This is a genomic window from Mycobacterium sp. 050272 (genome assembly GCF_039023525.1).
Lineage (GTDB): Bacteria > Actinomycetota > Actinomycetes > Mycobacteriales > Mycobacteriaceae > Mycobacterium.
The window spans coordinates 114339-172009 of record NZ_JBCHKV010000014.1; the positions used below are offsets into that span (position 1 = coordinate 114339).

Here is a 57671-nt window from a genome sequence, read left to right on the forward strand (position 1 = left end):
AGCCGACCGCAAGAACAAGCTGCGCGGCGGCGACGTCTTCGCGCCGACGTTCGACCCGGTTCAGGTCGAGGTGGGCTTCCACACCCCACGGCTGGCCGACGGCATCGACATCGTCGGCGGCTGGGCCGAGAAGGTCGGCCTGGACGTCGAGCTGGCCCGGCGCCTGACCGACGCCATCCTGGTCAGCGGCGTCGACTGGGTGGAAGAGATCACCGCGGTGCACAACGCCGGCGCGCGCTGGATTCTCGACCTGGGTCCCGGCGACATCCTGACCCGACTCACCGCACCGGTGATCCGCGGCCTCGGCGTCGGCATCGTGCCCGCCGCCACCCGCGGCGGTCAGCGCAACCTGTTCACCGTCGGTGCCACCCCCGAGGTGGCACGGCCCTGGTCGAGCTACGCGCCGACCGTCGTGACGCTGCCCGACGGCCGCGTCAAGCTCTCGACGAAGTTCACCCGGCTGACCGGACGCTCGCCGATCCTGCTGGCCGGCATGACCCCGACCACGGTCGACGCCAAGATCGTCGCCGCCGCGGCCAACGCCGGACACTGGGCCGAGCTGGCCGGTGGCGGGCAGGTCACCGAGGAAATCTTCGCCGCGCGCATCGAGGAGCTGTCCGGGTTGCTCGACACGGGCCGCACCTACCAGTTCAACACCCTGTTCCTCGACCCGTACCTGTGGAAGCTGCAGGTCGGCGGTAAGCGCTTGGTGCAGAAGGCCCGTCAGGCCGGCGCCGCGATCGACGGCCTGGTGATCAGCGCCGGCATCCCGGACCTGGAGGAAGCCGTCGCACTGATCGACGAGCTCAACGACGTCGGCATCAGCCACGTCGTGTTCAAGCCCGGCACCATCGAGCAGATTCGCTCGGTCATCCGCATCGCGACCGAGGCGCCCACCAAATCGGTGATCGTGCACATCGAGGGCGGGCGCGCCGGCGGCCACCACTCGTGGGAAGACCTCGACGACCTGCTGCTGGCGACCTACTCGGAGCTGCGTTCGCGCTCCAACATCACCGTGTGCGTCGGCGGCGGCATCGGCACGCCCGAGCGGGCCGCCGAGTACCTGTCCGGTCGGTGGTCGCAGCCGTACGGTTTCCCGTCGATGCCGATCGACGGGATCCTGGTCGGCACCGCGGCGATGGCCACGCTGGAATCCACCACGTCGCCGTCGGTCAAGCAGCTGCTGGTCGAGACGACCGGCACCGACCAGTGGATCGGAGCCGGAAAAGCCCAGGGCGGCATGGCTTCCAGCCGTAGCCAGCTCGGCGCCGACATCCACGAGATCGACAACACCGCCTCGCGGTGCGGCCGGCTGCTCGACGAGGTCGCCGGTGACGCGGACGCCGTCGCGCAACGCCGCGACGAGATCATCGCCGCGATGGCCGGCACCGCCAAGCCGTACTTCGGCGATGTCCGGGAGATGACCTACCTGCAGTGGCTGCAGCGCTATGTCGAGCTCGCCATCGGTGAGGGCAACTCGACCGCCGACACCGCCACACCCGGCAGCCCATGGCTGGCCGACACCTGGCGCGACCGTTTCCAGCAGATGCTGCAGCGCGCCGAGGCCCGGTTGCACTCCCAGGACCACGGCCCAATCGAAACGCTGTTCAACGACGACGCACTGCTGGAGAACCCGCCGGCGGCGATCGAACAGCTGCTCGCGAGCTACCCCGACGCCGAAACCGTGGTGCTGCACCCGGCCGACGTGCCGTTCTTCGTCACGCTGTGCAAGACGCTGGGCAAGCCGGTCAACTTCGTGCCAGTCATCGACAAGGACGTGCGGCGCTGGTGGCGCAGCGACTCGCTGTGGCAGGCGCACGACGCCCGCTACGACGCCGACCAGGTGTGCATCATCCCCGGCACCGCCGCGGTCGCCGGCATCACCCGGGTCGACGAGCCCGTCGGCGAACTGCTCGACCGTTTCGAGCAGGCCGCCATCGACGACGTGCTGGCCGCCGGCGGCGAGGCGAAAGCCGTCCGCTCGCGCCGGCTGGGTCGCCCGGATGTGACCGGGCCGCTGGCAGTCGTGCTCGACGCTCCCGATGTGCTGTGGGCCGGGCGCACCGCCACCAACCCGGTTCACCGCATCGCCGATCCGGCCGACTGGCTGGTCCACGAACCTCAGCGCGCCACGCACTCGTCGACCGGGGCTCGCCTGCAGGTTCAGTCCGAGGAGCGCGTCGTTCTGAGCGTCCCGGTGTCCGGTGTCTGGATCGACATCCCATTCACGTTGCACGCCAACACCATCGACGGGGGTGCGCCGGTGGTCTCCACCGACGACGCCACCGCGGCGATGCGTGCCGTCCTGGCGATCGCCGCCGGTGTCGACGGGCCGGAATTCCTCCCGACGGTCACCGACGGGACCGCGACCGTAACGGTGGATTGGGACCCCGAGCGCGTCGCCGACCACACCGGGGTCACGGCCACCTTCGGCGAGCGCCTGGCACCCAGCCTCACCACCGTGCCCGACGCGCTGGTCGGCCTGTGCTGGCCCGCGGTCTTCGCCACGATCGGTTCCGCGGTCACCGAGGCCGGCGTGCCGGTCGTCGAGGGCCTGCTGAGCCTGGTCCACCTCGACCACGCCGCTCATGTGGTCGGCAAGCTGCCCGCGCAGCCGGCCCAATTGACCGTTACCGCAACGGCTTCGGCGGCGATCGACACCGACATGGGCCGAGTTGTCCCGGTTTCGGTGACGGTGGCCGCCCCCGACGGTACGACGATCGCGATCCTCGAGGAGCGATTCGCAATCCTCGGGCGCACCGGTCCGGCCGAACTCACCGATCCGTCCCGGGCCGGTGGTGCGGTGTCGAAGAACACTACCGATACCCCGCGCCGTCGCCGCCGCGACGTCACCATGACCGCGCCGGTCGACATGCGTCCGTTCGCGGTGGTGTCCGGTGACCACAACCCGATCCACACCGATCGAGCGGCCGCACTGCTGGCCGGCCTGGAATCGCCCATCGTGCACGGCATGTGGCTGTCGGCCGCCGCGCAACACACGGTGACCGCCACCGACGGCCAGGCCCGCCCGCCGGCCCGTCTGATCGGCTGGACCGCGCGCTTCCTGGGCATGGTGCGTCCGGGCGACGAAGTCGACTTCCGGGTCGATCGCGTCGGAATCGACCAGGGCGCAGAGGTTTTGGAGGTCACGGCCAAGGTCGGAACCGACCTGGTGATGTCGGCGACCGCGCGACTGGCCGCACCCAAGACCGTCTACGCTTTCCCCGGCCAGGGCATCCAGCACAAGGGCATGGGTATGGAAGTTCGCGCCCGGTCCAAGGCCGCGCGCAAGGTCTGGGACGACGCGGACAAGTTCACCCGCGACACCCTCGGCTTCTCGGTACTGCACGTGGTGCGCGACAACCCGACCAGCCTGATCGCCAGCGGCGTGCACTACCACCACCCCGACGGTGTGCTGTATCTGACGCAGTTCACCCAGGTCGCGATGGCGACCGTGGCGGCCGCCCAGGTCGCGGAGATGCGCGAGCAGGGCGCATTCGTCGAGGGCGCCATCGCCTGCGGTCACTCGGTCGGCGAATACACCGCGCTGGCCTGTGTGCTGGGCGTCTACGAGCTAGAAGCCTTGCTGGAGACCGTGTTCCACCGCGGGTCGAACATGCACGACATCGTGCCGCGCGACGAAATGGGCCGCTCCAACTACCGGTTGGCCGCGATCCGTCCCTCGCAGATCGACCTGCCCGACGACCAGGTCACCGACTTCGTCGCCGAAATCGCCGAGCGCACCGGGGAATTCCTGGAGATCGTGAACTTCAACCTGCGCGGCTCGCAGTATGCGATCGCCGGCACGGTCCGCGGTCTCGAGGCCCTCGAGGAAGCCGTGGAGAAGCGTCGCGAGATCAGCGGCGGCAAGCGGTCATTCATCTTGGTGCCGGGCATCGACGTGCCGTTCCACTCGCGGGTGCTGCGGGTAGGCGTTGCCGACTTCCGCCGCTCGCTGGAGCGGGTCATGCCCCGCGACCAGGACCCCGAGCTGGTCATCGGGCGCTACATCCCGAACCTGGTGCCGCGGCCGTTCACGCTGGATCGCGACTTCATCCAGGAGATCCGGGATCTGGTGCCGGCCGAACCGCTCGATGAGATCCTGGCCGACTACGACACCTGGCTGGCCGAGCGGCCGCGTGAGATGGCCCGCACGGTGTTCATCGAGCTGTTGGCGTGGCAGTTCGCCAGCCCGGTGCGCTGGATCGAAACTCAGGACCTGCTCTTCATCGAGGAGGCCGCCGGCGGCTTGGGTGTGGAGCGGTTCGTCGAGATCGGCGTGAAGTCCGCGCCGACTGTCGCCGGACTGGCCACCAACACCCTCAAGTTGCCCGAATATGCGCACAGCACAGTCGAAGTGCTCAACGCCGAGCGTGACGCCGCGGTGCTGTTCGCCAACGACACCGACCCCGAGCCGGAGGCCGAGGTTGAAGAAGCCGTTGATTCCGGCGCCGCCGCGTCCGACGGCGCGCCGCAGGTGGCGGCACCGGCAGCCGCGCCCACCGCGCCCTCGGGTGCTCCGCGACCGGACGACCTCACGTTCGACGCGGCCGACGCTACTTTGGCGCTGATCGCGCTGTCGGCGAAGATGCGCATCGACCAGATCGAGCAGCTGGACTCCATCGAGTCCATCACCGACGGTGCGTCATCGCGACGCAACCAGCTGCTGGTCGACCTCGGTTCGGAGTTGAACCTCGGGGCCATCGACGGTGCCGCCGAGGCCGACCTGGCCGGGCTGCGGTCGCAGGTCACCAAGCTGGCGCGTACCTACAAGCCTTACGGCCCAGTGCTTTCCGACGCGATCAACGACCAGCTGCGCACGGTTCTCGGCCCGTCCGGCAAGCGCCCGGCCGCGATCATCGAGCGGGTCACCAAGACCTGGGAGCTCGGCGAAGGCTGGGCCAAGCACGTCGTCGTCGAGGTCGCGCTGGGAACCCGCGAGGGCACCAGCGTCCGCGGCGGTGCCATGGGGCACCTGCACGAGGGTGCGCTGGCCGACGCTGCTGCTGTCGACAAGGTCATCGACGCCGCGGTCGCTTCGGTCGCCGCGCGCCAGGGTGTTTCGGTGTCGCTGCCCTCGGCGGGCGGTGGCGGCGGAGCGACGATCGACGCCGCCGCACTGTCGGAGTTCACCGACCAGATCACCGGTCGCGACGGCGTGCTCGCCTCGGCGGCCCGCCTGGTGCTGGGCCAGCTGGGTCTGGACGACACCGTCAGCGTATCGCCGGTGGCCACCGACGCCGAGCTGATCGACCTGGTCACCGCCGAATTGGGTTCGGAATGGCCACGTTTGGTGGCGCCGGCGTTCGAGGCCAAGAAGGCCGTCGTGTTCGACGACCGCTGGGCCAGCGCCCGCGAGGACCTGGTCAAGCTGTGGCTGACCGACGAGGGCGACATCGACGCCGATTGGGTGAACCTGTCGGAGCGGTTCGAGGGCGCCGGCCATGTCGTCGCCACCCAGGCGACGTGGTGGCAGGGCAAGGCCCTGGCGGCGGGCCGTGGAATCCACGCCTCACTGTTCGGCCGCATCGCCGCGGGTGCCGAGAACCCGGACCCCGGTCACTACAGCAGCGAGGTCGCGGTCGTCACCGGTGCGTCGAAGGGTTCGATCGCCGCGTCGGTCGTGGCGCGTCTGCTTGACGGCGGCGCCACCGTGATCGCGACGACGTCGAAGCTGGACGATGACCGGCTGGCGTTCTATCGCAACCTCTACCGCGACAACGCCCGCTTCGGAGCGACGCTGTGGGTGGTCGCGGCCAACATGGCCTCCTACTCCGACATCGACGCCCTGGTCGAATGGGTTGGAACCGAGCAGAGTGAAAGCCTTGGGCCGCAGTCGATTCACATCAAGGACGCCCAGACCCCGACGCTGCTGTTCCCGTTCGCGGCTCCACGGGTGGCCGGTGACCTGTCGGAGGCCGGCTCACGTTCCGAGATGGAGATGAAGGTGCTGCTGTGGGCCGTACAGCGGCTGATCGCCGGCCTGTCCAAGATCGGCGCCGAGCGCGACATCGCGTCACGCCTGCATGTCGTGCTGCCGGGCTCGCCCAACCGCGGAATGTTCGGTGGTGACGGCGCTTACGGCGAGGCCAAGTCCGCGCTGGACGCTCTGGTGAGCCGCTGGCACGCCGAATCCTCGTGGGCCGCGCGAGTCAGCTTGGCGCACGCGCTGATTGGCTGGACCCGCGGCACCGGGCTGATGGGTCACAACGACGCCATCGTCACCGCAGTCGAGGAGGCCGGTGTCACCACTTACTCCACCGACGAGATGGCCCGGATGCTGCTGGCGCTGTGCGATGTGGAGTCGAAGGTGGCCGCGGCCGGCAAGCCGATCGAGGCGGATCTGACCGGCGGTCTCGGCGACGTCGAAATCGATATGGCGGAGTTGGCCGCCAAGGCCCGCGAGGAGATGTCCTCGGAGGCAGTCGAAGACGACCAGCCGGCAGCGGGCACCATCGCCGCGCTGCCGTCCCCGCCGCGCGGGTTCACCCCGGCGCCGCCGCCGGAATGGGCCGACCTCGATCTCGACCCGGCCGACCTCGTGGTGATCGTCGGCGGCGCCGAACTCGGCCCGTACGGATCGTCGCGCACCCGCTTCGAGATGGAGGTCGACAACGAACTGTCGGCTGCGGGTGTCCTCGAGCTGGCCTGGACCACGGGGCTGATCCGCTGGGAGGACGACCCGCAACCGGGTTGGTATGACACGGCTTCCGGTGACCTGATCGACGAGGCCGACCTGGTCGAGCGCTACCACGACATCGTTGTCGAGCGCTGCGGCATCCGGGAGTTCGTCGACGACGGCTCGATCGACCCGGACCACGCGTCGCCGCTGCTGGTGTCGGTGTTCCTGGACAAGGACTTCGCGTTCGTCGTCTCGTCGGAGGCCGACGCCCGCGCGTTCGCGGAATTCGACCCCGAGCACACGGTGATCCGGCCGGTGCCCGAGTCGAGCGACTGGCAGGTTATCCGCAAGGCGGGCACCGAGATTCGGGTACCGCGCAAGAACAAGCTGTCGCGCGTCGTCGGCGGCCAGGTCCCGACCGGGTTCGACCCGACCGTGTGGGGCATCAGCGCGGACATGGCCAGTTCCATTGACCGCCTTGCGGTGTGGAACATCGTCGCGACCGTCGACGCGTTCCTGTCCGCCGGGTTCAGTCCCGCCGAAGTGATGCGCTACGTGCACCCCAGCCTGGTGGCCAACACCATGGGCACCGGCATGGGTGGCGGCAGCTCGATGCAGACGATGTACCACGGAAACCTGTTGGGCCGTAACAAGCCGAACGACATCTTCCAGGAAGTGCTGCCGAACATCGTTGCCGCCCACGTGGTTCAGTCCTACATCGGCAGCTACGGCTCGATGATTCACCCGGTCGCCGCGTGCGCGACGGCCGCGGTGTCGGTCGAGGAGGGCGTCGACAAGATCAAGCTGGGCAAGGCCGAGATGGTCGTGGCCGGCGGTATCGACGACCTGACGCTGGAAGGCATCATCGGCTTCGGAGACATGGCGGCCACCGCCAGCACCGAGATGATGCGCGACCGCGGCATCACGGACTCGAAGTTCTCGCGGCCCAACGACCGTCGGCGGCTCGGCTTCGTCGAGGCTCAGGGTGGCGGCACCATCCTGCTGGCGCGCGGTGACCTAGCGCTGAAGATGGGTCTGCCAGTGCTCGCGGTGGTGGGCTTCGCGCAGTCCTTCGGCGACGGCGTGCACACCTCCATCCCGGCCCCCGGCCTGGGTGCGCTGGGTGCGGGCCGCGGCGGCAAGGAGTCGCCGCTGGCACGAGAACTGGCCAAGTTGGGTGTCGGCGCCGACGACATCGCGGTGATCTCCAAACACGACACGTCGACGCTGGCCAACGATCCCAACGAGACCGAGCTGCACGAGCGGCTGGCCGACTCGCTGGGACGCTCGCAGGGTGCTCCGCTGTTCGTCGTGTCGCAGAAGAGCCTCACCGGGCACGCCAAGGGTGGCGCCGCCGTCTTCCAGATGATGGGGCTGTGCCAGATGCTGCGCGACGGCGTGATCCCGCCCAACCGCAGCCTGGACTGCGTCGACGACGAGTTGTCCGGGTCGGCGCACTTCGTCTGGGTGCGCGACACCTTGCGCCTCGGCGGGAAGTTCCCGCTCAAGGCCGGCATGCTGACCAGCCTCGGGTTCGGTCACGTGTCCGGGCTGGTCGCGCTGGTGCACCCACAGGCGTTCATCGCCACGCTGGACCCCAGCGAGCGCGAGGACTACCAGCGGCGCGCGGATGCACGCCTGCTGGCCGGTCAGCGCCGGTTGGTGTCGGCCATCGCCGGCGGCGAGCCGATGTATCAGCGGCCGCCGGACCGTCGTTTCGACCACAGCTCGCCGGAGAAGCGCCAGGAGGCTTCGATGCTGCTGAACCCGGTCGCGCGACTGGGCGATGACGAGGCCTATGAGGTGCCTGCCGGATGACTTTGGCGATCGGTTAACCTGGCCAGCCATGGGCATTGTCGGTGTGGGGATCGATCTCGTCTCCATTCCGGATTTCGCCGACCAGGTTGACCAACCGGGAACGGTGTTCTCCGAAACATTTACGCCGGGTGAGCGTCGCGACGCCTCCGACAAGAGTTCGTCGGCGGCGCGTCACCTGGCGGCACGATGGGCCGCGAAGGAGGCCGTGATCAAGGCGTGGTCCGGTTCGCGGTTCTCCCAGCGGCCGATCCTGCGCGAGGACATCCACCGCGACATCGAAGTCGTCACCGACATGTGGGGACGGCCGCGGGTGCGGTTGACCGGAGACATCGCCACGCATCTGGCCGACGTCACGATCCATGTGTCGCTGACTCACGAAGGGGATACCGCGGCCGCGGTCGCAATCCTCGAAACGCCCTGACTAGCCTCGAAATCATGAGCGATCTGGTTGCGCGCGTCCGTGCCGTCCTACCGTCGGTGCGCCGCGATCTCGAGGAGCTGGTGCGGATCGAATCGGTGTGGGCCGATCCGGGCCGCCGCGACGAGGTGCATCGCAGCGCACAGGCAGTGGCGGATCTGTTGTCTCAGGCCGGTTTTGGCGACGTGCGCATCGTCAGCGAGGGCGGCGCCCCGGCCGTCATCGCCCAGCATCCGGCACCCGCCGGCGCGCCCACCGTGCTGCTGTACGCCCACCACGACGTGCAGCCCGAAGGCGACCGCGACCAGTGGGCGTCGCCGCCGTTCGAGCCCACCGAGCGCGACGGACGCCTGTATGGGCGCGGCAGCGCCGACGACAAGGCCGGTATCGCAACGCATCTGGCCGCATTCCGGGCACACGGCGGCCAACCGCCGGTGGGCGTGACGGTCTTCGTCGAAGGTGAGGAGGAATCCGGCTCGCCGTCGTTGGGGCGCCTGCTCGCCGCGCACAAAGACGCGTTGGCCGCCGACGTGATCGTCATCGCCGACTCGGACAACTGGAGCACCGAAACCCCGGCGCTGACAGTCACGCTGCGCGGCCTGGTCGACTGCGTCGTCGAGGTCGCCACCCTCGACCACGGCCTGCACTCGGGTATTTGGGGCGGCGTGGTGCCCGACGCGCTGAGCGTGCTGGTCCGACTGCTGGCCAGCCTGCACGACGACGACGGAAACGTGGCCGTCGCCGGCTTGCACGAAAGCACCGCCGCAGCGGTGGATTACCCGCCCGAACGGGTGCGCGCCGACTCCGGTCTGCTGGACGGGGTGTCCGAGATCGGCTCGGGCTCGGCGCCGCAGCGGCTATGGGCCAAGCCCGCGATCACCGTGATCGGCATCGACACCACGCCGATCGAGAAGGCGTCGAACACGCTGATCCCGCGGGCGCGCGCCAAGATCAGCATGCGGGTAGCGCCCGGCGGCGACGCGGCCGCACACCTGGACGCATTGACGGCGCACCTGCAACAGCACACCCCGTGGGGCGCGCAGGTCAGCGTCACCCGCGGCGACATCGGTGAGCCCTACGCCATCGACGCCAGCGGCAGCGTGTACGACGCGGCGCGAGCAGCGTTCCGGCAGGCGTGGGGTGTCGACGCGATCGACATGGGCATGGGCGGCTCGATCCCGTTCATCGCCGAGTTCGCCGAGGCGTTCCCACAGGCGAAGATCCTGGTGACCGGGGTGGAAGATCCAGCGACGCAGGCCCATAGCATCAACGAGAGCCTGCACTTGGGTGTGCTGGAACGCGCGGCCATCGCCGAGGCCCTGCTGTTAGCGAAACTGGCTTAGCTCGACGCCACCGCTAGTCGTCGGCGATCCCCGGTGCGCTGAGCGCCGCGACCGTGTCTTCCCGCTGCAGCACCGAGCGGGCCGCGACCGCGAACTGGTTGAGCTTGTCGACGACGGTTTGCCCTTCCGGCTGGTGCCCCCAAATGCTGATGCCCTGGTGCGTGGTGGGGCTCCAGGTGGATTCGTCGACGACGATCGGGTTCCAGCCGACCTCCCACTCGAAGCCCGACGGCGTAAGGGCGTAGTAGGACAGCTCCTTGTCGTTGGTGTGCTGGCCCACCGACAGCGCGATGCCGAATCCCAGTTCCTTGACGCGTTGGTAGGAGGCGACCATGTCGTCGAGCGTTTCGACCTGGATGTTGACGTGCTGGATGCGGGTGCGAATCGGGTTGAGCGGCAGGGCGTTCACCGATGCGATCGCCACGGAATGGTGTCGTTCGTTGACCCGGAGGAATCGGATCTTGAACTTCATTCCGCTGATCGTTTCATCGATGTAGTCCGAAAGCCGCGCGTCGAACACGTGGTTGTAGTAACCACGGACCAGGTGCGGCTTCTTGGTCGTGAGGGCGACGTGGCCCATTCCACCTGCGCCGGTGACGAATCCGCTTCCCGGTATGTCCAGGGACAACGGCGCGGTGCGGGCGGCGGTGTAGATCTCTTGGGTGAGCCCATGCGGGCCGGGGAACCGCAGGAAGCGCTCGACACCACGCAGCTTCGCCTCCTCGTCGGTGCCCGCGACGGAGGGCACCCCGTGGTCGGCGACACGGCGGTTGATCTCGTCGAACGTCGCATGGCCGTCGAGTTGCCAGCCCAGCGCGACCACGTCCTCGGCCGGCCCGCGCCGGAGCAGCACGCGACATTCGTTGTCGTCGAGGCGGAATCGAACCGTGTCGGGGGCCAGCTCGTCGAGATGCATGCCGATCGCGTCGCGGCCGAAGCGTTTCCAGTCGCTGATCTTGTTTGTTTCGATCACGACATAACCCAGATGCACGTTGCCGAACACCGAAGGTGATTGTGTGGCAGACATATTGAGCCTTAGCCCTTCAGAAAAGCGGTGGTGACCGCGTTGAACAGGTCGGCGCGCTCCCACTGCACCCAGTGGCCGGTGCGGGCGGTGAGCAGGACGTCGGCGTTGGGCATCCGGTCTGCCAGCATCGCGGCACCGCTGGGTTTGTTGACCTTGTCGTCACGCCCCCAGACGATCAGCGTCGGTGTCGAGAGGCTGCCGAGTCTGCGGTCGCGGGTGAAGTCCATGCGCCACAGGGTGCGTAAACCGGACGGGCGTTGCAGGGGAGGGTTGGCAACGACCTCAGGATCGATCGACGCCTGGTAGCGGGACTCAATCAGCGCATCGGGCACCGCGTCCGCGTCATACACCAGGTAAGAGCGGATGAACGTGCGCAGCTTCTGACGGCTCGGTCCGTCGCCGCCGTAATACGCCAGCAGACTTCGCAACCCCTCGCTGGGCAGTCCGCGGGTGGTTCCGACGCCACCCGGACCCATCAGCACGAGCTTGTCGACGCGGTCCGGAGTGTCCAGCGCCAGCCGCAGCGCGCACGAACCACCGTAGGAATTGCCGACCAGATGCGCGCGCTTGATGCCGAGCTCGTCGAGCATGCCGCGGATGTGAACGGCTAGGTATCCGAACGGGTCTCGCCGGTCGACGCCCTTGCTGGAGCGGCCGTAACCCGGCATGTCCGGAACGATGACCCGGAAGTTCTCGGCGAGCGGCTCGATGTTGCGTGCGTAGTTCGATACGCCCGACGCGCCCGGGCCGCCGCCGTGCAGCAGCACGACGGCAGGGCCGGTGCCGCACTCGGCGACGAAGATCTCTTTGCCGTTGACGCGTACGGTGTGTTCGGTGATGGTGCCGATACTCATTGTGTTCCTTAAGGTTTGAAGCCGGCTGGCGGCGGGGGCAGAGGTTGGCGGTCACTGGCGCCCGCGTAGACGAAACCGTCGGGCCGAACGGCTACCACCGAGGCGCCCTTCTTGCCGAGCCAGGCGATCAGCGACCCGTCATTGTCGACGACGCAGTCCGCGCGAGGAACGCTTCCGGGCGGGGCGAGCTGCAGGACGGGTACGCCCGCCGCCCGCCAGTGCGGCCATTGGGCCGCGCGCCCGGTGTGCAGTACGGTCCAACGGCCGCCGAGCATGTCATCGAGGCGCACGTTGTCGCCCTTTTCATCGAGGACGCAAGGTTGCGGAATGAGCCAGCCGACCGCCCCGTTTCCGTTGCGCGCCAACAAGCCGTCGTGATAGCGCGCGTCGGGCAGCCAGCGGTGATCGCGCAACCAGGTGGTGAAATACGGCACCCTGCTGGCGGTGCGGAACAAGTGGTTGCGCATCGCCGCGCGGAACCGATTGCGCTGGATAATGAGGTTGCCGGTCTTGACCGCGCGGTTGGTCACCTCTTTGACATGCGGTAGCCGCTCGGCCTGGTAGGTGTCGAGAACGGACTCCGGCAGCGACCCGCGCAGCACCGCCCCCAGTTTCCAGCACAGGTTCGCCACATCGCGCACGCCCGCGCACATACCCTGGCCGATCCACGGGGGCATCGCGTGCGCGGCGTCTCCGGCCAGAAAGATCCGGCCCGCCCGCCACCGGTCGGCGAAGCGGACATGGTGGCTGTAGCAGGCGAAGCCGAGGATCTGGACGTTCTCCGGCGATATTTCCTGGCGGTCCAACACTTTCCAGATCGCCTCCTCATGCAGCAGGTCTTTTTCGTCCTCCTCGTCACGCACCGGGAACTCCCAGCGGTGGTGTCCCAGCGGGGTGGGGCAGTCGACGGTCGGCCGCTCGGGGTTGCAGTGGAACCGAAGCCGGTCGTGGCCGGGCCATTCCCGGAGCACTTTGGTGTCGATGACGATCCAGCGCTCGGCGTAGGTTCGACCGCTGAACCCGACACCCAGCTGGGCGCGGGTGGCGCTGGACCCGCCGTCGGCGGCGATCACGTAGGAGGCCCGGATGCGGCGGAACTCGTCAACCGAAAGGTCGGCCAACATCAATTCGACACCGTCTTCCTGCGGGATGAGGCGCAGGCATTCGTGGTTGAGCAGGACGGACACGTTGGGGAAGCGGTCGACCCCTTCGCGCAGCACCTTCTCCAGCGCGGGTTGATAGATGAACTGCTGCGGCGGGTGGCCGTTGCCCCGCGAGACGGGCAGCAGCCTGACGAACGGCACACCGTTGGCGTCGACGAACGCCGCCCCGGAGCCGGGTTGCATGTCGGCGTTGAGGCGATCGGCGAGCCCGACCTGTTGCCAGATGCGGACGACTTCCTCGTCGGTCGAGATGGCTCGAGCACGGGCATAGATGTCGGGGTCGCGTTCCACCACCACGACATTGAGACCAAGTTGGCCTAACAGGTTCGCCGCGGTGCAGCCCACCGGTCCGTAGCCGACGATCGCCACGTCGTAGGTTTTCTGGTCCTTCATGTCGACCTCTTCGCCGATTGTTAATGTAGCGATCCATACAGTAAGCTTTTGTAGCGTGACCGTCAACACCCCCCAAGGAGGCACCGTGACGCAAGGCCCCGGCGCAACCGAGCCGCGCGCCCGCAGACGCACCCGCAGCAACGGGGAGCAGTCGCGCGAGCGCATCCTCGATGCGGCGACCGAGGTCGCCACCGAACGCGGCTACGAAGGCACGACGATCTCTCTGGTCAGCAAGAAAAGCGGCCTCCCCCCGACGTCCATCTACTGGCACTTCGCCGACAAGGACGACCTGATAGCCGCGGTCATCGAGCGAAGTTTCGGCCGATGGCTCGCCGCGCTGGACCTCCCGGGCGGCGCCATGGTCCGGGCGCGGGTGGTCGAACTCGGGACGCAGGTGGCCAAGGCGCTGTTGGATGCGCCCGACTTCATCCGCCTGGGACTGATGCTCGCGCTGGAGCGGCGCCCGATCGAGCCGCGCGCCCGCGCGATGTTTCTCGAAGTGCGCGACCGGGCGTTTGCCCGGTTCGAGACGATGGTGCGCGACGTCGCGCCCGAACTCGACGAGGAGAGCGTGCGACTGCTGACCACTTACGCGATCGCCGGTGCCGACGGGCTGTTTATCGCCAAGGAGATCGGTGGCGACTCGGTGGATCTGCTCAAGCTGTTCGAACTGCACGCCCGCCTGGTCTTCGAGTCGGCGACTCAGCTGTTGGGATCTGGGGACCTTAGATGACCGATGTGATCGCTGCCGACCCGCAGCTGGACGAAGCGGCTCAGCGGTTGTACGCCGCACAGTTGAGCGGCGACCCAATCGCGCCGCTGACCGAGTCGTACCCCAATTTCGATGTGGCTCAGGCCTATTCTGTCCAGCGGCGTAATCTGGCCCGCCACGTCGGCGCGGGTGCGCGGCTGCGCGGCCACAAGATCGGGTTGACCTCGGCGGCAATGCAAACCCTGCTGGGTGTCAACGAGCCTGACTTCGGCTACGTCCTGGACACGATGATGCTGGCCGATGGGACGACGGTGCCCAGAGGTGATTTCTGCGCGCCGCGGGTGGAGCCCGAGGTGGCGTTTCTGCTGCGGGCGCCGCTGCGCGGTCCGGGGGTGACGGTCGAGGAGGTGATGGCGGCCACCGAGGCAGTGGCCGCGGCGCTGGAGATCGTGGACAGCCGCATCGCCGACTGGCGGATCACCCTGGCGGACACCGTCGCCGACAACGCCAGCTCCGGCGCGGTGGTGCTGGGCGGGTGGGTGCCGATCGCGGACGCACCGTCGCTGCCCGATACCACCGCGGCGCTCTACCTCAACGATGCGCTCGTCGAAACGGGGCGGGGTACCGCCGTGCAAGGCGATCCGGCCGCCGCCGTCGCGTGGCTGGCCAACGCCCTGGCCATGTACGGAACCGCGATCGAGGCGGGGCAATTCGTGATGTCCGGTTCCTACACCACGGCCGCGTTCGTGCACGCCGGCGACCGGTCTTCGGCGACGATCACCGGCCTGGGCACTGTCGGCGTGACGTTTGAGTAGATGGAGAAATGTATGACCGGTCAACGATTTCCCGTGGCGATCATCGGGTCGGGCAACATCGGCACTGACCTCATGCTCAAGATCATGCGCGGCGGCGGCCCGCTGGAAATGGCCGCGATGATCGGCATCGACCCGGCCTCGGACGGGCTGGCCCGCGCGAAAAGCCTTGGCGTGCCGACATCCGCGGCGGGCGTTGACGGGTTGCTCGCCCTCCCCGGCTTCGACCAGATTCGGTTGGTGTTCGACGCCACCTCTGCCGAGGCTCACCTGAGGCACTGGGAGGTGTTGCGCCACAACGGTGTACGCGTGCTCGACCTCACCCCGGCGGCCGTCGGCCCGTTCTGTGTCCCGGTGGTCAATCTCGAAGACCACATCGACGCGCCGAACCTCAACATGGTGACGTGCGGTGGGCAGGCGACCGTGCCGATCGTGGCCGCGGTGAACCAGGTGGCGCCGGTGTCCTACGCCGAGATCGTGTCGTCGATCTCGTCACGGTCGGCCGGGCCCGGTACCCGCGCGAACATCGATGAGTTCACCGAGACCACCGCCACCGCATTGAAGGTGGTCGGCGGGGCGCAGCGGGGCAAAGCGGTGATTGTCCTCAACCCGGCCGATCCGCCAATCCTGATGCGCAATACGGTGTATTGCCTGGTCGAGGGTGATTGCGACCATGTCGCCATCGAGGCGTCCATCGCCGCGATGATCGAGCGGGTCCAGCGCTACGTGCCTGGATATCGGCTCAAGCAGCCGGTGCAGTTCGAGACCTTCGGCCCGGACATCCCGCTCTACATTCCCGAGACCGGAAAGTTCATCGGCACCAGGATCACCAGCCTCCTGCAGGTGACCGGTGCCGCCGACTACCTGCCCGCCTACGCCGGAAACCTCGACATCATGACCTCCGCGGCGCTGGCCACCGCGAAAAGCATTGCGGCACATTCCATGACGAAGGTGGGTGTCTGACCATAAGTACGACCGAGCAGCTCTACATCAGCGACGTCACCTTGCGCGACGGGATGCACGCGGTGCGACACCAGTACACGCTGCGACAGGCCGCCGACATCGCGGTGGCGCTGGACGCCGCCGGGGTGGACTCGATCGAGGTCGCCCATGGTGACGGGCTGGGCGGGTCCAGCTGTGTCTACGGGTTCGGCGCGCACACGGATCTGGAGTGGATCGAGGCGGTCGCCGCCGTGGTGCACCGCGCCAAGATCGCGACGCTGGTACTGCCGGGAGTCGGCACGGTCCGGGACCTCGCCGTGGCGCACCGCGCCGGTGCCCGCGTGGTCCGGGTCGCCACCCACTGCACCGAGGCCGACATCTCCGCGCACCACATCTCGGCCGCCCGCAACATGGGTATGGACACTGTCGGTTTCTTGATGATGAGCCATCTGAGCGCTCCGCAGGCCCTGGCCGAGCAGGCCGCGTTGATGGAGGGCTACGGCGCCGGCTGCGTATACGTCGTCGACTCCGGCGGCGCCATGACCATGCGCGACGTCGCCGAGCGCGTCGACGCGGTGCGCCAAAAGCTCCGCGCGGAAACCGAAGTCGGTATTCACGCCCACCACAACCTGTCGCTGGGGGTGGCGAATTCGATGGTGGCCGTCGAACATGGGTGTCGCCGGGTCGACGCGTCACTGGCCGGCATGGGCGCCGGTGCGGGCAACGCGCCGCTGGAGGTTTTCATCGCGGCCGCGACCCGCATGAATTGGCAGCACGGCTGCGATCTCAACGCCCTCGAGGACGCCGCCGACGACCTGGTTCGCCCGCTTCAGCAGCGCCCGGTGCGCGTCGATCGCGAGACGCTCACCCTGGGTTACGCCGGTGTGTACTCCAGCTTCCTGCGTCATGCGGAGGCCGCGGCGCAGCGGTTCGGTGTGGACGCACGCACGCTGCTCGTCGAGGCCGGGCGTCGCGGCATGGTCGGTGGCCAGGAGGACATGCTGGTCGACATCGCCCTGGATCTGTCGGGCGCGACGACGCACTGACCGTTGGCCGCAACAACTTTCGGCACCCTCACGCATCGTCGAGTATCGGAAAGAGCAGTTCCCGAGCCAGCAGCTGCAGGGCCGCCGCGAGCGGGATCGCAACCAGCGCTCCCACGACGCCCAACCACGCGGCGCCCAGGAGCACGGCGACCACGGTGACACCGGCCGGCACGCGCACGGCGCGGCCGATGATCTTGGGGGTCAACAGGTAATCCTCACCAAGCCGGAAGCCCATGTAGAAGGCAACCGTCGCGATCGCGACCGGGATGGAGACGCTGAGTGCCACCGCGGTGACGATGAATCCGCCGACCGTTGAGCCGTAGGGGAAGAGGTCCAAGATGGCCACGACCACGCCCAGCAGGACCGCGTAGGGGACATCGAGCAGCAGGCACCACACGAACGTCGCGAACCCCGCGATGATCGAAGTCAGCACGTTCCCGAAGAGATACGCGCCGAACTTGGCCACCACCGCGTCACCGATCAGGATCGCGCGGGGGCGCCGGGAGTTGGGCATGAGCCGGTAGAAGCCGGTGCGGATGCGACGCATATCGGCGAGGAAGTAGACGGTGAGCATGGCCACGATGCCGATATGGGACACGACACCGAACACCTGCGACCCGGTGTGCACGATGCCCGCGACGGTGAAGCGGCCGGATCCGTTGGCCAGCTCGGTGATTCGCTGCTGCAGGTGGACGTGCTCGTCGATCCGGCCGATCAGCGACGAGCGGTCGTGGGCATGCTGCAGGTAATGGGGCAATTGCTCGGCGAGCTGGCGTGCTTCCTGCACGAGCGGGGGAATAGTGGCGGCCAAGGTCCCGGCAATCAGGGCGAACACCAGGGTCACCACGACGGTCACCGCCGCCCAGCGCGGCACCTTACGGTTGACCAGCCACGACACGGCGGTCTCGAGCCCGAGCGCGAAAAACATCGCGACGCCGATCAATACCAGCACCGAGGACATCGCGCCGAGGACGCGGACCGCGCCGTAGGTCACGGCCACGCCGGCCGATGCGGTCAATCCGACGACGAACGGGGAGCGCCGGTCGAATCGTTCGCCGCGCTGGCCGAATTGGTGCTCGTGGGAACGCAATCGCTCGGCGCGCTGTTCGGCGTCGGCGATCGGTCCCTCGTCGTCGCCGTGCGGCTGTCCGACTAGCGGGTGATGACCTCGATCGTGGTTTTGCTCTGCGTTGTCACCACCACGTGCACCCCGCTGGCGCGGATCGGTCCCGCGTCCATGATCACCGCTCATGTCGCGGGAGTCTGTAGCCCTGGCCGGTGATTCACAAGGGGACTTGTGCCCTAGGTCGGGCATTTCGCGCCAAGCGCACGCGTATAGACGTCACCCGCTTGGGCGCTGAGACACGATGTTGTTGTTACCCGTCTTGTTGATCGTTGGCGACCCGGAGCGGTAAGTGATCGCGTTGTCGTCGCCGAAAGCACTGATGATGTCGGCGCTGTCGACGGTGACGTGATTCGCGCTTCCGGAGACGTCAAGCCTGCGACAGTGGCCGGTGACGGTGTAGGTGTTGTTGTCACCTTCTAGCCTGAGGTTTCCGCCGTTGCAGTCGATCGTGTCCTTAGCCCCGCCATTGATCATCGTGAGATTTCCGTGCACGGTGGTGCCGGAGTAATGGCTGACGAGGGCCGCGATCGCGAACACAGCCGCGAACGCACCCACCAATACCACCCGACCACGCGGGGTGTTCGCCAGCCTCGCGACGTCCCCGAACGACCGCCCGACTACCCGGCCGCCGTTTGACGTTCCGGACGAATGGGGAGCGCCCGACGACTGCCCGGTGCCGCGTTCCAGGTTGCGTATGTATTCCTCTGGGTCTTGCTTCTCCGGGTCCTCTTCCGGGGCCATGGCTCAATAATCCGCTCTGCGATTCGGTTTTGGTGCAGTCGCGCCGAGGTAGCGATATTTCACGGCCAGGGGAAGCCGGGTGCCGGCGGTGGTACGTCGGCCGGGTTGGCCTCCTCGAAGTGATACACCGGGCCGGACGGGCCGTTGGTCACGGTGACGGCGAACCAGTGGCAGACACTCAAATCGAATCCTGGCGGTATCGCAACGGTGTATCCCCATTTCTGGCCGGGGCAGTAATGCCAATAGGACGGCCCAGCCTGGGCAGGTGCGGCCAGGCCCAGACCGGCCACGGCTACGCCGCCAGATATCAGCGCGCCCGCGACAATCCGACCGAAAACGCGAGGTGTATTCATCGATAGTCCTTTTGATACCGATTGCGCCGCACGTCACGGCGAGCCATTACCAAAATTCTGGCGATCTCGGGCGGCTACCGATCCCAATTGAAATCCAGAATGGCTTTGTAGACGGACGGTCTCGTCGCATACTGCTTCTACAGGCAGCCACTCATCCGCAGGAGAGGCCACGGTGACTACGGAAGACACCCTGACCGGCACGGCAGCTACGGCCGGCAAGCCCCACCGTTACCACTTTGATCGCCACACCCCGGAGTACCGCGAGCGGTTCACCGCGATCACCGAGGAGATGCACGCCACCTGCCCGGTGGCGTGGACCGACACCTATGACGGGCATTGGGTGGCGGCGGGCAGCCGGGAAGTCTTCGAGCTCGCGCGCTGCCCGCACGTGTCCAACGACCACGACGTCACCGGCGAAGGCACCGGCTATAAGGGCATCACAATCCCCACGGTGTCGCAGGGGACCGGCGTCCGCGGCGGCATGCTCGAGATGGACGAACCCGAACACTCCCGCTACCGCAGCATCCTCAACCCCTACCTGTCGCCGGCGGCCGTTAAGCGCTGGAAGCCGTTTGTCGACGAGATCGTGCGGGCGAGCATCGACGAGAAAATCGAAGGGGGGCGGATCGACTTCGTCGACGATCTTGCGAACATCACACCTGCGGTCCTGACGCTGGCGATGATGGGCGTTCCCCTGAAGAAATGGCAGCTCTACTGCGAGCCGGCCCACGCCGGTGTCTACACCCCCGCCGACTCTCCGGACTACCCAAGGGTTTTGGAGCAGACGATGGCGATGGGCATGGACTTGTTCAACCACCTCCTCGAGATCCGCGAGAACCCGCGCCCCGGCCTGGTGGATGCGTTGGCAAGGCTTCAGATCGACGGCGAACCCGCCCCCGACAGCGAACTGCTCGGAATGCTCGGTTTGATCATCGGCGGAGGCTTCGACACCACGACCGCGCTGACCGCGCACGCACTCGAATGGCTAGGCGAAAATCCCGAACAGCGCGAACTGCTCCGGGAGGAATCGGAAACGCTGCTCGACTCGGCGACCGAGGAGTTCCTGCGGTACTTCACGCCCGCGCCGGGGGACGGTCGCACGATCGCCGCCGATCTGGAAATAGCCGGCACACGTTTCAAGGAGGGCGATCGCCTGTGGTTGTCCTGGGCGATGGCCAATCGCGACCCCGCGGTGTTTTCGGATCCGAATCGTTTGGACCTCGGCCGTAAGAACAACCGGCACTTCAGCTTCGGCCTCGGCATCCACCGCTGCATCGGCTCCAACGTCGCGCGCGTCGTGTTCAAATCGATGCTCACGGCGGTGCTCGACCGGATGCCCGACTACCGCTGCGACCCCGAGGGCACCGTGCACTATCCGACCATCGGCGTGATTCAGGGCATGCAGCATCTGCCGGCCACCTTCACCCCCGGAAAGCGGCTGGGGCCGGGGCTCGACGAGACGCTGGAGAGACTGCAGCGGGTCTGCGACGAACAGGGATGCGCGCGGCCCATCACCGAGCACCCGGCAGCAGCCGTCATCGGCGACTGACTACACGGACAGGTCGCGACGCAGCTTGGCGACGTGGCCGGTGGCCTTGACGTTGTACTGGGCGATCGCGATCTTGCCCTTTTCGTCCACGACGAACGTCGAGCGGATGACTCCGGTGACGGTTTTGCCGTACATCTGCTTCTCGCCGTAGGCGCCATAGGCCGTCAGTACCTTGCGTTCCGGATCGGACAGCAGTGGGAACGTCAGCCCCTCGGCGTCGCGGAACTTGGCCAGCTTCTCCGGCTTGTCGGGGGAGATCCCGACGACGTCGAGGCCGGCCCCGTTGAGCTCGGCGAGGCTGTCGCGGAAGTCGCAGGCCTGCTTGGTGCACCCCGGCGTCGACGCGGCCGGGTAGAAGTACACGACGACCCGGCGGCCCTTGTAGTCGGCCAGCGATACCTTCTTGCCGTCGGCGTCGGGAAGGCTGAAGGCGGGCGCTTTGTCGCCCGGCGCCAGCCGCGTGGTCTCGGTCAACGTGGGTCCTTTCTGTTCCCGGCGCGCTGGGGTGAAGGCCAGCTGATCTAGGGTAGTTCCTCAGGTGCACCACGCCGACGAGGACTTGGAGGACAGGACCGTGGCCGACCGGGACCCCGAAGCCATCAAGCAGGAGATCGACCTCGCCCGCGACCAGCTCGCGGCGACCGTCGACTCGCTCGCCGAGCGTGCTAACCCTCGCCGCCTGGCCGACGACCTCAAGATCCGGGTGATCGGGTTCGTCACCAAACCCGCGGTCGCCGCTTCGCTGGCGGGCGTCGGGGCGCTGGTCGTCATCGTGGTGGTACGCCGGGTCAGGAATCGCTGAACCTCGGCTGAGGCCACCGCGGCCGTTGGTTGCGATCAGCAGGATCCGATTGGGTGCGGTGGGCGATCCTTATCGTGGCGCAACGTCACGTCCTCAGTCGGAAAACACCTGCGTAACAATACCTTTCAACGCTCGATCCTGCCGGTAGGCACCTGCGCGACCATAAGTTGCCGTGGGCGACACCACAAACCGGTCGCGTGGACAGCGCGGCCTGTCTATGGCAACGTCGGGCTGGCGAAAGGACGATCACGGTGGCGACTGGCACGGTGCGAATAGTAGACGGCCACAAGCGTTTTGGGTCCAACAGCCATGCACTTGCCAGTATCGACCTGACCATCGACGACGGCGACTTTCTTGCGATCCTGGGACGAAGCGGCAGCGGCAAATCCACCTTGCTGCGGGTGATCGCCGGGCTGGAGACGCTCACATCGGGAACCGTCGAATGGTCTTCGGGCAACGGGGTAGCGCGCCCGCACACCGGGGTGGTCTTCCAGCAACCGCTGCTGATGCCGTGGCTGACGGCCGGCGAAAACGTGGTGTTCGCCGGGCGGTTCGCCGCCAACCGCAAGTCGTTTGAGCCCGAGTACGCCCGCGAACTCCTACGACGTTTCGACCTGCAGCGGGTGGCGCATCAATACCCTGACCAGCTCTCCGGCGGACAGGCTCAGCGAGTGTCGATCATCCGGGCCGTTGCCACCCGGCCGCGGCTGTTGCTGCTGGACGAGCCGTTCAGTGCCCTGGACCCCGCCATCCGCGGCGACTTGCAGGACTGGTTGGCCGACCTCGCCGCCGAATTGGGCATCACCGTCGTCCTGGTCACCCATGACGTCGACGAGGCGCTGCAGCTGGCCAGCCGCATCGTGCTGCTCGGCGCGGACGGGCGGATCCGCCGGGAATGGCGACCGGACAGCGGCAACGAGGAACTCAGACAAGAGATCCTGAGCCACTACCGGGTGACCGACTGATGCGCCCTGCGCTGCTCTCCCGGCGCTCGCTGCTGGCAGGCACGGTCGGCCTGGCCGCGGCCGGGGGCGTGGCCGGATTGGTTGATCTCGCGCGTGCCGCGGCCGTCGACCGGACCAACACCAGCGGTCAACTGCGGATTGGTTATCTTCCTATCACCGACGCCGCGCCGCTGCTGATCGCGCACGCCGCCGGGCTCTATCAGCCGGGTGTGGTCAGTTCGGCCAAGCCGGTGCTGTTCCGCAGCTGGGCGTCGCTGGCCGAGGCGTTCGTCACCCGCCAGGTCGATGCCGTGCACATGCTGATGCCGACCGCGTTGCAGCTGCGGTTCTTGCTGGGCAGCGCGGTGCGCGTGCTGAGCTGGAACCACACCAACGGCTCGGCGTTGACCGTCGCACCGAACATCACCGAGCTCGGGCAGCTGGCCGGAACGCAAGTGGCGATCCCGTTTTGGTGGTCGATCCACAACATCATCCTGCAAGAGCTGCTGCGCGCCCACGACCTGGTGCCGGTGGTGCGCCGTAGTGCCTCGCGCAGTGCCCGGACCGTCGAGCTGATCGTGATGAGCCCGTCAGACATGGTGCCGGCATTGGCCAACCGATCGATCGGGGGCTACGTGGTAGCCGACCCGTTCAACGCGATGGCCCAGGTGCGCAAGATCGGGCGAATCCACACATTCCTCGGTGACGTGTGGCGCGATCACGCCTGCTGCGTGGTGCTGGCCCACCAGGATCTGATCGACAACCGGCCGCAGGCGGCGGCATCGCTGGTGAACTCGATTGTGCTTGCGCAGCAACGTATTAACGCCGACCGGTCCGCTGCGGCCACTGCGCTGTCGGCCGGGGCCTATCTGCCTCAGCCGATACCGGCCATCAAGACGGCACTGACGTACCGCGCCCAGGATTACCATTTCGCGCATCCGGACTGGCAGCCGCAGCGGTTGGGTTTCCAGCCGTTCCCGTTCCCGAGTTTCACGCGGCGGCTGGTCGAGGCCATGCACGACACCGTCGTCGACGGCGACCGGCGATTTCTCAACCGGCTGGATCCCGCGACCGCCCATGCTCAGCTTGTCGACGACAGCTTCGTGCGAACCGCGCTGAGGTCCCACGGCGGACCGCAAAGCTTTGGTCTCCCAACTGATCTGACCCGCGTCGAACAGGTGCAGCCGCTATGACCACCGAAGAAATCCGCTCCGTCGACGCATCGGGTGAAGCCGCGCTGTCAGCGCCCGAAACAACCTCCCGGTGGTCGCTGCTACGGCGTTGGTGGCCGCCGGTGCTGGCCATCGCGGTGGCGGTGGGCATTTGGTGGCTGGGCACTGCCGTGCTGGCCGGCCCCCAATCGCTGTTGCACCAGACCACACCGGGCCGGGTGGTCAAGTCGCTGGCCGAGCTCTACAACCGCGGCGTGCTGCTGTCCGACGCCGGGGTCAGCCTGTGGCGCCTGCTGGTCGGATTACTGGTGGCCGCCGTCATCGGAGTTCCCGCCGGATTGCTGATCGGGCTCAACGACGTCGCCGACCGCGCCACTCGTCCGGTCGTGCAGTTTCTGCGGATGATCTCACCACTGTCCTGGGCGCCAATATCGGTGGCCATCTTCGGAATCGGCAACCAGCCGGTCATTTTCCTGATTGCCGCGGCAGCGGTGTGGCCGATCCTGATCAACACCGCGGCCGGCGTATACGCCGTGGACCCGGGGTATCTGCAGGTGGCCAGATCCTTCGGGGCGACCCGAACCGAGCTGCTGACCGTTGTGGTGTTGCCGGCCATCCGGGGCCATCTGCAAACGGGCTTGCGGGTAGCGCTGGGCATCGCGTGGGTGGTGCTGGTGCCGGCCGAAATGCTGGGCGTGCGTTCGGGTCTGGGCTACCAGATCCTCAACGCTCGCGACCAGCTGGCCTACGGCCAGGTGGTCGCGGTGATCGTGGTCATCGGCTTGATCGGATACGTGCTGGATCTTGTTGCGCGACGGCTGTTGTCGTCGCCACGCTAGGCCGTGTCGGAGGTCGCGCTGCGCTGCACGTGCACCGGCAGGTCGTCGGCCCACGGCTGGGTGGTGACCATGTCGTCGACGTCGATGTAGCCTCGCTCGAATTCTCCGGTCGCCGCGTCGACCAACCGATATTCCTGCCGCTGTCGCTGGATCGGCTGTGCGTCCAGAATCACCACCCGCACGTCGCCGGGCTCGAAGCCGCAGCGCTGCTGCAGCGCCTCGATCAGGCACTCGTTGTGCATATGGCCGTCGCCGAAGTTCCACCCCAGCACCATCGAGCACAGCACCTCGCCCTCGCACAGGTTGTAGTCGTCCTCGTCGTAGCCGGCCAGCGCGCGATGCACCAGCGTCAGCAATGCCCGCCCGTGGGTGTTCATCCCGCGGAACGCCAGCGCCAGGTGCAAGGGGATCAGCGTCTGCTCCTTGCTGCCGTACAGCCGCTCGAGTTGCAGGTGCTGCATCGGACCGAGCGCACGGGAGCCGGTGCGGAACTTGTCGTCCACCGCGGGTTTGACGCACCACACCGTCGTGTCCCAGTTGCCGGCGTAGTAGCGCATGCCCGGCAGGAAGGAAACCTTGCGCGGGAAGAGGTTTCCCACCACGACGACCGTCGTGATGACCGCGAACAGCACGACGGGCCATGGGCTGGTCAGGTCCGACAGACCGACGTGTGCGTGGGCCACGAACAGCCACAGCACACCGAAGATCATGAACACGTTCCACTCCAGCGGTACCCCCATCGGAAATGCCAGCAGGATGTTCAGGTGAAACACGATCATCACGAATGCGGCGATCGTGGTCGGCCAGCCGCCATGGGAGAAGAGCAACGCCAGAGGCACCAAACCCTCGATCGCCGTAGAGAAGTGCGCGATGAAGCCCGACAACGCGCTGGGCCTCAGGTCGTCCGGATAGTGCTTGAACAGCGAGCGCTTGAGCACGCCCGAGGGCAGGAACGGGTTGTTGGCCAGCATCGTCGAGATCACAAATGGGAAGTGTCTGGTGAGTTTCGAGGTGGCTGCGCCCAGCCAGATCGCCATGAAGACGAGCTTGGCCCCGATGACGATGTCGGCTCCGACGAACAGAAACGCCAGCGCGAGCGGCCCGTACACCTCGGCGCGGGCAGCCAGGAAGATCACCTTGTCGCGCAGGCTGATTGCGGCCAACACCGCGAGGATCGCGATGGTCTGCCACCTCGGCAGCACACCAATTGCGGTGCCCAGAGCCGGAATTGGGCCAGAACCGTCGGACACCAGGGCCGTCCCCAGCAACACCAGCAGCGCGCCGTAGAGCAACGCGTCGAACGGGGTCCGGTCGATGCCCTTGGTGAGCGGCACTCGCTTCGGCCAGGGGGGCAGCCGGATGGTGCCGGGCCGCAGCCAGTAGAGGATCGAGCCCATCGGCGGGAAGTAGCGCCCGGCCAGCGGCCCGAAACAACAACCCAGACCGACGACTTCGAACAGCATGGTGAACAGCACGGCCTTCTGGAACACGATCGGCTCCGACCACCACGTACTGACGTCGCCGAAACCGCCGATGCCCGTGGTGCACCATCCGAAGAACCAGCCACCGAGGATGTAGAGCGCGATCTTCACGCCGTACATCACATGCATGATCAGGGGAGTGCCGAAACCGTTCTCGGCGACGTGGCGCTGCATCGGGATGATCCGCTCGGCGCGGGGCAGCTTGCTCCATTCGGGAACGTCGACGACGGGCAGGTTTGGCTGGATGAACCCCATTGAGGCTCCTTCGACGCAGCTCGTTGACCAGGGGTGCCAGTCGTGCGCCAGGCACCGAGAAGAAACTACTCCGAGCAACCACAGGTTGGGGCAGGATTTCTCAGTCGGCCAGTTAACCGCTTGACAACACAAGCAATGTGCAGTTCTTAGGGCCAATAGTCCCTACCCCCGTTGGGTATGTGGATGCCATTCTTCGAACCATGACAGAAACACCTGAATCCACGATCGAACCGACTACCGCGACTGGGCAACCCCCCTACGACGGCGGATACGGCGCGCGTACCCGCCTAAGTCAAGTCGCGGCGTGGGTCCTGATCGTCGCCGGTACCGTATTCGTCGTGGCCGTGATCTTCTTCTCGGGGCTGGTCTTGGGCTGGTCCTCGAGCGGCCACCAGCGAGGATATTACGGCGGCCAAAGTGGTGGCTGCCCGATGATCGGGCAGGGCGCAATGATGGGACCCGGCGGCATGATGGGGCCGGGCGGGATGGGTCCGGGCGGACCGATGCGCCCTCAGCAAACGCCTTCGACGGAACCAACGGCACCGCACCACTGATCAGACGTGAGTAGCGCTCAGGGCGCCAGCCAGCGCGGTCGTCGTCCCAAGCTCGGTTGGAACTGGTCTGCTGGTACGCGCTCTCCCCGCAGCGTGGCCGCCGATTCCGGATGCCGAGCGGTCATCCAGCAAACGCGATTCGAACGACAAAATACCGCATGAACTGCGGTAATAGGTTGGTGCGCCGTCAGGGTTTCGAACCCCGGACCCGCTGATTAAGAGTCAGCTGCTCTACCAACTGAGCTAACGGCGCTTGGTCGACCACGACCGCGTTGCGACTTTAACAGGCATCCCATCGCGGAACGAAATCGTCGGACCTCCCAGTGTAGAGGCTGTGCGTCGCGCGTTTTGCGGGCTTCGGATTGCTGACTTAGAGTCACGGGGCTCTTGTTCAAGATCGCTGGCCGGGCCAAACCAGCTGAGTTGCCATGAGCACGGGGCGTAACCCATTAGAATATTCGCAAGTATTCTCCGGTCAGCGGTGACCAGAACGTAACCAAAGAATCTGGAAGGTCACGTGATGACGGCTTTGCGCAGACACCGATCATGGCTGGTTATCGCCATGGTTATGTTTGCCGTGGTCGGCGTCGCCTGCAGCAGCAACCACGCCGCCGCTCCGCCGAAGATCATCTTCGACAAGGGCACACCGTTTGCCGACCTGCTGGTCCCCAAGCTGACCTCCTCGGTGTCGGACGGCGCCGTCGGGGTCACCGTCGACGCGCCGGTCACGGTCAACGTTGCCGACGGTGTGCTGGCGTCGGTCACGATGGTCAACGACAACGGCCGGACGATCAACGGTCAACTCAGCCCGGATGGACTGCGCTGGTCGACCACCGAGCAGCTCGGCTACAACCGGCACTACACGCTCAACGTCAAGGCGACCGGGCTCGGTGGCGCGGCGAGCCGCCAGATGAGCTTTTCGACCAGTTCGCCCGCACACCTGACGATGCCGTACGTCGCGCCGGGCGATGGCGAGGTCGTCGGCATCGGTGAGCCGGTGGCGATTCGGTTCGACGAGAACATCGCCGACCGCGCCGCCGCGCAGAAGGCGATCAAAATCACCACCAACCCGCCCGTCGAGGGCGCGTTCTACTGGCTGAACAATCGCGAAGTGCGTTGGCGCCCAGAGCATTTCTGGAAGTCGGGAACCGCGGTCGACGTCGCGGTCAACACCTACGGGGTTGATTTGGGCGACGGGATGTTCGGCGAGGACAACGTCAAGACCCACTTCACGATCGGCGACGAGGTCATCTCGACCGCCGACGACAACACCAAGATGGTGACCGTCCGGGTCAACGGTGAGGTCGTCAAGACGATGCCGACGTCGATGGGTAAGGACAGCACCCCGACTGCCAACGGCTTCTACATCATCGGCGGCCGCTACAGGCACATCATCATGGACTCGTCCACCTACGGCGTTCCGGTCAACTCGCCCAACGGATATCGCACCGAAGTCGACTGGGCCACGCAGATGTCCTACAGCGGCGTCTTCGTCCACTCCGCGCCGTGGTCGGTCGGTGCGCAGGGCCACACCAACACCAGCCACGGCTGCCTGAACGTCAGCCCGAGCAACGCCGAGTGGTTCTACGACCACAGCAAGAGCGGGGACATCGTCGAGGTCGTCAACACGGTCGGGCCGACGCTGCCCGGTACCGAGGGCCTGGGCGACTGGAACATCCCTTGGCCGCAGTGGAAAGCCGGCAACGCCAACACCTGACGCGGCTAGTCCGTGGGTTTGAGGCCGAGGTTGCCGGCGTACTCGAGCCGTTGATCGACAATCGCTTTGATCGCGTCCTGAGTGGTTGAATTTCCGGTGATGGCGCGCAGGAAATCCTGCCGGCGCAGCCGCCACAGCGTGCCGGCCCGCAGGCATCGCACCGTGGCGGTGCGCGGTACGTCGAACAGCAGGGCGATCTCGCCGAAGTGGTCACCGTCACGCAGCGTTCGCACCGGCTGACCGTCGACAACGGCTTCGAAGACGCCGGAACCGATCAGGAACATGTCGTCGCCGGACTCGCCTTGCCGGACAACGACATCGCCGTCGGCGCTATGGGCGGCGATCAGCGACGAGGCAAGCTGGTCGGCGGCCGCGACTGACAACGGCCGAAACGCCGCCACGCTCCTGATGGCGTCCAATTCCTCGCGCTGCACCGGCGCGCGCCGTTCCACCCGCAGCACGCGCAACAGGCCGTAGATCGCACCCAGCAGCGCCAAACCCGCTGCGAGGCGCAGCGTTGCGCGCACGCCGATCGCCGCGTTCACCTCGGCCGCGCACAACCCGGCCACGCCGACGACCGAGACGGCGATCACCGCGTTGATTCCGGCGAGTAGGTCCAGCGACCGTCCGGACGCGCTGCGCTGCAACAGGGTACGGCCACACACGATCTGGTAGGCAATCCCGATGCCGAAGGCGCTCAGCAGCGGGATCGCCAGAGCCTCCGCCGAAGTCACCGCGAGCGCCAGCAAGACCGCCACGCACGCCAGAAACCCGAAGACCATCGGCAGCGACATCGAATGACGGCCAAGCGACAGACTCGCGATACCACCGACCAGTCCGCCGATACCGACCGCCCCGATAAGCACCGGGGTCCCCGACGCCCCGATATGCAACACGTCACTCGCGATGCTGGCGACCACGCTTTGCGCGGTACCGGTCAGGGACGCGGTGACGGCCATGACGGCGACCACGACCCTGGCGTTCGTTGACTTGCGAAGCACGGCGATGCCGCCGGCGAGTTCGTTGACGATTCGGGAACCCTCGCTGCGCACCCGCGTGTCGACTCCGCGAATGGTGAAAAGCGGCCACGCTCCCAGCGCGCAGAAGACCACGATGGTCACCAGCGCGGCGGCAGGACCGGAGGACCCCAAGGCGATTGCGGCCACGCCCGCGCCGACCAGCACCCCGGAGGTCTCGAGCAGCGCGGAAACGGCATTTGCGGCGACCAGCTGGGCCGGTGAGTCGGCCAACCACGGCATCAGGGCGTCGTACAGCGCCTTCGGGGCCGACTGGGTGAACCCCTCCAGCGCGATTACCAGAAACAGTAGTGCGCTCACGGTGTGATGTCCCAACAGCGGAATCACAAGCGCCACCGCGACTCCCCGGGCGACGATCGAGCCGGCCAGGACGCGCTCGCGCCGGAACCGGCCCGCCAGGGCGGCATACACCGGAGCGCTGATCGCCCCGGTGATCTGGCGAACGATCAGGAACCAGCCGGGCCCCACCGGGCCCAGCAGGTCGAAGGTGACCACCAACATCGTCGAGACCCAGGCCACATGGGCGACGACGCCGGCGGCGATCGATGATTCCGCTCGGGCGATATTGGCGTTGGAAAGGGCATTGCGAAATGCAGCCCACCGACTTGCTCGTGCCGGAGCCTCGGCCATTCGGTCAGCATATATTTCGGCTGACGGGTCCGCTCGAAAATCGCTTCGATGTGTGAATTAGTTGCGGCGCAATGGATTAAAACGAAATTGCTAAGCGCAGGTAAACAGCGGGTCGCACACGACCGTGAACGTGCACCCCGATGCCGCCGGGGCGGTGAGCGCGAGGACCAGGGCGAGGACGACCTTGTACTTCAGACCAGACATGACCACTCCGAACCTATGCAATGGGGTGATAGTACGCCATGAAAAGGCCGGAAAAGGCGGGCGCTGGCAAATGCCGGCACCCGGCTGATACCGGGATTTGGCGCCGAGGGCCACCAAGACCGGCCGGCGTCGCAAGGTCATTGCGCCACAATGCAATAAGTTGCGTGCCGGCATCGGAATGGGCGCCCGACGAGCGGCGGTTTCGCTGCCCTTGAGCTTGCGATCGGCCTGGAGAAGCAAAAAGGTCAGAGGGCGGAAATGCCCTCTGACCCTGTGGGGTGAGTGACGGGACTCGAACCCGCGACATTCAGGATCACAACCTGACGCTCTACCAGCTGAACTACACCCACCACGACCGCCTGCGAGAAGCGGCGACTGTCGATACTAGCGGTTCGGTGGCTCGACGGCCGAATCAATTGACGGTTCCGCGCCGTCGGTGCCCTGTAGCTCGGCGGCCACCGCCGCGATTTCGCTGGTAGAAGGCCCGGGAAGGGGCACGAAGGCGGTGCGGCGGTAGAACTGCAGCTCGCGGATCGACTCGCGGATGTCGGCCAGCGCCCGATGGGCCAGCCCCTTGGCCGGCTGGCCGTAGTACACGCGGGGGTACCAGCGGCGGCACAGTTCCTTGATCGAGCTGACGTCGATCATCCGGTAATGCAGAAACGAGTCCAGGGCCGGCATATCGCGAGCGATGAAGGAACGATCGGTGGCGATCGAATTGCCCGCCAGCGGCGCCGTCTTGGCCGTCTTGACGTGCTTGCCGACGTATTCGAGCACCATCGCCTCGGCCGTGGCCAGGTCGACGGTCGAGGCCCGCACCTCGTTGATCAGCCCCGATCGGGTGTGCATGTCGGTGACCACGTCGATCATCGACGACAGGGCGGCGTCATCGGCGTGGATCACCACGTCGATCCCGTCACCGAGAATGTTGAGATCGGCATCGGTGACCAGGGCCGCGATTTCTATCAACTTGTCCTTGCCGACATCCAGCCCGGTCATTTCGCAGTCGATCCACACCAATTCGTCGCGCACAGCGCCCAGCGTATTCGCACGTGGGCCCTGCCCCCGTTGCCCCCTGGCAAGTAGTGTTGGGCGTTGCATTTTTCTCCCGAGAGGGGCGCGGCGCGATGACCACAGAATCGGCGGCCGGCCGGATCGCCGGCGGCTACGCCGTCGAAGGCCAGGCATTGGAGTTGGGCACCGTCGTCATCGACGGCACCGCGGACCCGAGCGCGCAGATCCGCATCCCGTTGGCCACCGTCAACCGGCATGGTCTGGTGGCGGGGGCAACCGGTACCGGTAAGACCAAGACGCTGCAGCTGATCGCCGAACAGCTCAGCGCTGCTGGGGTTCCGGTTTTGATGGCCGACGTGAAGGGCGACCTGTCGGGACTGTCGCGGCCGGGGGAGGCCAACGACAAAACCGCGGCACGTGCCAAAGACACCGGCGACAATTGGGTGGCGACCGGCTTCCCGGTGGAGTTTTTATCGTTGGGCACCGAGGGGCTCGGCGTGCCGATCCGCGCGACCGTCGCCAGTTTCGGCCCGGTGTTGTTGTCGAAAGTGTTGGGGCTCAACGCGACTCAGGAGTCGACCCTGGGCCTGATTTTCCACTGGGCAAAAGAGAACAACCGCCCGCTGATGACCCTGGATCAACTTCGCAACGTCATCAGCCACCTGACCAGCGACGAGGGCAAGGCCGACCTGAAATCTCTGGGCGGGGTGTCGTCCACGACGGCCGGCGTCATTCTGCGCTCCCTGGTCAACCTCGAAGGCGAGGGCGGCGACACCTTCTTCGGCGAGCCAAAGCTCGATCCGCACGACCTGCTGCGCGTCGACAACCAGAACCACGGCACCATCTCGCTGCTCGAGTTCAGCGGTCAGTCATTGCGTCCGGTGATCTTCTCCACCTTCCTGATGTGGTTGCTCGCCGACCTGTTCAAGGAACTGCCCGAGGTTGGCGACATCGACAAGCCCAAGCTGGTGTTCTTTTTCGATGAGGCGCATCTGTTGTTCACCGACGCGTCGAAAGCGTTTCTCGACCAGGTCGAGCAGACCGTCAAGCTGATCCGCTCCAAGGGCGTCGGGGTCTTCTTCTGCACCCAGTTGCCCACCGATCTACCCAACGACGTGCTGTCCCAGCTGGGCGCGCGAATTCAGCACGCCCTGCGTGCGTTCACCCCCGATGACCAGAAGGCACTGTCCAAGACCGTTCGCACCTATCCCAAAACCGATGTCTACGACCTGGAGTCGGCGTTGACGTCGCTGGGTATCGGTGAAGCCGTCGTCACGGTGCTGTCCGAGAAGGGTGCACCGACGCCGGTTGCTTGGACGCGCATGCGGGTTCCCCGGTCGCTGATGGGCGCCATCGACGCCGATGAGATCGCCAAGGCCGCGAAAGACAGTCCGCTGCAAGCAAAATACGGCCACACAGTTCAGCAACCGCCGGAACCCGAAGTGCGCCAACCTCCTCCGCCGTCACCGCAGGCTCTTCCTCCGCAAGTCCCGCCGGTGTCGTATCCGGACCCCTACGACATCCCGCCGATGCCCGCGCCGGCGGAGCCCAAGGGGCCGGCCCGGTGGGAGGAAGTGCTGCAGAACCCAGACGTCAAGGACGTGATCAAGACGGGGTTACGCGATCTCATCCGGGCCAAATTCGGCACCGGCCGCCGCCGGAGATAACTCGCCCTACGCACGCCAGCGTAGGCAGGCTGCCAAATAACGCTAGTGGGCTTACGCTCGGCAGGGCCGAGTCAGCCGCCGCCGAGCTTCTTGTAGAACGCGCCGGCAATCGGCGCGACGATCGCGCGGGGCGCATATCCGCTGCCGACCGACATCGCCTTGGAGGTCAGGCCCGGAACGACGCGCATCTTGTTGCGCTCCAATGCATCCAGCGAGAGCTGGGCGGTGTGCTCGGTCGAAATCCACAGGAAGTCGGGCACCAGCCGTTCGACCAGTGACCGCTCGGCATCCTCGGGCAGATCGGTGCGCACCGGGCCTGGCGCCAGCAGCGTGACGTGCACACCCGAGCGGCGCAGTTCGCCGCGCAACGACTCGCTGAAGGTGTTGACGAAGGCCTTCGAGGCGGCATAGGTCGCGTTGTAAGGAATCGGCGAATTGCCGGCCGCTGAACCGGAAATCAGGATGCCGCCCGCGCCGCGCTCGACCATCCCGGGCAGTACCGCCAACGTAAGGTCATGCACCGCTACGGCATTCAGTTGCACCTGAGCCTTTTCGCCCGCCGGGTCGAGGCCGCAGAGCGGACCGAACGTTCCGGTGCCCGCGTTGGCACACAGGATGGAGATGTTGCGCGTCGCCAATTCGTCGCACAGTTTGGCCCGTTCCACCGGGTCGGCGAGGTCAGCGGGCCGCACTTCCACGGTGACGCCGTACTTCTCGGCTAGCCGAGCGGCAAGGTCGTTGAGTTTGTCCTCGCGTCGCGCGGTGACGATCAGGTGGTGCCCGCGCGCGGCCAATTCCGTGGCCAGCGCTTCGCCGATGTTTTGCGAAGCTCCGGTGACGACGGCGCGCGCATCGGGGCTGGGAGCGGGTACTGGCATGCGCCAATCGTAGACAGCGGCCACATCCGTGCGACAGCGGCTGCAACCGGGCCGCAACCGTGCGCGGCGGCTTCTCGGCTTAACAAATAGAGTGCCGGGCATGGGGCAGCCGGAACCGGGGGTGGGCGACGTCGCACGATCTCGGGTGGTGGCGTGGGCGCTGTGGGACTGCGGGTCAACGGGTCTGAACGCGATCGTGGCGACATTCGTCTTCTCCGTCTACCTGACCAGCAGCGTGGGCGAGGGACTGCCCGGCAGGACCACACCGGAGAGTTGGCTGGGCCGCGCGGGGGCGCTCGCCGGGCTGACGGTCGCACTGCTGGCGCCGCTGGTCGGTGTGTGGGTGGAGTCGCCGCATCGCCGGCGCGTGGCTCTGAGCGTGTTGACCGGCCTGGCGGTGACGCTGACCTGCTCGATGTTCCTGATCCACGACCGGCCCGCCTACCTGTGGGCAGGGCTGGTGCTGCTGGGCGCGACGGCGGCCTGCGGTGACCTGGCCAGCGTCCCGTACAACGCGATGTTGCGTCAGCTCTCGACCCCGCGGACGGCGGGCCGAATCTCCGGTCTGGGCTGGGCGTCGGGCTACCTCGGCAGCGTGCTGCTGCTGTTGTTGATCTACACCGGCTTCATCGCCGGCTCCGGCTCCGGACCCGACGCGGTGCGGGGGCTGCTGCGAGTGCCCGTGGCCGACGGGCTCTACGTCCGGGAGGCCATGCTGGCCGCCGCGGCCTGGCTGGCGGTGCTGGGGCTGCCGTTGCTCCTGGTCGCGCACCGGCTGCCCGACAGCAAAGAGGTGTACCAGCCGACGACCATGCTGGGCGGCTACCGCAAGCTGTGGACCGAGATCTCCGCGGAATGGCGCCGCGATCGCAACCTGGTCTACTTCCTGGGCGCCAGCGCCCTTTTCCGCGACGGGCTTGCGGCGATTTTCGCCTTCGGCGCCGTGCTGGGGGTCAACGTGTACGGCATCTCGCAGGCCAACGTGCTGATCTTTGGGGTGGCGGCCAGCATCGTCGCCGCCGTCGGTGCCGTCGTGGGGGGTTTTGTCGATCACCGGATCGGGTCCAAGCCGGTCATCGTCGCGTCGCTGGTGGCGATCGTCGCCTCGGCGCTCACCATGATGGCGCTTTCCGGTCCAATGGCCTTCTGGGTGTGCGGCCTGACGCTGTGCCTGTTCATCGGGCCGTCGCAATCCTCGGCGCGTGCGCTGTTGCTGCAGATGGCCCACAACGGCAGGGAAGGCGTCGCGTTCGGCCTGTACACGATGACCGGCCGGGCCGTCGCGTTCGTGGCGCCCTGGCTGTTCTCGGTGTTTGTCGACGTCTTCGGCGCGGTGCGCGCCGGGCTGGGCGGCATATCGCTGGTGCTGATCGCCGGTCTGATCGCGATGATCGCGGTCCGCGTCCCGCCGCGCCACGCCGCGGTGGTCGAACCGGTCGAACAGACCTAGCGTCCGGCGGCGTCGCAGACGGTGATGCCGGCCCCGAGGCGCTGGCGCACCTGAACGCCGTCCACGGTCACCGAGCAGGTGACGTTATGGCCGATGTTGATGATCGTGACGCTGGCCGGATGCGCGGCCGACTGCGACAGACTGACCTGCTTGGTCCACGGCAGCGAGACGTTGAACTCGGTCTGGATGACGTCGCCGGTGTCCCAGTAGGTGATGCTGATGGCCCGGCCCTCGCCGCTGACGGTGTAGACCACATTTTGCATCGCGCCCGGAGTGGGCGCCGGTCCGGCCGAGCCGCTGGGCGGCGGCACCGGCAGCAACGTCTGCAGCGGCGGCGATGTCCGGGTGGAGGTGCGAGGCGCCGGGCTTTGCGCACTCGACGTGGGCATGGCGGGCAACGGCGGCACGGCGGTCTGGGTCTTCAGCGCGCCATTGGTCAGGACCAGCGCGATCAACAGCGCGACCACCAAGAGCACCGCCGCGCCGGCGCCGATCAACAACCAGCGTGGCGATCTCGGGCCTTCCGGCGGCGGGGGAGGCATGCCGCCGGGTGGCACCCCGCCCGGCGGCTGGTCCTGGTCTTGCTGCCAGTACGCCGGCAGGCGTCGGGTGGTGTTGGTCTCGTTCACGTTCGGCGCCCACTGCGGCGCGTACCCGCCGTAGGCAGGCGCGTACGGCGCTTGGTCGGCGTAGGCCGGATCAGCGAGCGGCACGTTCCGCGGGCCAATCGGCCCGGTCGGTTCGGATCCCGCCTGAGGGGGACCAAACCGGTCGGGTCGACGTGGATCGTTCATGTCCACCTCACAGATTGCAGGGTACCTAAGCCGAGCGGCTGGGCGTGGAATCTCTCGATGACGCCAATTCAGCCGACGTGGCCCCCGGCCGCCAGCGCGGCGATCGTCATGGCCCGCATGACGGCGCGCGAACGCGCCGCGCGAGCCGGCTTCTCCGCCGCTTTCATGCTGTGCGGCGTCGAGTTCAGCAAGCCGAACACCGCGTGCGCCGCCAGCCGCGCATCGGCTTCGGCCAGCGCGGGGTCCAGCTTGCGCAGCACGCCGACCCATACCTCTACGTACTGGCGTTGCGCCTTGCGCACCTGGCGCTGCGCGGCCGCGGGCAGGTGCGCAAGGTCGCGGTCCTGGATGCGGATCAGATCGGGCTCGCCGAATGCGAAGTCGAGGTGAAAATCAATCAGCCCTTCCAGCGCGCCCGCCGCGTCGGTGCTGCGGGCGGTCACCTGGCGGGCCCCGGCGAGCAGTCGGGCGCTGATGCCGACCAGCAACTCGACCAGCATCGACTCCTTGTTGGGGAAGTGGCGGTAAATCGCCGGGCCGCTGACCCCGGTGGCGGCGCCGATGTCCTCGAGACGCACCGCGAGAAATCCGCGCTCGGCAAAGAGTCGCTCGGCGGCGGCCAGGAGTTGCTGCCGCCGGTCGGATTTCAACTGGCTGCGGCGATTTGGCGCTTCACATTGACCGGGCGGGGTGTCCGGGGTGGACGCTGTCATGACGGACCTCCCGCGTACATCCGGAAGTTTCGGTTAATCGTCGCTAACGTAGCACGAGTTATCGGTGATTAACTCAGGGTTCGCAGGTAACCGGACACCTCGGTGACGTCAGCGGCCGGCAGCCTCTGGTCGATCAGGCCGAGCTGGCGCAGCACCGCGGCCTGGTCCCAATAGAGCCGTTCGCTTTCCATCAGATCGCCACGGAACTTCACGATGACCACGGCCGGTATTTCCAAGGTTTTGCCGGTGGGCTCCAGGCCCGGCAGCAAGAACGGCACGTCCTGGTCGTGAGTCATTCGCATGATGAACTCGTCGACGAGCAGGCCGTCACCAACCGATCGGGCGATCGGCTCACTGGTGGTGTCGGCCGGGATGCCGGGAATGAACACCTCGGCGTAGTAGCGGCGCAGGTTCTCCTTGCCGGAGCCGCCGCTCATCGTCGGCAAGTGCATGACGGTCGCGTCATCGGTCATTGTGGCGACCGCAAGATCGGCGTCCTTCACCGCGAACTCACTTGCCATGTGGCGATCCCACAACTCGGTCATCTGGTCGCTATTCATGTGTTTCCTTCCAACGGCTGACGGCTGACATCTCGTAATTCGGTGCCCGGGGCGGTGAGGTTGGGACAAGGCCAGTAACGAGGCAGTTGGTGATGGACACCTGCGCGCGTTTTCTGTTGCGGCGTCACGGTGGCTGTCCCTGGACTCGGTAGCACACCTGGTGGTATTCTCGGCGCCGAGTTAATGATCATTAACTGAAGTCGCGTGACGGCGAGGAGGCCTGTCGTGACCGTGTCGGTGAAGGCCGCACCGTCGTTCGCCGACGAGCACCGTCGGCTGGTCGATGAATTGAACGCCAAACTGGCGGCCGCGGCGTTGGGCGGCAATGAGCGTGCGCGAGAACGCCACGTCAGTCGTGGCAAGCTGTTGCCGCGCGAACGCGTGGACCGGCTGCTCGATCTCGGTAGCCCCTTTTTGGAGCTGACCCCGTTGGCCGCCAACGGGATGTACGACGACGAATCCCCCGGGGCCGGGATCATCACCGGCATCGGGCGGGTGTCGGAGCGCGAGTGTGTCATCGTCGCGAACGACGCGACGGTCAAGGGCGGCACCTACTATCCGATCACCGTCAAGAAGCACCTGCGTGCTCAGGAAGTCGCGTTGCAGAATCGACTGCCGTGCATTTACCTGGTCGACTCCGGTGGCGCCTTTCTGCCGCGCCAAGACGAGGTATTCCCCGACCGCGAGCATTTCGGGCGCATCTTCTACAACCAGGCGACGATGAGCGCCAAGGAAATTCCTCAGGTCGCCGCGGTGCTCGGTTCGTGCACCGCGGGCGGCGCCTATGTGCCGGCGATGAGCGACGAGGCGGTCATCGTCCGCGAGCAGGGCACCATCTTCCTCGGCGGTCCGCCATTGGTGAAAGCCGCTACCGGAGAGATCGTTTCGGCCGAAGACCTCGGCGGCGGCGACCTGCACTCACGGGTCTCCGGCGTCACCGACCATCTCGCCGACGACGACGAGCACGCGCTGCGCATCGTGCGCGCGATCGCGGCCACGTTCGGCCCACGCCAGCCCAGCCCGTGGCAGGTGTTGCCCACCGTCGAGTCCAAACACGCGCAGACCGAGCTCTACGACGTCGTCCCGCCGGATCCGCGGGTGCCCTACGACGTGCACGAGGTCATCCTGCGGCTGGTCGACGGCAGCGAATTCAGCGAATTCAAGGCGAAATACGGCAAGACGCTGGTGACCGGATTCGCGCGCATCCATGGCCACCCAGTCGGGATCATCGCCAACAACGGCGTGTTGTTCAGCGAATCCGCGCTCAAGGGAGCACATTTCATCGAGCTGTGCGATAAGCGCAAGATTCCGCTGCTGTTCCTGCAAAACATCGCGGGCTTCATGGTGGGCCGCGACTACGAGGCGGGCGGGATCGCCAAGCACGGCGCCAAGATGGTCACCGCGGTGGCGTGCGCCCGGGTGCCCAAATTGACCGTGGTAATTGGCGGATCCTATGGCGCGGGCAACTATTCGATGTGCGGGCGGGCGTACTCGCCCCGCTTTCTGTGGATGTGGCCCAACGCCCGCATCTCGGTAATGGGCGGCGAGCAGGCGGCCTCCGTGCTGGCCACGGTGCGCGGCGAACAGCTCAGCGCGTCGGGCAAACCGTGGACGCCCGACGAAGAAGAGACGTTCAAGGCGCCGATCCGCGCCCAGTACGAGGACCAGGGTAACCCGTACTACTCGACGGCCCGGCTCTGGGACGATGGCATCATCGACCCAGCCGATACGAGAATGTTTGTCGGGCTTGCCCTTTCGGTGTGCGCGCAGGCGCCACTGGAACCGGTCTCCTACGGCGTCTTCCGGATGTGAGTGCAGTGTTCGACACGGTGTTAGTGGCCAACCGCGGCGAGATCGCCGTGCGGGTGATCCGGACCCTGCGTCGGCTCGGTATCCGGTCGGTGGCCGTCTACAGCGATCCCGATGCGCAGGCGCGGCACGTGCACGAAGCCGATACGGCGGTACGGCTGGGGCCGGCGCCCGCCCGCGAGAGTTACCTCGATATCGGCAAGGTGCTCGATGCCGCGGCGCGCACCGGCGCCCAGGCGATCCATCCGGGCTATGGGTTCCTTTCCGAGAACGCCCATTTCGCCGCCGCGTGCGAGCGCGCCGATGTGGTGTTCCTGGGTCCGCCGACCCGCGCGATCGAGGTGATGGGCGACAAGATCACCGCTAAGAATGCGGTCGCCGCTTTCGACGTTCCGGTGGTGCCCGGGGTGGCGAAATCGGGATTGACGGATGACGAGCTCGTCGCCGCGGCCGCAGAGGTCGGCTATCCGGTGTTGATCAAACCGTCGGCCGGCGGCGGGGGTAAGGGCATGCGGCTGGTGCAAGACCCGGCCCGGCTGCCCGAGGCGCTGGTCGGCGCGCGCCGGGAGGCCGCGTCGTCGTTCGGCGACGACACGCTATTCCTGGAGCGATTCGTATTGCGGCCCAGGCATATCGAGGTGCAGGTTCTTGCCGACGGCCATGGCAACGTGGTGCATCTCGGCGAACGGGAATGCAGCCTGCAGCGGCGTCACCAGAAAGTCATCGAAGAGGCGCCCTCGCCGTTGCTGGATCCGCAGACCCGCGCGCGAATAGGGACCGCGGCCTGCAACACCGCCCGCAGCGTCGATTACGTCGGAGCCGGCACGGTTGAGTTCATCGTCTCTGCCGAGCAACCCGACGAGTTCTTCTTCATGGAGATGAACACCCGCCTGCAGGTTGAACACCCGGTCACCGAGGCGATCACCGGGCTCGACCTGGTCGAGTGGCAGCTGCGGGTGGGTGCCGGCGAAAAGCTCACCTTCGGTCAGGACGACATCGAGCTGAACGGACACGCGATCGAGGCGCGGGTTTACGCCGAAGATCCCGGCCGCGGCTTCCTGCCCACCGGCGGGCGGGTGCTCGATGTCTTCGAGCCTTCGGGACCCGGTGTGCGAGTGGACTCTTCACTGCTGGCCGGCACGGTGGTGGGCAGCGACTACGACCCGATGCTGAGCAAGGTGATCGCCCACGGTGCCGATCGCGCCGAGGCGCTGGCCGAACTCGACCGCGCGCTGGCGCAGACGACGATTCTGGGTGTGCAGACCAATATCGAATTCCTGCGCTTTCTGCTCGCCGACGACCGGGTGCAAGCCGGCGACCTGGACACCGCACTGCTCGAGGAGCGGCTGCCGGCCTTTGCGCCGCTGCCGGCGCCCGACGACGTGCTCGCGGCCGGCGGTCTCTACCTCCAGTGGGTACTGGCCCACCGCGCGCGGGGCAACGCGTGGGCGCAGCCCTCGGGTTGGCGCGTCGGCGCCGGTGCCGCTGCTGTGCGCACCGCGATGCGCACGGCGTTGCGCACCGAGACGGTCTCGGTTTCCGGTCTGCCGAGTGCCGCTACGGTACAGGTCGGCGACGGCGAAAGCCATTCGGCGAGTGTGGAAGTCGCGCGGCGCAGCATGAGTGCGACGCTGGACGGGCTGCGCCGCGAGTACCGGTGGGCCGAGGCCGACCGGCACCTGTGGATCGCCGACGAGCGCGGCACCTGGCACCTGCGCGAGGCGCAGGAAACCAAGATTCACCGTGCGTCCGGTACCCGGCAGGCGGAGGTTCTCAGCCCCATGCCCGGCAGCGTGATCGCGGTGCAGGTCGACTCCGGCGCCGCGGTGTCCGAAGGCGACGTGGTGGTGGTCGTCGAGGCGATGAAGATGGAACACTCCTTGGCCGCACCGGTTTCGGGACGCGTCGAGCTGCTGGTGTCGGTCGGCGATCAGGTGACGGTTGACCAGGTGCTGGCCCGCCTGATCCCAGACTCCGAAGAGAAGAAGGACTAAGCGATCATGACGACAACGATTACCGCGGGGACCCTACCCAAGGAATACGAAGATCTTCGCGCCACCGTCGCCGACTTCGCGCGGACGGTGGTGGCTCCGGTGTCGGCCAAACACGATGAGGAGCACAGCTTTCCGTACGAGGTTGTCGCCAAGATGGGGGAGATGGGCCTGTTCGGGCTGCCGTTTCCCGAAGAGTACGGCGGGATGGGCGGCGACTACTTCGCGCTCTCGCTGGCGCTCGAGGAACTCGGCAAAGTCGACCAATCGGTGGCGATCACGCTGGAGGCCGGGGTCGGGCTCGGGGCCATGCCGATCTACCGATTCGGCACCGACGACCAGAAGCAAAAGTGGCTACCCGACCTGGTGGCCGGGCGCGCGCTGGCCGGTTTCGGGCTGACCGAGCCCGGGGCGGGTTCGGACGCCGGCGGTACCCGCACCACAGCCAAACTCGACGACGGCGAGTGGGTGATCAACGGCTCCAAACAATTCATCACGAATTCGGGAACCGACATCACCTCGCTGGTCACCGTCACCGCGGTCACCGGCACGCTCGCCGACGACAAGAAGGAGATCTCGACGATCATCGTGCCTAACGGCACACCGGGATTCATCGTCGAACCGTTCTACAGCAAGGTCGGCTGGAACGCCTCGGACACCCATCCGTTGACTTTCGAAGACGCCCGCGTCCCGGAAGAGAATCTGCTGGGCGCCCGGGGGCGCGGATACGCCGGCTTCCTGTCGATCCTCGACGAAGGCAGAATCGCGATCGCCGCACTGGCAACCGGTGCGGCGCAGGGCTGCGTCGACGAAAGCGTCAAGTACTCCAAGGAGCGACAGTCATTCGGGCAGCCGATCGGCTCCTATCAGGCGATCAGCTTCAAAATCGCCCGGATGGAGGCGCGTGCCCACGTCGCGCGCACGGCCTACTACGATGCGGCTGCAAAGATGTTGGCGGGCAAGCCATTCAAAAAGGAGGCGGCGATCGCCAAGATGATCGCGTCGGAGGCCGCGATGGACAACGCGCGCGACGCTACCCAGATTCACGGCGGATACGGCTTCATGAACGAATATCCCGTGGCGCGTCACTACCGCGACAGCAAGATCCTCGAGATCGGTGAGGGCACCACCGAGGTGCAACTCATGCTCATCGCGCGATCGCTGGGCCTGTCGTGAGCTTGCCGGACCACGTGGGCAAGTCGGTTGTGCAGCGCGGCTTGTGGTTTGAGGAATTCGAGGTCGGCACCACCTATTTGCACCGCCCCGGGCGCACCGTCACCGAGGCGGACAATGTGCTGTTCACCACGCTGACCATGAATACCCAGCCGCTGCACCTCGACGCGGCATGGGCTGCTGAGCAGCCGGGCTTTCGCGGTGAGCGGCTGGTGAACTCGATGTTCACCCTGTCGACACTGGTCGGCCTGTCCGTCACTCAGCTGACGCTGGGCACCATCGTGGCCAACCTCGGTTTCTCGGAGGTGTCGTTCCCCAAACCGCTCTTCCACGGCGACACCCTGTACGCCGAGACCGTGTGCACCGACAAGCGTGAATCGAAGAGCCGCCCGGGCGAGGGCATCGTGAGCCTCGAACACACGGGACGTAATCAGGACGGCGACGTGGTCGCACGCGCTGTCCGCAAGACCCTGGTGCAAAAGCGACCGGTCGACGAGGAGCCCCGATGAATGTAGCCGCAGCCGGCCCCGGGTGGCTGTTCTGCCCGGCCGACCGTCCGGAGCGCTTCGCCAAGGCGGCCGCGGCGGCCGACGTGGTGATCCTCGACCTCGAGGACGGCGTGGCGCAGGCCGACAAGCCGGCCGCCCGCAAGGCGTTGCAGGACACCCCGCTGGACCCCGAGCGCACCGTGGTGCGGATCAACGCCGCCGACACCGACGAACACTCTCGCGATCTTGAGGCCCTGAAGCCGACGCCGTATACGACGGTGATGCTGTCCAAGACCGAATCGGCAGAACAGGTGAGCGCGCTGGCTCCACTCGAGGTGATCGCGCTGCTGGAGACCCCACGTGGTGCGGTGTTCGCCAGGGAGATCGCCGCGGCGCCGGGCACGGTGGCGCTGATGTGGGGCGCCGAGGATCTGGTCGCCGCGCTGGGCGGCAGCTCCAGTCGCACGGCCGACGGCACCTACCGCGATGTCGCCCGTCACGTGCGGTCGACGGCGTTGCTGACGGCGTCGGCGTTCGGTCTGGCCGTGCTCGACGCGGTGCACCTGGACATCGGCGACCGCGACGGCTTACGAGCCGAGGCGCAAGACGCGGTGGCGCTGGGCTTCGCCGGAACCGTGTGCATTCATCCGACCCAGATTCCGGTGGTGCGCAAGGCCTTTCGGCCTACAGAGGAGAAGCTGGACTGGGCACGCCGAGTCTTGGCGGCGGCGCGCAGCGAGCGCGGGGTGTTCGCTTTCGAAGGGCAGATGGTCGATTCGCCGGTGCTCAAGCACGCGGCGGCCCTGGTCCGGCGAGCCGAAGATTCCGCCTAGCCGGCACTCACGGGTGCGGCGGTACCGGGCACCAGAACAGGCCGCAATTGAAATTCGGCTGCCGGGACGGCGGTGGCGGCGGGTACGTCGGCGGATGCTCGGTGTCCCACCATTCCAAACTCAACGAACCGGCCGTTGCTACACCACCGGTATCTCACTTCCCGTCGACGCGGGCTACCCCGTTAAAAATTGCCCCACCGGAATGCGGATACCCAACATGTGTCGCCCGTGTTACGGCGTTGTTTCCGCTGCTGTCAAGCTCTTTGGCCGTAAGGATCTTGCTAATGCGGCACTTTCGGTGTCTTAACGAGATTGCAAAAGAGCAGAAACATTCGCGAATGCCGAGCCCGCAAATCTGTCGTAATCTTTGATCCAGCACATGACAGTTGCTTGCTGCATTGAGTTTAGGTTCACGGAAGGAACGAATGATGACCATCGCGCGGGGCTTCGCCGCAATCGCTATTTGCGCCGGTTTCGCTGTCGGTTCGGCCGGCACGGCGTGGGCTGACACACCGACGATGAATGGCAGCTACACCGAGACCGTGACGACGCCGGGCGGCCACAGCATAGACAACAGCTGGACGGTCAACTCTTGCGGGAATGGCTGCCTCTGGATCAAGGCCGGGCTCGGGGCCAGCCAGGCAACGCTGGTCGATGGTCAATGGGTCATGGACACGATGAGCAACGTCAACTGCGTGGGCGGCGGTTACACCCTCTACGGCACGACCACTCACACGGTGTGGGATCCCAACACGCTGACCGGCACGGCCGCGCACACCTACATCACGGGAGCCTGCGGCAACCCGCCCGGATACACGCAGGTCGACCAGATCGCGATCAAGTCGGCTTCCTGACTCGCTTTTGCTCTCAAAACCCCTGAAGCCCTTAGGATTTCGGGGGTTTTGAGCTTTCGCGACGGCTACTTGTTGTTCGCCGTCCGGTTGCCTGCCGCGCGGATAGGTGCTGTCTAAGGCAAGCTAACTAGTTGCGCCGTTCAAACCGACGGCCCCCGCGCAACGACACCGTGGAGCGTCATGGGCAACCAGTACTTTCCGTTGGTCATCGCGGTGGTCATGCTCGCCCTCGGGCTGACCCTCACCGTGGATGACTTCAAGCGGGCCGCCACGATGCGGCGACCGCTGGCGGTGGCGCTGATCTGCCAGTCCCTGCTGCTGCCGAGTCTGTGCCTGCTGATCGCCGAAGCCTTCCATCTGGAGCCACATCTGGCGGTCGGCCTGATGCTGATGGCCGCCACGCCCGGCGGGACGATGGCCAACATCGTCAGTCACCTGTTCAACGGGGACCTGGCGCTCAACCTGACCCTGGCCGCGATCAACGCCGCGCTGTCGATCGTGGCCCTTCCGGCCATCCTGGCCGCATCGATGACCTGGTTCCTCGGCGAGGGCCGCTTCATCCCGCTACAGCTGGACAAGTTCGTCACGGTGTTCGCGCTGGTGCTCATCCCCACCGCGATCGGTATTGCGATACGCCACCGCTTCCCCGAGCTGGCGCGTCGATTGAAAACGCCCGTCAAGGTCGTCGCGGTACTGCTGCTGATCGTCGCGATCGGCGGGGCGATCGCCCAAGGTGAGACGACGCTGTTGCACAACTTCGGTGTGGTGAGCGGGGCGGTCGTGTCCTTCTGCGCGGTCAGCCTCACCGTCGGCTATCTGGTGCCGCGGTTGATGCGCCTGGGCCCACCGCAGGCCATTGCGATCAGCCTGGAGATCGGTCTGCACAACACCGTGGTGGCCCTCGGCGTGGCGCTCAGCCCGCAACTGCTCAACAGCGTCGAAATGGCAACGCCGGTAGCGATTTACGGCGCTCTCTCGCCGCTGATGGCCCTGACGTTCATCGGGGCGGTACGCCTGCTGGACCCCGCGTTTCGCGTCAAGGCGCAGCCCGAGACCGTCGCCAGCGAACCCGCGGCTTAAGACCTACTTGCGCTGGGCCGCGGCGAGCCGGTCGGCGAACTCCGGCGACTGGATCGACGACACCTGCGGCCCCAGTTCGGTGCGCATCGCGAATTCGTGGTCGTCGTTGTCCAGCGATCCCGGACGAGCGGTGGCGCGCATGCTGGCCTTGGTCGCCAGCACCACCTGGCGCGGAGCGGACGCGGGCCCGGCGGCAAGCTTCAACGCCGCGGCGACGGGATCGTCGGCGACGCTGAGCGCCAACCCGTGCCGCACGGCGGATTCGGCGTCGAAGCGCATGCCGAACAGCAGGGCCGCACGGGCGACTTGCGGGCCCACCGCCCGCTGCAGCATCCAGGTCGCACCGCCGCCAGGGTGCAACCCCAGCTTCTGGAATCGGGGATCGAACAGGGCGCCTGGCCCGGCGATGCGCACGTCGGCGGCCAGGGCCAGGTTCAGGCCCGCACCGACCGCGGGGCCGTTCACCGCGGCGATGGTCGGCAGCGTGCAACTGCTCAGGGCCATGAAGCCGTCGTAGAGCTGCTGCAGTCCCGATTCCGCGGCTCCGGCGCCCGCGGCGCCCAGGGCACTGAGGTCCGCGCCGGCGCAAAACGCCTTGCCCGCCCCGGTGACCACGATCGCGTGCACCTCCGGATCGGCTTCGGCCCGCTCCACCGCGGCGCGCAGCTGGGCTGAGCTCTCGCCTGTGAGCGCGTTGCGCCGGTCGGGGTCGTTGACGGTGAGCAGTGCGACGCGATTGTCCACGCTGAACAGGACGAAATCGGACTGGGCCATCGGGGCACCTCCGGTCGGCGACGTCATTGGCGAGCTAAGGGTACTTGGGGCCGCCGCTTCAAGAATTCGTAGAGGATCCCGCAAGCGTGGCCGCCGATCCTGAAGACACCAGTGACCGGCACCACGATGAGGGGGTATCCATGAGCACGACCATCAGCACCAAAGCGCAGGCGATCCGCTGGGTGGTCTTCTCGGCGATAGTGCTGGGATTGCTCGCGCTCGGTCTCGGCGTCGCACACGCCAACCCGCCGCTGCACGGCCAGCCGTGTTCCCTGCGGTATGCGACGATGCGCGACGCGGATGGACACATGATGCAGTGCGAGCGGATGACGAACGGCACTCGCGGGCTGGTGTGGCAGTACACCCCGGGGTCGTGATCATGGCTAATCTGGCCGGGTGAGCGGCAAGCAGGTGCCCGGTGGGGTGGTACACAAGCTGCCCGCGGATCTGCGCGAGGCATTGACCGCAAACTCGACCGCATTAGCGGCGTGGCGCGACATCACGCCCCTGGCGCGCAACGAGTTCATCTGCTGGGTCGAGGACGCCAAGCAACAGGCGACCAGGCAGCGCCGCATTCGCCGCACGCAGGAGGAGCTGGAGGAAGGCCAGCGCCGACCCTGCTGCTGGCCGGGCTGCCAGCACCGCGAGCGCACCGGCCGGCCATAATCTTGAAACTGGCTGTCCGCCAACGGCTTTGCCCATTGCCGTCAGAAATTGGCGAAGCAGCTGTCCTGGCTGCCGCCGCCGGCCGGAATGGTGGCGTTGTTGCTCGAGAAGTCCGCCTCGACACCGCTATCGGTCACCTTGACGCTGTCGGCGTGTATGCCCAACGGATAGTTGTTGGCTTTCGACGTGAGCTCGTCCAGGCTCTTCTGCACGCTGTCGGTCGACATCGTGGAGCCCAGCGCGGTCAAGCTGACCACCTGTAGCGACAACCCGTTGTTCACGATCTGCGGCTTGACGGTGGCACTGTCCAGCAGACCTTTCAGCGAGACGGTGCCATCACCGGGGTTGGTGGTCACCTCGCCGGTGACCAGGCTGCCAATCGTCGGGATGGCGTCCTGGATTGACTGCTTGATGCCATCGGTGGACCAGGTGATGGTGCCCTTCAAGGACTCGATCGTGCCCGCGGAGTTGTTGGCCTGGTTCAGCCGGATATTGCGGATGTCGATGCTCACCTTCATGCCCTTGACGCTGCGGACCTGGTTGCCCGCGGTCTGGACGGCGATGTCGGGGTAGTGCTTGGTGAGGTATTGCCAGAGCACCGGCGGTGCCGTGGCGAACGAGACGGCTGCGCTGTCTTGGACCTCGCATTGCACGGCGTTTGCCACCTTGCTGCTCGCCTCGTGCCGGGCATACAACTCGCCGCCGATCAGGGCGGCGGCCACGACGGCGACCACCACGCCGAGGATCACGGCAAGAGACCACTTCCGCCTGCGCAGCAACCCCCGCTTCTTGGCCGGAGCTGGGTCGTCCTCCGGCTGCGGACGGGTGGGCAGCCGGGTGGTGGCCCCTTCCTGCCACACCGGCGAACCGGGCGCAGGCGGCGGGGGCCCGGGCTGATGCGCGCGGACATTCGGCGGGGACCCCGGCTGTTGCGGGGGCCGGGCCGGTGGTTGCGGCGGTCGGCCCGGTGGTTGTGGCGGCCGAGCGGGTGGTTGCGGTGGCCGACCCTGCGGGGGCTGCGGCGGCCGCGAGGCGTGCACGGTGGGTGGATCTTGCGGAACGTCGCGCAGGGGGATGCGGCGAGTTTCTGATTCCGAGGGCGGCCCGGGAACCTGAGGCCGTGGGGGCGCCGGTCGATTGGCGGGCCCGCCCGGCATGGGCGGACGAGCCCGTTCCGGCGGTTCGCCGCCCGAGGGTCCTCGCGGAGTCGTCACCAGCGCGATTGTGCCTCATCGGCGGCGCGAAGGGAAAGGCGCGGTGTCAGAGATGGTTTGCCACGAAAGTCGCGGCCTGACTGGGCATTCCGGACTGCGCGTACGACAGGTGTGCCGGCGAGAACAGTTCGTCGTGGGTCGGTAGCGCCAGCGCCCCGCCCGGCGTGCACACCGGATCGCCGGCAGCGCAAAGGTCAATGGCCTTAGCGCCGTACCACGGGCTGACCTCGCTGACCGGCGCTGCGAGGTACCGGTCCGAGGGATTGCCGAACAAGGCGAGCGCCGCAACGTGGTCGGCCTGGTCGGCCGTCAGGATGTCGGGGATCAAGCCGGCAATCGGTGCTCGGGCGATGGTGGCCTCGTCGATCGCCATGGCGCCCAAGGAATATCCGCCGAGCACCAGCTTGGTGCTGGGACAGGTCGCGACCATCGATTGGACGTGAGCGTGTACATCGCTGCCGCCGGCGGATGCCGACGCAGCGAAATCCTCGCCGGCGGGGTAGTTGACGGCATACACCCCGAGGGACCGCCCGCCGAGCTGTGGCCGCAGTGCATCGACGAGCTGCTGGCCGACCACGCCGACACCGGGTGCCTCGTTGGTGGCGCGCGCGAAGGTCACTTCGATGTCGGGGCAGGTGAGAGCGGATGCGGGGGCGATCACCTGGGATGCGTTCAGCGTGGCCCAGGTCGTCACCATTGCGGCACCCAGCGCGTAAGCGAACCGGCGTGCGTTCACGTTCCCATGCTGACACATCGCCGACGCGCTTCGCCGGCGCGGTGATCGACTCCCTGCGGGCGTTTTAGGTCAACGCGATGGGGTCGAGACCGAAATCGGTTCGTACGGCCTCGACAAAGTCGCTGACGGCCGCGCTCGAGGCCTGGTTCCAGTTATTCGACGGTGCGCCGACCTCGGAGATAAGGGCCGCAAAAAGTGTGAGGATCGCGGCGTACTGGGCTTTTTGCAGAATGTCGTTGGGCATTATCAACTTCATTTCCGCCATAACGCTGTTCAAGTCAACCATGGAAGGCGTCGCGACGAGTGCCGCGCGAAACGTCGGGGCTGCAATTTGCTCAGCGATGGAAGGGGTCGGTTCCGTTGCATGCGAGAGCAGCTCAAGGGCGGGGGACGCTGTTGCCGTGGCCGCGCCGCCGGTTCCCTGCTCGACGAGGTGCTTGACCTCTTGATTGGACGACACCAGCTCATCGAATTCCGCAGATAATCCCTTGAATTTCGACGAACTAACCTCGCCCTGCACGATATCCAAAGTTTTCACGAAGCGAACCGACACATCGCGCATCAATGAGTCGTGCTGCCGCTTGGTCTCCAGGGTTTCGCCTCGGTGAAACGCGGCTTTGGATGACATGAACGTGGTAAAGCCGCCAACGCCGGCACCTAGCAACGTCGCAAGCGAAGTGAGTACAGCCTGGTCCATGTGCATATGTGAATCCTATCCCTTAAGAATCTTAGCTCGACGTCATTGGGTCCAGACCGAAATCGCTTCGTACCGCGTCGATAAAGTCCGCGACGGCCGCACTCGCGGCCTGGCTCCAGTTGCTGGTCGGTGTGTCGGCTTCGGAAACATGGGCCGCGAAAAGTGTGGCGATCGCGGCATATTGAGCTTTGAGCAGAACATCGCGGGGCATTATGAACTTCATTTCCGTCATCAGGCTGTTCAGGTCGGCCATTTGAGGTGCCGCGCCAAGCGCCGCGCTGAACGTGGCGGTTGCGATTTGGTCAAGTGTGGCAGTCGATTCCGCTGCACCCGCGAGGAGTTCGAGCGCCTGATCGGCGGATGGGGCGGCCGCGCCGGCCTGTACCTGTCCGAAGAGGTTTCGGACAGCGTCGTTGGACGACACTAATTCATCAAGTCCCGCCGATAATTTCAACATCGACAACGAACTAATCCCGACCTGTACCATATCCAAGCTTTTCGCGAATCGAAGCGACGCGTCGCGCACTATTGCTTCATGCTGAATTTTGGTTACAACAGTTTCGCCACGATAAAATGTGGGTTTGGTGTTGACGAATGCGGTGAGGCCACCGCCGCCGCCGGCGCCCAATAGCGTCGCACCCGAAGTCAGTGCTACCCGATCTGTGTGCACGAACGGCTGCCAGCCCACCTGGTCCCCGAGGGCCAGGTCCGGCGCAGCCCCCGCGGGCTGGTGCACCTCCGTCACGAACTGCATCGGATCCCCCAGGGGGGCCGCGGGCATCGCCGGCAGCACGCCGCCGCCCGCGCCCCCGGGGACCACGAGCGGACCGGTTATCCCCGGTGCGGCCTGTGGCGGTGCCAACGCCGGTGCAGCCTGCAGCACCGCCTGCGGCTGAGCGGCCGGCACCGATTGCGGCTGAACCCCCGGGACCTGTTCCGCGGGCGCCGCCGTCGTCCCGGACGTGGTCCCCGACGTGGTCCCCGATGACGACGTCGTCCCAGCCGTCGACGAGGACGTCGTCGCCGACGTCGCCGGGGCCGTTGATGATGTTGTCGCCGCCGGGGCCGCCGCGGCCGGCGTCGCCGTCGTTGCCGGTGTGACCGGCGCGACCGGGGTGATGGTGCCAGAGGTGACGGTAACTGTGGCGCCCTGGAGGCCACCGGTCAGCGAACCGCTCGGGCCGAGGGTGACCGTGGAGCCCGGGCCGACGGTGAGGGAGCCGGAGGAGACGGTGATGTTGGTGCCGATGAAGCGGGGAAAAGAAGCGGATTCGAAAGGCCCGAGGATGATCGGCTTGAACTCGGGGTAGGTGAGAACGGCGCCGTCGGCGCCGGCGGTGACAGAACCTTGCGTGGCGGTGAAGGTCGAGCCGGGGCCGATCGTGACGGTGCCCTCGTTGACGACGACCGTCGCGCCCTCGGAGCCGGCGGTGTTGGCGGCGCCGGGCCCGATCGTGGTCGGGCTGGGCTCGTGGCTGCCGTTGCCGCAGTGATTCCACCAGTTCCCGCCCCGGCCGTCGCTTTGGGCTTGCGCGCGAGCCTGGTCGAGCTGACCGTCGGCCTTAGTGGTCTGTGGCGGCTCGTCGAACGGTTGCAGCGTGCTGGCGGATTCGGCGGCTGCGGCGTAGCCGTACATCGCGGCGGCGTCCTGAGCCCACATCGCCATGTACTGGGCTTCGCAGGCCGCGATCGCCGGGGTGTTCTGCCCGAAAAAATTGGTCGCGATCAACGCCATCAGCAACGTACGGTTGGCCGCGATCACCGGCGGAGGCACCGTCATCGCGTACGCGGCTTCATAGGAAGCCACCGCCGCATACGCCTGCGCCGAGGTTTGCGCGGCCTGGGCGGCTGTGGCGTGCAGCCAAGCCAGGTAAGGGGCGGCCGCCGCGGCCATCCGCATCGACGACGGGCCAAACCAGGTCAGGGTCAGACCCGAGACCGCCGAAGACCAGCCGCCGGCGGTGGACTCCAATTGTCCGGCCACCACGTCCCAGCTCGCGGCGGCAGCGAGCAGCGGCCCCGACCCGGGGCCGGTGTACATCAGGCCGGAGTTGATCTCCGGCGGCAAAAGAGCAAAATCCGGCATGTCATTCGCTTTGAGGGGTAAAGCGCGCTGATTTGTCAGCAGGAGCGTACTCGGGAATCTCGCGATTTAGAGCGGCTCAGAGAAACCGCGAGTAACAGAATTGTTAACGCTTAAGTTCGGTCGCGAACCGCGCTGCGGGCACGTGAAAACGACGCGGTTGCTGGCTCTTTCGGGGCCATGCGCTCTAGCGGTCCTGGTGACTTCAGGCCCGCCGCACCCGCGAGTGCGGGCCAGGCATCGCCCACCTGCAGATTGCGGGCCGCAACTCAGATTTTTTGCCCGAATGCACGGCTATCAGCGATCGCTGCGGGCGCCCGAAAATTAGCCGGCAGCAAACCATCGATGGTCAGGCGGCCAGGCTATCCGCGACTCTGCGAAACAGCTTGGCAATGGCCGGTCCGTCCGGCAGCGGCGCCTGACTCTCCAGGTGGGTCGCAGCACCCCTCAGCTGGTCAGCGGTTTCGAACACCTCGAGAAGTCTGCTGCGTACTGCACCCCGGTGCGGCGGGAGGCTCAGGGCTTGCGCTATTTCCTGAGGGGATCCGATGAGGTGAATCCGTTTGGAACCGACTTCATGCAGTACGTAGATGTCGCCGAGGAGCTGGAACTCGTAGGCGAAAGCGTCAAAAGTCACGACCAAGTCCTTGTCGACTTCGTGACCGCGTGACCGGCAGACGCTGGTGGTGCGGTCGCGGAATAGGTGCACGCCCCCCGAACCGGCGCCTAGGAGTGATTCGTCGCCGCCTGCCCGTCGGACGGGTGCGGACTGGCTCCAAATGTCGATCCTGAGCGCCCCCGGCACGACTCGAACGTGCGACCTAGGGATTAGAAGGCCCTTGCTCTATCCACCTGAGCTACGGAGGCAATGCGCAGGTCAGTCTATCCAACAAACGACACCACCCCGACTCGCCGACGCGACACGCGCGAAAAGCCTTGCACCGCTAACGAAATCAGTTACTGTATAGAACCTCGACACACGTACAACACCAGCTGGTAAACAGCTGTTAACCGCAACGAGGCGTGTGCACAAGGGTCGAGGAGACCAGTTCAATGGGCGTGGCCTTGAGTATGACTGCGCGGTACGCGAGGGCGGGTTCCCAAGCGTTTCGCCTGGTAGCAGATGCCAGGGGTGCCTCACGGGCCGCTGGTCTGCTGCTGCGCGGATCGCCGTTCGCCCTGGGCTGGTTCGCCGGCTGGTTGTCGACGGAATTTCCCCCGCACGTGGTGACCGGGCATGCGTTGTCGCGGATCTCGGCTCCCTCCATCGGACGGGTGGGCGCCTCCTGGGCCGGCCAGCGGGCCGAGCAAACGCTCACCGCCAGCCTCGCCGCGTCGTTCGGGCCGGATTACGCGGACCTGGTGAGCCACCCGGCCTTCGAAGTCTCCGAGTGCGCGCCGCGCGGCGGGCTGTTGCACCGGCCGGGGCCGCACGCGCGCTATGCCGCTCAGACATCGGACATTTCGTATGGCCCGGGCGGCCGGGACAACCTGCTGGACATCTGGCGCCGTCACGACCTGGCGCCGGGCCGTCGCGCGCCGGTGCTGATCCAGGTTCCCGGCGGGGCATGGGCCGTCAACGGCAAACGCGGCCAGGCCTACACGCTGATGAGCCGGATGGTCGAACTCGGCTGGATTTGCGTGTCGATCGACTACAGCAAGAGCCCGCGTTCGACGTTTCCGGCGCACCTGATCGACGTGAAGCGGGCGATCGCGTGGGTCCGCGAGAACATCGCTGACTACGGCGGCGACCCCAGCTTCATCGCGATCACCGGCGGCTCAGCCGGTGGCCATCTGGCCTCGTTGGCCGCGCTGACGCCCAACGACCCACGGTTCCAGCCCGGGTTCGAACATGCCGACACCACGGTCCAGGCGGCTGTGCCGTACTACGGCGTCTACGACTTCACCAACGCCGAGGTCATGCACGAACTGATGCTGCCGTTCCTCGAGCAGTTCGTCATGCGCGCCCGATACTCCGAAACGCCTGAGCGCTTCGCCGCGGCGTCGCCGATCAACTATGTGCACGACGAAGCACCCCCGTTCTTCGTGCTGCACGGCGAGCGGGACGAACTGGTTCCTTGCACGCAGGCGCGCACGTTCTGCGCCGCGATGCGCGACGCCGGAGCCCCACTCGTGGCGTACGCCGAGCTCGCCAACGCCCACCACGCATTCGACATCTTGTCCACGGCCCGCTCGCGGCTGGCCGCCAAGGCCGTCGCGGACTTCTTGGGCATCATCTACGGGCGCCGGGCCACCGCACTACTCGATTCGTGGCCGCTGTTGGCGCCGTCGGCCAGTTGAGTCGCGCAGATCAACTGCCTGCCACAACGTCTCATCCGTCGGTTCGCCGCGCGTGCCGCAGCTACTGAATCGTGCCTTTCACCAGCGGGTCAACGCGACTAGCGTTGGTGGAGCTATCCGGTTTGCGGAGCTGAGGCAGGAGGCTTGACGGCGGTGACAAGGTTGGCGCGTCGATGCGGCGATCATGACTGAGCCCGAGGGGGGCCTCGGATTGTCCGACGAACTCGGGCCGGTTGACTACCTGCTGCATCGAGGCGAAGCGAACCCGCGAACCCGCTCGGGCATCATGGCGCTCGAACTGCTCGACACCACGCCGGACTGGGAGCGCTTCCGCACCCGATTTGAGAATGCGTCGCGAAAGGTGTTGCGGCTGCGGCAGAAAGTCGTAGTGCCGACGCTGCCGACGGCCAATCCGCGCTGGGTGGTGGACCCCGACTTCAACCTGGACTTCCACGTCCGGCGGGTGCGCGTGTCCGAACCCGGCACGCTGCGCGAGGTATTCGATCTCGCCGAGCTGATCCTGCAATCGCCGCTGGACATCTCGCGGCCACTGTGGACCGCGACCCTGGTCGAGGGTCTGCCCGACGGCAAGGCCGCAACGTTGCTGCATGTCAGCCACGCCGTCACCGACGGAGTCGGCGGTGTCGAGATGTTCGCCGAGATCTATGACCTCGAGCGCGACCCACCGGCCCGGCCGACGCCGCCGCTGCCGGTCCCCCAGGATCTGTCGCCCAACGATCTGATGCGAGAGGGCTTCACCCATTTGCCGTTCGCTCTGGTCGGTGGTGTCGTGGGCGCGGTCTCCGGAGCGGTGTCGGCGGCCGGGCGCGTGCTGATGGAACCGGTATCGACGGTGTCGGGGATCGTGAACTACGCCATCTCCGGCATCCGGGTGGTCAACCGGGCCGCCGAGCCCTCGCCGCTGTTGCGCCGGCGCAGCCTGGCCACCCGTTCCGAGGCAATCGACATCCCGCTCGCCGATCTGCACAAGGCCGCGAAAGCCGGCGGGGGATCGATCAACGACGCCTACCTAGCCGGGCTGTGCGGCGCCTTGCAGCGCTACCACCAAGCACTCGGCGTCCCGATCGGCTCGCTGCCGATGGCGGTCCCGGTCAGCCTGCGGGCCGACGCTGACACCGCGGGTGGCAATCGGTTCACCGGCGTCAATCTGTCGGCGCCGGTGGGTGCCGGAGACCCGGTCTCCCGGATGCGCAAGATCCGCGCCCAGATGACGCAGCGGCGAGACGAACCCGCGATGAACATCATCGGCTCGATGGCGCCGGTGCTCAGCGTGCTCCCCACTTCGGTGCTGGAGGGGATCACCGGCTCGGTGGTCGGCGCCGACGTGCAAGCCAGCAACGTCCCCGTTTATCCGGGCGACACCTACATCGCCGGTGCAAAGGTGTTGCGGCAGTACGGTATCGGCCCACTTCCCGGCGTGGCGATGATGGTGGTGCTAATTTCGCGTGGCGGGTGGTGCACCATCACGGTGCGCTACGACAGAGCATCGGTACGAAAGGAAGCCTTGTTCGCTCAATGCCTGTTGGAGGGCTTCAACGAGATTCTCGCGCTGGCCGGTGACCCGGCGCCGCACGCGGTGCCGGCGTCGTTTTCTGCGCAACCGGATGCGACGGCACAATCGGTGTCGGGCTCATGAGCGCCGCCAAAGACCGCGGAATACCAACGCCCCCAAAGGATTTGCGGCTGCCCGGCTCGGTCGCTGAAATCCGTGCCAGCGCCCCCGGCCCCAAAGTCGGGGCATTCTTCGACATGGACGGAACGCTGGTCGCCGGGTTTACCGCGGTCATCCTCACGCAGGAACGCTTGCGCCGGCGAGACATGGGCGTCGGCGAGCTGCTCAGCATGGTTCAGGCCGGCCTGAACCACCGGCTCGGGCGTCTCGAGTTCGAAGATCTGATCAGCAAGGCATCCGAGGCGTTGCGCGGCCGGATGCTGACCGATCTGGACGAGATCGGTGAGCGGCTCTTCGCTCAACGGATCGAGTCGCGCATCTACCCGGAGATGCGCGAGCTGGTGCGCGCCCACGTTGCTCGCGGCCACACCGTGGTGCTCAGCTCGTCGGCGCTGACCATCCAGGTCAATCCGGTAGCCCGCTTCCTCGGCATCGCCAACACACTCACCAACAAGTTCGCGGTCAACGACGACGGGATGCTGACCGGCGAGGTCGTCGAGCCGATTTTGTGGGGGCCGGGCAAAGCCGATGCGGTGCAACGGTTTGCGGCCGAGCATGACATCGACCTGAAGGACAGCTATTTCTACGCCGATGGCGATGAGGATGTCGCGTTGATGTACCTGGTCGGCAACCCACGGCCCACCAACCCCGAGGGCAAAATGGCCGCCGTCGCCAAGCGTCGGGGCTGGCCGGTGCTGGAATTCAACAGCCGGGGCAGTGTGGGCATCCGGCCGCAAGTGCGCACGCTGGCGGGCATCAGCTCGATGTTCCCGGTCGCGGCCGGCGCACTGGGTGTCGGGCTGGCGACGCTGAGCCGGCGGCGCGGGGTGAACTTCTTCACCTCGATGTTCCCCCAGACGTTGTTGGGTGCCAGCGGTGTCAGTCTGAACGTCATCGGCAGAGAGAATCTGACCGCGCAGCGCCCCGCGGTGTTTATCTTCAACCACCGCAACCAGGTTGACCCCGTCATCGCCGGTGCGCTGGTGCGTGACAATTGGGTGGCCGTCGCCAAGAAGGAGCTGCAGAAGGACCCGCTGGTGGGCACCCTTGGCAAGCTCACCGATGGTGTGTTCATCGACCGCGATGACCCCATCGCCGCGATGGAGACCATGGCCGAGGTGGAGGAGCGCGCCAAGAAGGGCCTGTCGATCCTGATCGCTCCGGAAGGTACACGAATCGACACGACCGAGGTCGGGCCGTTCAAGAAGGGGCCGTTCCGCATCGCGATGGCAGCGGGAATTCCGATCGTGCCCATCGTGATTCGCAACGCCGAGATCGTCGCCGCGCGCAACTCCACCACGATCAACCCGGGCACGGTTGATGTCGCGGTGTTCCCGCCGATCTCGGTGGCGGACTGGACAGTTGAGACGCTGCCTGAGCACATCGCCGAGGTACGTCAGCTTTACCTGGACACCTTGGCCAACTGGCCTGAAGACGAACTCCCAGACGCCGACGTGTACGCCGAGAAGAAAGCGGCCAAAAAGGCACCGGCCAAGCCGGCTGCCAAGGCCACCGCGACGAAGGTGACCAAGGCCCCGGCGAAGAAGGCGCCTGCGAAGAAGGCCGCACCCCGAAAGTCGGCGGCCAAGACGGCAAAGCCTGCAGCTAATTCGCAACCGGCACAGCCGAATCCGAATGAATCGGAGGTC

Annotated in this window: 47 protein-coding genes, 3 tRNA genes and 1 pseudogene (2 of these 51 cut by a window edge); 28 read left to right on the forward strand and 23 right to left on the reverse strand. The window is 66.6% G+C overall.

The window, feature by feature from the left end; all coding sequences use genetic code 11:
- The 3 genes in view from AAHS21_RS23210 to AAHS21_RS23220 are tightly spaced (at most 28 nt apart) and all read left to right on the forward strand, a layout consistent with a single transcriptional unit that may run on beyond the window.
- Positions 1-8440: the 3' portion of a fatty acid synthase subunit beta domain-containing protein gene (locus tag AAHS21_RS23210; RefSeq protein ID WP_342929899.1), read on the forward strand. It extends 779 nt beyond the left edge of the window; the window shows 8440 of its 9219 coding nt (coding positions 780-9219); its start codon lies off the left edge, out of view; its stop codon occupies positions 8438-8440.
- 28 nt (positions 8441-8468) lie between these two features.
- Entirely contained in the window at positions 8469-8861 is a 393-nt protein-coding gene (locus AAHS21_RS23215) for a holo-ACP synthase (protein ID WP_342929900.1), read from the forward strand.
- Between the two features lie 14 nt (positions 8862-8875).
- The gene (locus tag AAHS21_RS23220; RefSeq protein WP_342929901.1) at positions 8876-10201 is read left to right on the forward strand and encodes a dipeptidase; all 1326 of its coding nucleotides are present in this window, start codon (positions 8876-8878) and stop codon (positions 10199-10201) included.
- A 13-nt stretch (positions 10202-10214) separates the two neighbouring features.
- On the opposite strand, the gene AAHS21_RS23225 is transcribed toward AAHS21_RS23220, so the two are convergent.
- The 3 genes from AAHS21_RS23225 to AAHS21_RS23235 are packed head-to-tail and all read right to left on the reverse strand — an operon-like array spanning position 10215 to position 13638.
- Positions 10215-11228 (reverse strand): VOC family protein, encoded by a 1014-nt coding sequence (locus tag AAHS21_RS23225; protein WP_342929902.1) that lies wholly within the window; start codon positions 11226-11228, stop codon positions 10215-10217.
- Between the two features lie 8 nt (positions 11229-11236).
- Positions 11237-12082: an alpha/beta fold hydrolase gene (locus tag AAHS21_RS23230; RefSeq protein ID WP_342929903.1), complete on the reverse strand. Its 846-nt coding sequence runs from the start codon at positions 12080-12082 to the stop codon at positions 11237-11239.
- 8 nt (positions 12083-12090) lie between these two features.
- Positions 12091-13638 (reverse strand): bifunctional 3-(3-hydroxy-phenyl)propionate/3-hydroxycinnamic acid hydroxylase, encoded by a 1548-nt coding sequence (locus AAHS21_RS23235; protein WP_342929904.1) that lies wholly within the window; start codon positions 13636-13638, stop codon positions 12091-12093.
- A gap of 85 nt (positions 13639-13723) precedes the next feature.
- On the opposite strand from AAHS21_RS23235, the gene AAHS21_RS23240 reads away from it, so the two are divergent.
- The 4 genes from AAHS21_RS23240 to dmpG are packed head-to-tail and all read left to right on the forward strand — an operon-like array spanning position 13724 to position 17150.
- Entirely contained in the window at positions 13724-14371 is a 648-nt protein-coding gene (locus AAHS21_RS23240; protein ID WP_342929905.1) for a TetR/AcrR family transcriptional regulator, read from the forward strand.
- On the forward strand, positions 14368-15165 hold the full coding sequence (locus AAHS21_RS23245; RefSeq protein WP_342929906.1) for a fumarylacetoacetate hydrolase family protein: 798 nt from the start codon (positions 14368-14370) through the stop codon (positions 15163-15165). Before AAHS21_RS23240 ends, AAHS21_RS23245 begins: the two co-directional genes overlap by 4 nt.
- Positions 15166-15177: 12 nt before the next feature.
- Entirely contained in the window at positions 15178-16125 is a 948-nt protein-coding gene (locus tag AAHS21_RS23250; RefSeq protein ID WP_342929907.1) for an acetaldehyde dehydrogenase (acetylating), read from the forward strand.
- A gap of 2 nt (positions 16126-16127) precedes the next feature.
- On the forward strand, positions 16128-17150 hold the full coding sequence (gene dmpG, locus AAHS21_RS23255; RefSeq protein WP_342929949.1) for a 4-hydroxy-2-oxovalerate aldolase: 1023 nt from the start codon (positions 16128-16130) through the stop codon (positions 17148-17150).
- Positions 17151-17178: 28 nt separating this feature from the next.
- On the opposite strand, the gene AAHS21_RS23260 is transcribed toward dmpG, so the two are convergent.
- The 3 genes from AAHS21_RS23260 to AAHS21_RS23270 form a co-directional block, all read right to left on the reverse strand.
- Complete coding sequence (locus AAHS21_RS23260; protein WP_342929908.1) at positions 17179-18402, reverse strand: AI-2E family transporter; 1224 nt, start codon at positions 18400-18402, stop codon at positions 17179-17181.
- A gap of 90 nt (positions 18403-18492) precedes the next feature.
- Positions 18493-19017: a DUF3060 domain-containing protein gene (locus AAHS21_RS23265; protein ID WP_342929909.1), complete on the reverse strand. Its 525-nt coding sequence runs from the start codon at positions 19015-19017 to the stop codon at positions 18493-18495.
- A 59-nt stretch (positions 19018-19076) separates the two neighbouring features.
- A complete protein-coding gene (locus AAHS21_RS23270; RefSeq protein WP_342929910.1) occupies positions 19077-19370 on the reverse strand; it encodes a hypothetical protein in 294 nt (97 codons plus the stop codon).
- A gap of 172 nt (positions 19371-19542) precedes the next feature.
- On the opposite strand from AAHS21_RS23270, the gene AAHS21_RS23275 reads away from it, so the two are divergent.
- Complete coding sequence (locus AAHS21_RS23275; protein ID WP_342929911.1) at positions 19543-20919, forward strand: cytochrome P450; 1377 nt, start codon at positions 19543-19545, stop codon at positions 20917-20919.
- Here the strand turns inward: AAHS21_RS23275 and bcp are convergent, their stop codons facing one another.
- A complete protein-coding gene (bcp, locus tag AAHS21_RS23280) occupies positions 20920-21393 on the reverse strand; it encodes a thioredoxin-dependent thiol peroxidase (protein ID WP_342929912.1) in 474 nt (157 codons plus the stop codon).
- 100 nt (positions 21394-21493) lie between these two features.
- On the opposite strand from bcp, the gene AAHS21_RS23285 reads away from it, so the two are divergent.
- From AAHS21_RS23285 to AAHS21_RS23300, 4 genes are all read left to right on the forward strand, one after another.
- Complete coding sequence (locus AAHS21_RS23285; protein WP_096291277.1) at positions 21494-21721, forward strand: DUF3618 domain-containing protein; 228 nt, start codon at positions 21494-21496, stop codon at positions 21719-21721.
- Between the two features lie 251 nt (positions 21722-21972).
- Positions 21973-22686 (forward strand): ABC transporter ATP-binding protein, encoded by a 714-nt coding sequence (locus AAHS21_RS23290; RefSeq protein WP_342929913.1) that lies wholly within the window; start codon positions 21973-21975, stop codon positions 22684-22686.
- Entirely contained in the window at positions 22686-23858 is a 1173-nt protein-coding gene (locus AAHS21_RS23295; protein ID WP_342929914.1) for an ABC transporter substrate-binding protein, read from the forward strand. The genes AAHS21_RS23290 and AAHS21_RS23295 overlap by 1 nt, the downstream gene beginning before the upstream one ends.
- Positions 23855-24676, forward strand: coding sequence for an ABC transporter permease (locus tag AAHS21_RS23300; protein ID WP_342929915.1), 822 nt, complete (start codon positions 23855-23857; stop codon positions 24674-24676). The genes AAHS21_RS23295 and AAHS21_RS23300 overlap by 4 nt, the downstream gene beginning before the upstream one ends.
- Here AAHS21_RS23300 and AAHS21_RS23305 read toward each other — a convergent pair.
- Positions 24673-26412, reverse strand: coding sequence for a DUF3556 domain-containing protein (locus AAHS21_RS23305; RefSeq protein WP_342929916.1), 1740 nt, complete (start codon positions 26410-26412; stop codon positions 24673-24675). The genes AAHS21_RS23300 and AAHS21_RS23305 overlap by 4 nt on opposite strands.
- A 200-nt stretch (positions 26413-26612) precedes the next feature.
- Between AAHS21_RS23305 and AAHS21_RS23310 the strand changes: the two genes are divergently transcribed.
- A complete protein-coding gene (locus AAHS21_RS23310) occupies positions 26613-26966 on the forward strand; it encodes a hypothetical protein (RefSeq protein ID WP_342929917.1) in 354 nt (117 codons plus the stop codon).
- Positions 26967-27143: 177 nt separating this feature from the next.
- Here the strand turns inward: AAHS21_RS23310 and AAHS21_RS23315 are convergent.
- Positions 27144-27219, reverse strand: a tRNA-Lys gene (locus tag AAHS21_RS23315).
- A gap of 267 nt (positions 27220-27486) precedes the next feature.
- Between AAHS21_RS23315 and AAHS21_RS23320 the strand changes: the two genes are divergently transcribed.
- Positions 27487-28683: an Ig-like domain-containing protein gene (locus tag AAHS21_RS23320; RefSeq protein WP_342929918.1), complete on the forward strand. Its 1197-nt coding sequence runs from the start codon at positions 27487-27489 to the stop codon at positions 28681-28683.
- Between the two features lie 5 nt (positions 28684-28688).
- On the opposite strand, the gene AAHS21_RS23325 is transcribed toward AAHS21_RS23320, so the two are convergent.
- The 3 genes from AAHS21_RS23325 to orn form a co-directional block, all read right to left on the reverse strand.
- A complete protein-coding gene (locus AAHS21_RS23325; protein ID WP_342929919.1) occupies positions 28689-30350 on the reverse strand; it encodes a cyclic nucleotide-binding domain-containing protein in 1662 nt (553 codons plus the stop codon).
- Positions 30351-30828: 478 nt separating this feature from the next.
- A tRNA-His gene (locus AAHS21_RS23330) sits at positions 30829-30904 on the reverse strand.
- Between the two features lie 34 nt (positions 30905-30938).
- Complete coding sequence (gene orn, locus AAHS21_RS23335; protein WP_342929920.1) at positions 30939-31586, reverse strand: oligoribonuclease; 648 nt, start codon at positions 31584-31586, stop codon at positions 30939-30941.
- A 95-nt stretch (positions 31587-31681) separates the two neighbouring features.
- On the opposite strand from orn, the gene AAHS21_RS23340 reads away from it, so the two are divergent.
- Positions 31682-33235: a helicase HerA-like domain-containing protein gene (locus AAHS21_RS23340; RefSeq protein WP_342929921.1), complete on the forward strand. Its 1554-nt coding sequence runs from the start codon at positions 31682-31684 to the stop codon at positions 33233-33235.
- A gap of 71 nt (positions 33236-33306) precedes the next feature.
- On the opposite strand, the gene cmrA is transcribed toward AAHS21_RS23340, so the two are convergent.
- Entirely contained in the window at positions 33307-34113 is an 807-nt protein-coding gene (gene cmrA, locus AAHS21_RS23345) for a mycolate reductase (RefSeq protein ID WP_342929922.1), read from the reverse strand.
- Positions 34114-34213: 100 nt separating this feature from the next.
- On the opposite strand from cmrA, the gene AAHS21_RS23350 reads away from it, so the two are divergent.
- Entirely contained in the window at positions 34214-35563 is a 1350-nt protein-coding gene (locus AAHS21_RS23350) for an MFS transporter (RefSeq protein WP_342929923.1), read from the forward strand.
- Here AAHS21_RS23350 and AAHS21_RS23355 read toward each other — a convergent pair.
- From AAHS21_RS23355 to AAHS21_RS23365, 3 genes are all read right to left on the reverse strand, one after another.
- On the reverse strand, positions 35560-36357 hold the full coding sequence (locus AAHS21_RS23355) for an MmpS family transport accessory protein (RefSeq protein ID WP_342929924.1): 798 nt from the start codon (positions 36355-36357) through the stop codon (positions 35560-35562). The genes AAHS21_RS23350 and AAHS21_RS23355 overlap by 4 nt on opposite strands.
- A gap of 68 nt (positions 36358-36425) precedes the next feature.
- Positions 36426-37070, reverse strand: coding sequence for a TetR/AcrR family transcriptional regulator (locus AAHS21_RS23360; RefSeq protein ID WP_342929925.1), 645 nt, complete (start codon positions 37068-37070; stop codon positions 36426-36428).
- 68 nt (positions 37071-37138) lie between these two features.
- Positions 37139-37630, reverse strand: coding sequence for a nuclear transport factor 2 family protein (locus AAHS21_RS23365; protein WP_342929926.1), 492 nt, complete (start codon positions 37628-37630; stop codon positions 37139-37141).
- Between the two features lie 204 nt (positions 37631-37834).
- Here AAHS21_RS23365 and AAHS21_RS23370 point away from each other — a divergent pair, with 204 nt between their 5' ends.
- The 7 genes from AAHS21_RS23370 to AAHS21_RS23400 all read left to right on the forward strand — a co-directional run bounded on the left by AAHS21_RS23370 (position 37835) and on the right by AAHS21_RS23400 (position 45858).
- On the forward strand, positions 37835-39442 hold the full coding sequence (locus tag AAHS21_RS23370) for a carboxyl transferase domain-containing protein (protein WP_342929927.1): 1608 nt from the start codon (positions 37835-37837) through the stop codon (positions 39440-39442).
- A 5-nt stretch (positions 39443-39447) separates the two neighbouring features.
- Entirely contained in the window at positions 39448-41433 is a 1986-nt protein-coding gene (locus AAHS21_RS23375) for an acetyl/propionyl/methylcrotonyl-CoA carboxylase subunit alpha (RefSeq protein WP_342929928.1), read from the forward strand.
- 6 nt (positions 41434-41439) lie between these two features.
- On the forward strand, positions 41440-42606 hold the full coding sequence (locus AAHS21_RS23380) for an acyl-CoA dehydrogenase family protein (RefSeq protein ID WP_342929929.1): 1167 nt from the start codon (positions 41440-41442) through the stop codon (positions 42604-42606).
- Positions 42607-42608: 2 nt separating this feature from the next.
- A complete protein-coding gene (locus AAHS21_RS23385) occupies positions 42609-43112 on the forward strand; it encodes a MaoC family dehydratase (RefSeq protein WP_342929950.1) in 504 nt (167 codons plus the stop codon).
- Entirely contained in the window at positions 43109-43924 is an 816-nt protein-coding gene (locus tag AAHS21_RS23390) for a CoA ester lyase (protein WP_342929930.1), read from the forward strand. Before AAHS21_RS23385 ends, AAHS21_RS23390 begins: the two co-directional genes overlap by 4 nt.
- A gap of 428 nt (positions 43925-44352) precedes the next feature.
- Positions 44353-44778 (forward strand): hypothetical protein, encoded by a 426-nt coding sequence (locus AAHS21_RS23395; RefSeq protein WP_342929931.1) that lies wholly within the window; start codon positions 44353-44355, stop codon positions 44776-44778.
- A 180-nt stretch (positions 44779-44958) separates the two neighbouring features.
- Positions 44959-45858: a bile acid:sodium symporter gene (locus AAHS21_RS23400; RefSeq protein ID WP_342929932.1), complete on the forward strand. Its 900-nt coding sequence runs from the start codon at positions 44959-44961 to the stop codon at positions 45856-45858.
- 3 nt (positions 45859-45861) lie between these two features.
- Here the strand turns inward: AAHS21_RS23400 and AAHS21_RS23405 are convergent, their stop codons facing one another.
- Positions 45862-46632 carry an enoyl-CoA hydratase gene (locus tag AAHS21_RS23405; protein ID WP_342929933.1) on the reverse strand — a complete coding sequence of 257 codons (771 nt, stop codon included), beginning with the start codon at positions 46630-46632 and terminating at the stop codon, positions 45862-45864.
- Positions 46633-46772: 140 nt separating this feature from the next.
- Between AAHS21_RS23405 and AAHS21_RS23410 the strand changes: the two genes are divergently transcribed.
- Together AAHS21_RS23410 and AAHS21_RS23415 are read left to right on the forward strand one after the other, a co-directional pair.
- Positions 46773-47009, forward strand: coding sequence for a hypothetical protein (locus tag AAHS21_RS23410; protein ID WP_342929934.1), 237 nt, complete (start codon positions 46773-46775; stop codon positions 47007-47009).
- A 19-nt stretch (positions 47010-47028) separates the two neighbouring features.
- A complete protein-coding gene (locus AAHS21_RS23415) occupies positions 47029-47298 on the forward strand; it encodes a YdeI/OmpD-associated family protein (protein ID WP_342929935.1) in 270 nt (89 codons plus the stop codon).
- 41 nt (positions 47299-47339) lie between these two features.
- Here AAHS21_RS23415 and AAHS21_RS23420 read toward each other — a convergent pair whose 3' ends face one another.
- The 6 genes and pseudogenes from AAHS21_RS23420 to AAHS21_RS23445 form a co-directional block, all read right to left on the reverse strand.
- Positions 47340-48158, reverse strand: coding sequence for a DUF2993 domain-containing protein (locus tag AAHS21_RS23420; RefSeq protein ID WP_342929936.1), 819 nt, complete (start codon positions 48156-48158; stop codon positions 47340-47342).
- Positions 48159-48558: 400 nt separating this feature from the next.
- A complete protein-coding gene (locus tag AAHS21_RS23425; RefSeq protein WP_342929937.1) occupies positions 48559-49248 on the reverse strand; it encodes a cutinase family protein in 690 nt (229 codons plus the stop codon).
- 64 nt (positions 49249-49312) lie between these two features.
- On the reverse strand, positions 49313-49951 hold the full coding sequence (locus AAHS21_RS23430; protein ID WP_096289387.1) for a hypothetical protein: 639 nt from the start codon (positions 49949-49951) through the stop codon (positions 49313-49315).
- A gap of 1513 nt (positions 49952-51464) precedes the next feature.
- A pseudogene (locus AAHS21_RS23435) lies at positions 51465-52031 on the reverse strand (PPE family protein); the annotation flags it as partial.
- 346 nt (positions 52032-52377) lie between these two features.
- A complete protein-coding gene (locus AAHS21_RS23440) occupies positions 52378-52665 on the reverse strand; it encodes a hypothetical protein (RefSeq protein WP_342929938.1) in 288 nt (95 codons plus the stop codon).
- 156 nt (positions 52666-52821) lie between these two features.
- Positions 52822-52895: transfer RNA gene (locus tag AAHS21_RS23445), tRNA-Arg, on the reverse strand.
- Between the two features lie 186 nt (positions 52896-53081).
- Between AAHS21_RS23445 and AAHS21_RS23450 the strand changes: the two genes are divergently transcribed.
- The 3 genes from AAHS21_RS23450 to AAHS21_RS23460 all read left to right on the forward strand — a co-directional run.
- Positions 53082-54329: an alpha/beta hydrolase gene (locus AAHS21_RS23450; protein ID WP_342929939.1), complete on the forward strand. Its 1248-nt coding sequence runs from the start codon at positions 53082-53084 to the stop codon at positions 54327-54329.
- 184 nt (positions 54330-54513) lie between these two features.
- Positions 54514-55986 (forward strand): wax ester/triacylglycerol synthase family O-acyltransferase, encoded by a 1473-nt coding sequence (locus AAHS21_RS23455; RefSeq protein WP_342929940.1) that lies wholly within the window; start codon positions 54514-54516, stop codon positions 55984-55986.
- A protein-coding gene (locus tag AAHS21_RS23460) for an HAD-IB family hydrolase/lysophospholipid acyltransferase family protein (RefSeq protein ID WP_342929941.1) crosses the window boundary here: on the forward strand, positions 55983-57671 show its 5' portion. 87 nt of this gene lie beyond the right edge of the window; the window shows 1689 of its 1776 coding nt (coding positions 1-1689); its start codon is at positions 55983-55985; its stop codon lies beyond the right edge, outside the window. Before AAHS21_RS23455 ends, AAHS21_RS23460 begins: the two co-directional genes overlap by 4 nt.

Excerpts from the sequence above, each read along its gene's own strand:
- AAHS21_RS23295 (WP_342929914.1), top strand. The coding sequence starts at position 22,686 with ATGCGCCCTGCGCTGCTCTCCCGGCGCTCGCTGCTGGCAGGCACGGTC.
- AAHS21_RS23215 (WP_342929900.1), top strand. The coding sequence starts at position 8,469 with ATGGGCATTGTCGGTGTGGGGATCGATCTCGTCTCCATTCCGGATTTC.
- AAHS21_RS23360 (WP_342929925.1), bottom strand. The coding sequence starts at position 37,070 with ATGACAGCGTCCACCCCGGACACCCCGCCCGGTCAATGTGAAGCGCCA.
- AAHS21_RS23455 (WP_342929940.1), top strand. The coding sequence starts at position 54,514 with ATGACTGAGCCCGAGGGGGGCCTCGGATTGTCCGACGAACTCGGGCCG.
- AAHS21_RS23325 (WP_342929919.1), bottom strand. The coding sequence starts at position 30,350 with ATGGCCGAGGCTCCGGCACGAGCAAGTCGGTGGGCTGCATTTCGCAAT.
- AAHS21_RS23365 (WP_342929926.1), bottom strand. The coding sequence starts at position 37,630 with ATGAATAGCGACCAGATGACCGAGTTGTGGGATCGCCACATGGCAAGT.
- AAHS21_RS23300 (WP_342929915.1), top strand. The coding sequence starts at position 23,855 with ATGACCACCGAAGAAATCCGCTCCGTCGACGCATCGGGTGAAGCCGCG.
- AAHS21_RS23270 (WP_342929910.1), bottom strand. The coding sequence starts at position 19,370 with ATGAATACACCTCGCGTTTTCGGTCGGATTGTCGCGGGCGCGCTGATA.
- AAHS21_RS23405 (WP_342929933.1), bottom strand. The coding sequence starts at position 46,632 with ATGGCCCAGTCCGATTTCGTCCTGTTCAGCGTGGACAATCGCGTCGCA.
- AAHS21_RS23310 (WP_342929917.1), top strand. The coding sequence starts at position 26,613 with ATGACAGAAACACCTGAATCCACGATCGAACCGACTACCGCGACTGGG.
- AAHS21_RS23320 (WP_342929918.1), top strand. The coding sequence starts at position 27,487 with ATGACGGCTTTGCGCAGACACCGATCATGGCTGGTTATCGCCATGGTT.
- AAHS21_RS23305 (WP_342929916.1), bottom strand. The coding sequence starts at position 26,412 with ATGGGGTTCATCCAGCCAAACCTGCCCGTCGTCGACGTTCCCGAATGG.
- AAHS21_RS23450 (WP_342929939.1), top strand. The coding sequence starts at position 53,082 with ATGGGCGTGGCCTTGAGTATGACTGCGCGGTACGCGAGGGCGGGTTCC.
- AAHS21_RS23230 (WP_342929903.1), bottom strand. The coding sequence starts at position 12,082 with ATGAGTATCGGCACCATCACCGAACACACCGTACGCGTCAACGGCAAA.
- AAHS21_RS23340 (WP_342929921.1), top strand. The coding sequence starts at position 31,682 with ATGACCACAGAATCGGCGGCCGGCCGGATCGCCGGCGGCTACGCCGTC.
- AAHS21_RS23265 (WP_342929909.1), bottom strand. The coding sequence starts at position 19,017 with ATGGCCCCGGAAGAGGACCCGGAGAAGCAAGACCCAGAGGAATACATA.
- AAHS21_RS23220 (WP_342929901.1), top strand. The coding sequence starts at position 8,876 with ATGAGCGATCTGGTTGCGCGCGTCCGTGCCGTCCTACCGTCGGTGCGC.
- AAHS21_RS23355 (WP_342929924.1), bottom strand. The coding sequence starts at position 36,357 with ATGAACGATCCACGTCGACCCGACCGGTTTGGTCCCCCTCAGGCGGGA.
- AAHS21_RS23225 (WP_342929902.1), bottom strand. The coding sequence starts at position 11,228 with ATGTCTGCCACACAATCACCTTCGGTGTTCGGCAACGTGCATCTGGGT.
- AAHS21_RS23260 (WP_342929908.1), bottom strand. The coding sequence starts at position 18,402 with ATGAGCGGTGATCATGGACGCGGGACCGATCCGCGCCAGCGGGGTGCA.
- AAHS21_RS23250 (WP_342929907.1), top strand. The coding sequence starts at position 15,178 with ATGACCGGTCAACGATTTCCCGTGGCGATCATCGGGTCGGGCAACATC.
- AAHS21_RS23395 (WP_342929931.1), top strand. The coding sequence starts at position 44,353 with ATGACCATCGCGCGGGGCTTCGCCGCAATCGCTATTTGCGCCGGTTTC.
- AAHS21_RS23380 (WP_342929929.1), top strand. The coding sequence starts at position 41,440 with ATGACGACAACGATTACCGCGGGGACCCTACCCAAGGAATACGAAGAT.
- AAHS21_RS23235 (WP_342929904.1), bottom strand. The coding sequence starts at position 13,638 with ATGAAGGACCAGAAAACCTACGACGTGGCGATCGTCGGCTACGGACCG.
- AAHS21_RS23410 (WP_342929934.1), top strand. The coding sequence starts at position 46,773 with ATGAGCACGACCATCAGCACCAAAGCGCAGGCGATCCGCTGGGTGGTC.
- cmrA (WP_342929922.1), bottom strand. The coding sequence starts at position 34,113 with ATGCCAGTACCCGCTCCCAGCCCCGATGCGCGCGCCGTCGTCACCGGA.
- AAHS21_RS23245 (WP_342929906.1), top strand. The coding sequence starts at position 14,368 with ATGACCGATGTGATCGCTGCCGACCCGCAGCTGGACGAAGCGGCTCAG.
- AAHS21_RS23350 (WP_342929923.1), top strand. The coding sequence starts at position 34,214 with ATGGGGCAGCCGGAACCGGGGGTGGGCGACGTCGCACGATCTCGGGTG.
- AAHS21_RS23390 (WP_342929930.1), top strand. The coding sequence starts at position 43,109 with ATGAATGTAGCCGCAGCCGGCCCCGGGTGGCTGTTCTGCCCGGCCGAC.
- AAHS21_RS23430 (WP_096289387.1), bottom strand. The coding sequence starts at position 49,951 with ATGCACATGGACCAGGCTGTACTCACTTCGCTTGCGACGTTGCTAGGT.
- AAHS21_RS23400 (WP_342929932.1), top strand. The coding sequence starts at position 44,959 with ATGGGCAACCAGTACTTTCCGTTGGTCATCGCGGTGGTCATGCTCGCC.